Genomic DNA, 57,671 nt, shown 5'->3' on the forward strand with positions numbered 1-57,671 from the left:
GAAGGACACTAGCCGCTAGGGCACTGAAGCTAGACAGTAATCTAAGTTTGAAAACTTATACATTTTTTTTTAAGGAGAGGCACTTGTATTGGAAAATACAAGTGCTTTTTTTTGTATTCGCATATAAAATTTACCTCTATTTTCTGAATAGTTATACTATGTTTATTTTGCGCTATATGGTATATTGATAAAAAAATTCTTTAATGAGTTGAAGGGGGAAAGAGAATGGGAATGAGATACCTAACAGCAGGAGAATCCCATGGACCGCAATTAACGACAATATTAGAAGGTCTCCCTGCTGGAATGCCATTATTGTTGGAAGATATAAATGAGGAATTATCCAGGCGCCAAAAAGGCTATGGCCGTGGAAGAAGAATGCAAATCGAAAAGGATACAGCTCAAATTGTTTCTGGAGTCCGTCATGGCTACACACTAGGTTCACCGGTTGCATTAGTAGTTCAAAACAATGATTGGAAGCATTGGACGAAAATAATGGGGGCAGAACCCTTAGAAGATGGGCAGGAGGATGAAGTAAAACGGAAAGTAACTCGGGCCCGTCCAGGACATGCAGATTTAAATGGGGCAATCAAATACGGGCATAGGGATATGAGAAATGTCCTTGAACGTTCCTCTGCACGTGAAACCACCGTTCGAGTGGCAGCAGGAGCTGTTGCCAAAAAGTTATTATCCTTAGTAGGTGTTGATCTCGTTTCACATGTGGTTGAAATTGGCGGAATTAAAGCTAACTTTGACGTTTCTACTATTTCATTTGAGGAATTAAAGAAAAAGACAGAAAACTCTCCTGTACGATGTGCTGACCCTAACATAGAAAACGAGATGATGGCAGCAATTGATGAAGCAAAGAAAAATGGTGACTCGATTGGCGGTGTTGTGGAAGTAATTGCGACTGGAATGCCTGCAGGAGTTGGAAGCTATGTTCATTACGATCGTAAATTAGATGGAAAATTAGCAGCGGCGATTATGAGTATAAATGCCTTTAAAGGTGTAGAAATTGGTATTGGATTTGAAGCAGCTGCAAAGCCTGGGAGTGAAGTTCATGACGAGATAGCCTGGGATAAGGAAAGGGGTTATTACCGTAAGTCTAACCGTTTAGGCGGATTAGAAGGCGGGATGACAACAGGTATGCCGGTTGTTGTCCGAGGTGTGATGAAACCCATCCCTACTTTATATAAACCATTAATGAGCGTGGATATTGATTCAAAGGAGCCCTTCTCTGCGAGCGTGGAACGTTCGGACAGCTGTGCAGTGCCTGCTGCTGCAGTTGTTGCAGAACACGCAGTTGCTTGGGAGCTTGCCAATGCGCTGGTTGACCAATTTTATAGTGATCGTTTTGAAGCTTTTGCTGCAGAAATCAAAAGGCAGCGAGAATATGCGAGGGAGTTTTAATGGAAACCATTCAAATTAATACAAAATCAAAAAACTATAATGTTTTTGTAGGGGAAGGGGTACGAAAGGAAATTAGTTCCTTTTTGGCCAATCATTTTGCAGGATTAACCAGAATATTAATTATTACAGACGAAACAGTTGCAAAACTTCATCTTGAAAAATTATTGTCTGAGTTGAACTTCTTAAACCCTGTCATTTATACTGCTCCTAGTGGCGAAAAGGCAAAAACATTTGATGTTTTCTATGATGCACTTTCAACTGCTCTCGAAAACCAACTGGACCGGAAATCTGTTATTCTTTCATTTGGTGGTGGTGCGGTTGGAGATCTGTCAGGTTTTGTTGCTGCTTCTTTTATGAGAGGAATACCATTTATTCAAATACCAACCACCATATTGGCTCATGATAGTGCGGTTGGCGGCAAGGTAGCTATTAATCATCCGCTTGGAAAAAATATGATTGGGGCCTTCCATCAGCCAGAGGCTGTTTTTTATGATTTAGAATTCCTGAAAACACTCCCAGCTCATGAAATTCGTTCCGGGTTTGCTGAGGTTATTAAACACGCACTTATCGATAATACAGAATTCTATGTTTGGCTAAAGGAAAATGTCGTTAATCTTCCAAGCTTACCTATGGATTTGCTGTCCGATTCCTTAATTAAAGGTATAAAAGTAAAAGGTAAGATTGTGGGCCAAGATGAAAAAGAAACTGGGGTACGAGCTTTCTTAAATTTTGGCCACACGTTAGGTCATGCGATTGAATCGGAAATGGGATATGGAAACTTTACACACGGGGAAGCAGTTATGATTGGCATGATTTTTGCGTTGAAATTAAGTAAACAATTACTAGGACTTTCATTTGATGTGGAAGAATTCATCGAATGGATTGAAAGTCTAGGTTATGAATCGGAAATCCCTGAGAATCTATCCTATGAAAAGTTAATTGCTAAAATGAGGCAGGATAAAAAGTCAATCGGTCATGTGATTCGATTTGTTCTGCTCGAACAATTGGGACAGCCAATTATCAGAGAGATATCGGAATCGGTTTTATTCGAACAGTTAAATAATAAATAAAAAGGGGGGCCTTTTCTTGATTAGAGGAGTGAGAGGAGCAATCACAATCAATCAAAATTCAGAGGAAGAAATCATCACGGCAACTGAAGAATTGATGGAGAGGTTAATTGAGGAAAATCAAATCCAACCAGAACAAGTCGGTTCCATTTTCATTTCAACAACGGGGGATATTAATGCAGCATTTCCAGCAAAGGCTTTGCGAAGCTTCGAGGGATGGACATATGTACCTGTAATGTGTATGCAAGAGATTCCTGTCCCCAATTCATTAAAGATGTGTATTAGAGTAATGATGCATGTGAACACTACTCAAGCTCAAGAAGAGGTTGTTCATGTATACTTAAAAGGGGCAAAGGTCCTAAGGCCAGACCTTGGCAGTAGTTTAGCGAAATAGGGAAACTTTCGAATGATGGTATACCTTAACCTTTTATGAACGGAGTGTAGAGAGATGAGATGGAAAGAACAGTTATTAACACTGACTCCTTATCAACCAGGAAAGTCTATAGAATCAGTTAAGAAACAGTATAACCTTGAGCATATAGTTAAGCTAGCGTCAAATGAAAATCCTTTTGGATGCTCCAAACAAGCCTTGGCTGCTTTACAATCGAATCCCGCCGGTTTAGCTATTTATCCTGATGGCTACGCAACAAATTTAAGAGAGACACTCTCCGCCTTTTTACAGGTAGAAGAGGAGGAACTTATTTTTGGGAATGGTTCAGATAATCTTATTCAAATTATTTCAAGGGCACTATTACATCCCGATGCCAACACGATTATGGCAGCACCTACTTTTTCACAATACAAGCATAATGCAGTGATTGAAGGAGCAATTTGTAAGGAAGTTCCACTTGTAAACGGTGACCATGATTTGGACGCGATGTTAGCGGCAATAGACGAAAAAACCAATATCATTTGGCTGTGCAGTCCTAATAATCCGACAGGTACATATATTCCAGAAAATAAATTAGTAGCATTTCTAGAAAAAGTCCCTGCAGATATCCTAGTTGTTCTGGATGAAGCCTATTATGAATATGTAATTGCTGAAGATTACTATAATTCGATTGATTTAACCCGTGAATTTGCAAATTTAATTGTTCTAAGGACTTTTTCGAAAATATACGGCTTGGCTGCTTTACGAATTGGCTATGGGGTAGCAAACCGCTCGATTATTAAAGCACTAGAACCTGCTCGAGAGCCCTTTAATGTTAATTCATTAGGTCAATTAGCCGCTTCTGCTGCCATTGAAGATAAAGAATTTATCAACAATTGTAAAGAAAAAAATAGACAGGGGCTCGAACAGTTTTATCAATTTTGTACGAAGAATGGTCTCGAATATTACCCATCACAAACAAATTTTATTTTAATTGATTGTAAAATGGATGGGAACAAGGTGTTCCAAGGCCTAATGGAAAAAGGGTACATCGTTCGCTCTGGAAATGCGCTTGGTTTTCCATCAGCAGTTAGAATTACAGTAGGCTCCTTGGAACAAAATGAAGGTGTCCTCAGAGCATTAGGTGAATTCTTAGCTCAAAATTAACCAAGCGAGCCTTAATGTTTAGGGGGAGTTATCATTGAAAGGCCGTGTTTTTGTTATTGGCTTAGGACTAATTGGAGGGTCGCTAGCCCTTTGTATTAAAAAGGAACATGAAGATGTAACAATTGTAGGTTTTGATATTAATAGTGAACAAGCTAGATTAGCAAAAATGCTCGGGGTGATTGATGAAATTGCAGGTGATATCTACAGTGGGGCTATAGATGCGGATTTAATTATTATTTCAGCACCTGTCAATGAAACAGAGGATATAATTCAATTTCTTGCTACCCTACCACTACAATCCGACGTAATTGTGACAGATACTGGCAGTACAAAAAGCAAAATAGTTGAAAGTGCCAGTCGCCTAAAGGAGCAGGGGATTACTTTTATAGGCGGGCATCCAATGGCCGGATCACATAAGAGTGGAGTTTCAGCTGCAAAAGAAATATTATTTGAGAATGCGTTCTACCTTTTAACACCAGAAGATTACATCTCAAAAGAAAAGGTAGAAAAATTGAAATCATGGTTAAACGGGACTAATGCCAAGTTTTTAATCGTAACACCTGAAAATCATGATTATCTAACAGGAATTGTTAGTCATTTTCCCCATATCATTGCTGCTTCAATTGTTCGCCAAACTGAAAAGTTGGCAAAAGCTGAAAGCTTAATTCCTCGACTTGCTGCCGGCGGGTTTAGAGATATTACGAGGATTGCCTCAAGCAGTCCAGAGATGTGGAAGGATATCCTCCTCCATAATCGCGATATATTAATTGAATTGCTAGATCAGTGGCAAACAGAAATGAATGGGGTAAAAATGCTCCTTGAAAATGAAAATAGTTCGGCAATTTATGATTATTTTCAACAGGCAAAACAATTCCGGGATGGCCTGCCTATGAAGGAAAAGGGCGCTATTCCAGCATTTTATGATTTATTTGTTGATGTACCGGACTATCCTGGTGTGATTTCAGAAATTACCGGTTACTTGGCGAAGGAAGATATTAGTATCACAAATATCCGAATTCAAGAAACACGTGAAGATATAAATGGTATTTTAATTATTAGTTTTCAAACAGAAGAGGACCGACAAAAAGCGGAGCAATGTATCGGAATTTATTCCAACTTTGAAACATCAATTGGTTCTTAAAATGATAATAAAAGGTGATTTCCATGACGACTTTTAAACTGAAGACAAACATAACAGGCTTAAATGGGGAAATAACAATTCCAGGGGATAAATCAATATCGCATCGATCTGTTATGTTTGGTTCGATTGCGCACGGCGAAACCATTGTTTCCAATTTCTTACCTGGGGAAGATTGTTTAAGTACGATTTCTTGCTTTCGAAAGCTTGGAGTTACGATTGAAGAATCCGATGGTCAACTTCGAATTATCGGAAAAGGATTTGAGGGGTTAACCGAACCAAAAGAGGTTTTAGATGTTGGTAACTCTGGAACAACGATCCGCTTATTGATGGGAATATTAGCAGGAAGACCATTTTTCTCCTCCCTTGTCGGAGATAACTCAATTGGCAAGAGACCCATGACTCGGGTAACGAACCCATTATCGGAAATGGGCGCCAGAATTGATGGGCGAAAGGACGGCTCCTTTACCCCCCTTTCTATTCGAGGCGGGGAATTAAAACCGATTAACTACTCACTTCCTGTTGCAAGTGCACAGGTAAAATCTTCCTTGATTTTGGCGGGACTTCAGGCAGAAGGACAAAGCGTCATTATTGAGCCGGAAGAAACACGCGATCATACCGAAAGAATGATTATTAAATTTGGTGGCGAAATCGATAAAGATAATCAAAAGATTATCGTAAAAGGCGGTCAAAAACTAACCGGGACGACGATTCGAGTTCCTGGGGATATTTCCTCGGCTGCATTCTTCCTAGTTGCTAGTGCAATTATTCCTAAAAGTGAGATTGTGTTGAAAAATGTCGGGTTAAACCCAACAAGAACTGGAATTATCGAGGTTATGAAAAAAATGGGTGCAGACTTAAAAATTGTTCAGGATGGGAATTCCTCATTTGAGCCAGTAGGTGACCTTATCATTAAGACCTCCACTCTCAAAGGTACAGTTATCGAAGGAAATTTAATTCCAAAATTAATCGATGAAATACCGATTATAGCCCTTTTAGCTACACAGGCTGAAGGGACAACAATCATTAAAGATGCCGAGGAATTAAAAGTTAAGGAAACAAATCGGATTAATACCGTTGTTAACGAACTTAAAGAATTGGGTGCTGAGATCGAAGCTACAGAGGATGGCATGATCATCCATGGGAAATCGAAATTAAGCGGTGGAACCGTTTCAAGCCACGGTGACCATCGAATTGGAATGATGCTCGCAATCGCAGCCCTCCTATGTGAAGAAAAGGTAGAGCTCGAAAACCCAGAAGCCATCTCGGTATCCTATCCGAACTTTTTTGACCATTTAAATAGTCTTATTCAGTAAAAGCTGCATGTGCAATGCAGCTTTTTCTTTTTTATAGTCAGCGTTAAGGTTAATGTGATTTGCGACCCTGTTGATTGGAGCGGGCATCAACAGACAATACAATAAAGCCCATATATTTATGGTATAGTTTTTAGAATTTTCACATAGCTTGTCTTAAGGAATAAAGTAAAAAGATAGGAATGAAAGGGGGGGGGGACGATGTATATCATTGAAAACGTAAATCTTCTAACAGATAACCAATTGAAAAAATGCTCTTTATTAATTAATAATAATCGCATAGCTAAGATTGATTCACACTTCAACAAGTATAGGCTAATGAAAATGAATGCAGATCCATATGTTATGACCCCGACTAATGTCCTGTTTAATTCAAATATTCCACAAATTAAAGCCTTTCGAGATTTAAAAGCGTATGTCATTGAGGAATTTTTGTTGAAAGGCTGTACCACCTTGTTCACCTATGTAAATGTTTCCTATGAACATGAATTATTACCAAAGATCTCTGAACTAAAAACTACTCTGTTAAGCAGCCCAATTGACTTTTGTTTTGGGGTAAGAATTCCGATTCGTTTAATCACGCAATCGTTTCTTAGAAAATGTAAAAAGAACAAAATACCGGCTATTTTTGTGGACCTCAGTTCCATAGATGAACTAGAAAAAGTTCCTTGGGGTTGGATTAGAGAAGCTATGTTTCCTTATAACAGTCCATTAATTCCAATAATTTCTTCCATTGAGAAGAAGGAAGTAAAGAGTGTTTTGTCGAAATGGAAAGGTATCATGAAAAGAGAGAATATCCCAGCTCTTTATGAGGAATTAGCAGAAAACCAACTATTATCCATTGCAGTATTAAATAAAATTGGTTTATATCCACAAAAAGCTAGTTTAATGTGCGGCAATGAAGTAAGTTATAATCTATATACAAAAAGAAAAGACAAGAATGTTGATGATGTCAATTTATTTCATTATCATAGTAATAGACTGGCAGTGACTGTTCATAAGGGAACGGTCATGCGAGCCGGAGATAACGTGTTATTTAAACCTGGATATGGAGAACATGTTAGGGTGCAAACCCCTTCCTATTTTTCCCTGCCAACATAGGAGAACGTGAGGTAAGTGTCAATGGAACGAGTTAACAAAATTATTATCATGTTAGAAAATGGCCAACATAATGAGGCATTAACTGAATATAATGTTGTATTAAAAAGTGGTTTGCCTGATGAAAAGTTTCTGCTTAGCGAAGAAATGTATCAATATGGTTTCTTAGACGAGGCAAAGGCTTTGGTAGAAAATCTGCTAGAAACATTCCCTGAGGAAGGGGAGCTTCTTGTCTTGTTAGGTGAAATCCTTGTTGAGGCAGGAAATGATGAAGAAGCGATTCTTGTCCTTGAAAAGATTTCAGAACATGATGCAAATTTTGGACAATCCTTACTATTATTAGCAGATTTATATCAAGTTCAAGGCCTATATGAGGTTTGTGAACGAAAACTTCTTAAGGCGAAGGAAATTTTACCCGAAGAAGTGATCATCGATTTTGCATTAGGTGAACTTTATAGTGAACAAGGTGAGATAGCAAAAGCACTTGAGGCTTATGAAAGGGTTTTAAAAGAAGAAAATGAAATAGCGGGGGTTAATATTAACCAACGGATTGCAGACCTGATAAGTGCGTCAGGAATGTTTGAGGATGCCTTGGTATATTATGAAAAGGCAATTAATGAGAAATTAGATATAAATACTTTATTCGGCTATGCTTTTACCGCCCTTCAGGCTGGATATTATCAAACCGCTATCGGAAGATTTCGTGAATTAAAAGAGCTTGACCCAGAATATCATTCATTGTATTTACACCTTGCTTTAGCCTATGAACGGGAAGGAGATCTTGAGAATAGCTTCCTTACCATTCAAGAGGGCATAAAACAAGATGAATTCAATAAAGAATTATTTCTCTTTGGGGGAAAAATAGCCGTTAAGTTAGGAAAAGTGGAGGAAGGAGAAAAGTATTTGCGTGAGGCAATTGCCTTAGACCCCGGTTTTATTGAAGCTGCTCTAACCTTAAATGAACTCTTTTTTCAGCAGGAAAGATATGAGGATGTTATTGAGTTAATTACTCAACTTGATATTAAAGAAGATGAAGAGCCTCAACTCTTATGGGATTCAGCAGTGAGCTATCAAAAATTAGAAAATTTTTCTTACGCATTAGACAAATATGAAAGTGCATATACTTTTTTTAAGAAAAATCAAACATTTTTACATGACTACGGTTATTTTTTAATTGAAGAAGGAAAAACGGACCGTGCCGCCGAAATTTTTAAACAGATGCTTATTGAAGATCCAACAAATGAGGAGTATATGGATTTACTTGGACGTCTTACAGGGTTGAAAGATTAAATAAGCTGAATTTGCAGAGGAGGGAAACTATCATGGCAACCCCTGTTTCTGTCAACGAGAAGAAGGACTTTATTCGCTGGTTTTTAAATCATTATCAATTAAAAAGAAGAGAATGTGTTTGGATTCTTAACTATCTAATGAGCCACGATCAATTAATGGAAAAGGTTCATTTTGTTGAGCAAGCACAGTATTGCCCAAGAGGTTTAATTATGTCTACCCATTGTGTTGATAAGGTGCCATTTCGTTTTTATAAAGAAAATGTGATGACAACGGATGCTGAGAAGTCCTTTCACGATATTCGCTTAAATCGAGACGAGGATATCTTTATTCAATTAAACTTCCATGCTTCAAATCAAGCACACCAGTATGCTGCTGTTCTAGAGGAAAATCTATACGTTCCGACACATCTGCAAGTGAATGAGAAGGATGGAATCATTGCTGAACAATTATTGCAGCAGAGCATTGAACATTTTCAACGTGAGAAACTCCTTCACTTAATCGATGAGGCCCTTGATAAACAAGATCGACATGCATTTCAGATCCTCACCCAAAAGCTTAATACTCTTACAACGTCAGAACAAAAAGGAAGCGTGCTTTAAGCAGCTTCCTTTTTGTTCTGCTCAAAAAACAATTTTAATCATCCCTTTATCTTTTATTGTTTTTGTAGAAAATGATATGATATTAATAGTGAAATCAAAAGGTTGGTGGATAGATATGAAATGGACATCTCAGGATATTGAGACGTATTTGAATGCGAAAGAGTATGTTGACACGGCAGTAGTTCCGTTAATTGCGCTATCTGTTGGGGATGAGATGAAGCAGTCGGCTGCATCATCTGAGTTTATTACTTTACTAACAGGACACTTAGAAAGACAATTTACGGGAAGATTATTACTATTACCTCCATTTACATATCTTAAATCTAAAAATAGTGAAAATACTATTAGTGATTTGAAGGACTGGGAAGCTAGCCTTGAAAAGGGGGAGTTTAAACATATTTTTTACATAACTTCTGAAATTGAATGGAGAGCACGAGAAGAGGTGTTAGCTGGATCGGTAATATGGCTTCCATCAATCCCGCTTGAACATATGAGTGATTCACAAAAACTGGCGGTAGTAGATAGCCAAGTAAAGCAACTCTTAAATCTTTTTACGCAAAAGTGGCATGAAAATGAGTAAAACCTCTTTTTAATGATGTTTTTAAAATAGTATGATATTGACCTAACATGCAGATTGATATATCATTGTTATGTCCTAGTTTTATATGTGTTTAAATTTTGTCCGTTGGACTTAACTTCGTGAATAGAGGGGGGGATATAAGCATGAGTAAGCAACGCGTTTCAAGACGTCAATTTTTAAGCTACACATTAACAGGGGTGGGCGGCTTCATGGCAGCTGGTATGTTAATGCCAATGGTACGTTTTGCTGTTGATCCTGTTTTAAAAGCTGACGAGGGCGGTGATTTCATCGCAACTAAGCAAAAAGTTTCTGAAATAACGGATGAACCGGTTCGAGTTGACTTTACATTTAAGCAAAAAGATGCTTGGTATGAGTCAGAGGTAACGAATACTGCCTGGGTTTATAAGAACGATGAGGGTAATATAGTAGCCCTTTCACCTACTTGTAAACATTTAGGGTGTACGGTTAACTGGAATACGGACAAGGAACATCCAAATCAATTCTTTTGTCCATGCCACTATGGCCGTTACACAAAGGATGGAACCAACGTTAAAGGTACACCACCACTTCACCCGCTTGATGTATATCCATACAAGGAAAAAGACGGTTTTCTTTATTTAGGTAAAGCTGAACCACGGAAGGAGGCGTAACATGTTAAACAAGATTTACGATTGGGTAGATGAACGTTTAGATATTACGCCTTTGTGGCGCGATATCGCAGACCATGAAGTACCTGAGCATGTTAATCCAGCGCATCACTTTTCAGCGTTTGTTTATTGCTTTGGGGGTCTTACATTCTTCGTTACAGTTATTCAAATTCTCTCTGGTATGTTTTTGACTATGTACTATGTACCGGATATCAAAAACGCATGGGAATCGGTTTATTATCTTCAAAATGAAGTTGCTTTTGGACAAATTGTACGTGGTATGCATCACTGGGGTGCAAGTTTAGTACTTGTAATGATGTTTTTACATACACTACGTGTTTTCTTCCAAGGTGCATATAAAAAGCCTCGTGAATTAAACTGGGTAGTCGGAGTTCTTATTTTCTTCGTTATGCTAGGCTTAGGTTTTACAGGTTACTTACTACCATGGGATATGAAAGCGTTATTTGCAACAAAAGTAGGTCTGCAAATTGCCGAGGCAACACCATTTATCGGTACGCAGGTTAAGGTTTTACTTGCAGGTCATGAACACATTGTTGGTGCTCAAACATTAACCCGCTTCTTTGCGATTCATGTTTTCTTCCTTCCGGGTGCATTGCTCGGTTTAATGGGAGCTCACTTCTTAATGATTCGTAAACAAGGTATTTCTGGACCTCTATAAAAATGGCTTTATATTAGAATCGATGTTTTTCTACTAACTACGGAAAAAGGAGGGGGATTGCTCGATGCATCGCGGTAAAGGATTAAAGTTCGTTGGTGATTCACGTGTTTTGGCACCTTCTGAACGAAAAAAAATGATTCCGAAAGATTACTCTGAATACCCTGGTAAAACAGAGGCGTTTTGGCCTAACTTCCTTTTGAAAGAATGGATGATAGGAGCCGTATTTCTTGTCGGTTTTTTATGTTTAACGGTTGCCCATCCGGCTCCGCTTGAAAGGATTGCGGACCCGACAGATACTGGGTACATTCCATTACCTGACTGGTATTTCTTGTTTTTGTATCAATTACTAAAATATTCATTTGCATCTGGTCCGTATACAGTAATAGGGGCAATGATTATGCCAGGACTTGCATTTGGAGGTTTATTACTTGCACCGTTCCTTGATCGTGGTCCTGAACGCCGCCCGATAAAGCGTCCTCTTGCAACTGGCTTCATGCTCCTATCATTAGCAGCAATTGTATTCTTAACATGGGAATCTGTTGCAACACATGACTGGGCTCAAGCTGAACGTCAAGGGAAAATTGTCGCAAAGGTTGAAATTGATAAAGCAAGTGCTGGATACAAAATAGCAAGTGCGAATACATGTATTACCTGTCATGGTGAGAACCTTTCAGGTGGTGCTGGTGCTCCTGCACTGGTCGGTACAGGTTTGAAACCTGATGAAATTGCTAAGATTGCCAAAGAAGGTAAAGGCGGTAAAATGCCTGCCGGTATCTTCAAAGGGACTGACGAAGAACTTAAAACTCTTTCTGAATTTATCTCTGGCCTTGGCAAATAATAATCAAAAAAGTTGAAAAGCTGACGAAGGTTCGTCAGCTTTTTTCTTCATGGAAAAAACTCTAGACAATGAAAGGAGTGTATTTGTGCGTTGGATTTATCCTCTCCTAGCAAATCGGTCAATACTAAAGCTGTTATTAATAATTAATATCGCTGGAACTATTTATGGCTATTATTGGTATGGATGGCAACTTAAAGAGACACCGGCTATTTTTCTGCCATTTGTTCCTGATAGTCCAACAGCTAGTTTATTTTTTGTTTTTGTTTTAATTGCTTTTCTATTAAGGCGGAATTGGCCACTAATTGAGGCATTAGCCATTGTCACACTTTTTAAATATGGAATTTGGGCAGTGGTAATGAATATTCTAGTCTACTTTGTTAATGGAGAACTGGATGCAGTTGGCTATATGTTAATTCTTTCCCATTTTGCAATGGCCGTCCAAGGTATATTGTATGCCCCATTCTACCGGTTTAAATGGAGGCATTTAATCCTTACTGCTATTTGGACACTACATAATGATGTGATAGATTATGTATTTTTCATGTTGCCAAGCTACCATATGCTAGATCGCTTCACACCCCAAATTGGCTATTTTACATTCTGGCTCTCGATACTATCAATCGGTCTTGCCTATTACTTTTCAATTCGTCCAAAACGGTACAAACTTGAAATAAAATAATCCAAGCTGGTCTAACCTTGTCCACTCCTACATACATTTTATTAGTAATGAGAGGGGGGACAAGGATTGAAAATCAAATGGTTATTTATATTTGCAATTATCATGATGCTTACTCCCAAAACTATTTTTGCTGAACAACAATCGCCAATGGAGAAGCTAGATGATATCTCAGATGAAGCGCTCCAAATGGTGAAGTTTCATAGATATGAAGATGCCAAGAGACTGCTTGATTATTTTTCTGACCAGTTCACAAGCCTTGCCAGTACCAAGCAGCCATTGACCATGGATGAGGTAAGAATCATTAATACCTCCCATGATGAAGCAGTGGAGGCAGCGGTTAGTTCCAATATGAAATATGAGGAACGAATAAATAAATTAGTCAAATTCCGTCTCGTCATTGATGCGATTGCCACGAACCATCAACCTTTATGGGTAGAAATGGAAGATCAGATTATGACAGCTTTTCACCAAGCTAAAGATGCTGCTAAAAAAGGTGATTCAGGCACCTTCCATTCAAACTTCAATTCGTTTTTATCTTTGTATAATGTCATCTATCCAAGTATGAAAATTGATGTGTCCGTAGAAAATGTGCAAAAATTAGATGCACGAATTGATTTTATTAATGAATATCGGTCACAAGTGGTTAATGATTCTAAAAGTCAGCAGGAATTGGATAAATTAGATACGGATTTAGTCAATCTCTTTTCCAATATGGAGAAGGATGAGGCTGACCCCAATATTTGGTGGGTCATTATCTCAACAGGAAGCATTATTATTATGACATTATCATATGTGGGCTGGAGAAAATATCAGGGTGAAAAGAACATGGAAAAAGACCGTTCTAGAGATTTAAAGGATTAATAGGAAAAAACGATACCCCTGTCAAGTCGACAGGGGTATCGTTTTTAATCTAATAATGGCATTTTATTTTCATCGAGCGTAAATCCTTCTCCATGAACATCATGTACAACAGTGATAGAAACAAAGGCATGTGGGTCTACAGATGTAATTACATTTTTTAAGCGGACAATTTCATTTTTAGCAACTACACAATATAAAACTTCACGTTCACTTTTAGTGTACGATCCATATCCTTTTAGGGCAGTTACTCCACGGTCCATCTCTTCCATTATTTTTGAAGCGATTTGCTCGTTTTTTTCCGAAATAATCATTGCACCTCGTGCAGAATAGGCACCCTCTAATATAAAATCAATGACTCTTGCGCCTATAAACACGGCCACAAGTGTGTACATGGCTTGTTTATAATTTAAGTAGGTTACCAGTGATAGGGCGATCACACACGCATCAAACAAGAACATTGTTTTCCCCATATTCCAGCCTGCATATTTTTGAACGAGCCGAGCGATTATGTCCACTCCGCCTGTTGTCCCTCCGTACCGGAATATGACTCCCAAACCTATGCCTGTCAAGACCCCTGCAAATAATGCTGCTAATGTTAAATCACTTTGAAGGGGCATATCAATCGCATAGCGCTGAAAAATCCATAAAAAAATCGACACACCTACCGTTCCTATAATCGTATAAAAAAATGTGTTACGACCTAATAGCTTCCAGCCGATAAAGAAAAGTGGAATATTTAAAAATAAATTAGAGTAGGACGGATCCCATTTAAACAAGAAATAAAATAAAAGTGCAATTCCTGTAAATCCGCCTTCTGCCAACTTGTTTTGCATATTGAAATTTACGAGACCAAACGACATAATTGCAGCACCCAATAGGATAAAAACTATGTTTTTTAATCTAAGACCTTGCAACATGATTAACCTCCTCTACCATAAATTCTCTCATATGGCGGTTTTTATTATATCGAATTAAAAATGTTAGAGCAATGGGAAGTGAAAAAGTGTTGTTAATAAATGAAATCATTTGTAAAACCGCGGTATTTTAGCTAACATAAACAATGAATAAGAAAATGAACATAATAATCAGTTAGATTATCGAGGTGAATTATATGGCCAAAGAAAAGACGATAAATGACCTTCAACAAGAGGTAGATGTGTATATTAGTCAATTTAAAGAAGGTTATTTTAGTCCTCTTGCGATGCTGGCACGCCTAACAGAGGAACTAGGTGAATTTGCTAGAGAGGTAAACCATTATTATGGGGAAAAACCAAAAAAAACGAGTGAAACTGAAAAAGCAATTGAGGAAGAGCTCGGTGATCTACTATTCGTATTAATCTGTTTTGCTAATTCTTTACATATTAGCCTTGAAGATGCACATGATTTAGTAATGGAAAAATTTAAAACCAGAGACAAGGATCGTTGGACTAGAATCAATGAAGAGTAAAAGGAGAGAACTATATGGAAAAGATTAGAATTATCGTAGCTGGTCCGCGTGGTAGGATGGGTAGTGAAGCTGTTAAGATGGTAAATTCTACAGAACACTTTGAATTAGTGGCAGCGGTTGATCATAAATATGACGGAATCATGTTAAGCGATTTAGAAGGTCTTCATTCCATACATAACGTACCAGTTTATTCAAATATCGAAACTTGCCTGCAGAATGTCGGTGCTGATGTATTGATTGACCTTACCACCCCGGAAGTGGGGATGCACCATACCAAAACTGCACTTGCCTACAATGTTCGCCCTGTTGTAGGTACCACAGGCTTTACCGCCAGTGATTTAGAGGAATTAGAACATATTTGTCAGGAGAAAGACCTAGGTTGTATAATTGCTCCTAATTTTGCAATTGGTGCCGTGTTAATGATGAAGTTCTCCCAAATGGCAGCAAAATATTTTAGCGATGTAGAAATTATTGAATTACACCACGACCAAAAGCTAGATGCTCCTTCTGGAACAGCAGTCAAAACAGCGGAAATGATTTCAGCAGTTCGAGAAACTAAGGAACAAGGACATCCTAATGAAAAAGAAACAATCCAAGGTGTACGGGGAGGAAACTACGATGGGATGCACATTCATTCCGTCCGCTTACCAGGATTAGTTGCACATCAACAGGTTTTATTTGGTTCTGATGGTCAGACACTAACAATTAGACACGACTCCTACAATCGTGGGTCGTTTATGTCAGGTGTAAAAGTGGCAGTTGAGTCAGTGATGGAACATAATAGCTTTGTTTACGGACTTGAAAATATATTAGTATAAGGGGTAATTTTATGAATATCGCTTTAATCGCTCATGATAAAAAGAAAAATGATTTAGTTCAGTTTGCGACAGCCTATCAATATATTTTTTCGAAACATACGTTGTTTGCTACGGGGACAACAGGGACTAGGATTAGTGAGGCAACGGGCCTCACGATTACTCGGTTCCAATCTGGACCACTTGGCGGTGACCAACAAATTGGGGCAATGATTGCCCAAAATAAAATGGATGCAGTTTTCTTTTTCCGCGACCCATTAACCTCCCAGCCCCATGAACCGGATGTAACAGCACTGGTAAGGCTGTGTGATGTGTATTCGATCCCGCTTGCTACCAATATGGGGACAGCTGAATTATTGATTAGAGGCTTAGAACTAGGGCTAATTGAATGGAGAAATCTAACTAAAGAGAACGGTGTAATCAATGAATAATCAACACCTTCATGCCCTTGCATTTGGTGCACATGCAGATGATGTCGAGATTGGCATGGCTGGTACGATTGCAAAATATACATCTGAAGGAAAACAAATTGGCATCTGCGACCTAACAGATGCCGACCTTTCCTCAAATGGTAATGTTACTTTAAGAAAACTAGAGGCTGCAAATGCGGCTGAGGTCCTTAATGTTTCCATGCGGACATCACTTGCACTCCCAGACAGGGGATTATTTCTTACAGAAGAATACATAAGGAAGATTGCGTCAATTATTAGAACATACAAGCCTCAAATCGTATTTGCACCGTATTTCGAAGATCGTCACCCAGACCATGGTAATTGTGCAAAATTAGTGGAAGAGGCAGTCTTTTCTTCAGGTATTAAAAAATATCTGACAGAAGAAGATCAGCCTGCGCACCGTGTGGAGAGAGTTTATTTTTATATGATTAATGGTTTTCATAAACCAGATTTTACAATAGATATTACACAATTTATGGATAAAAAACTTCAAGCCTTAAGGGAATACAAAAGCCAATTTGAACCATCAGAAGGAAGTTACAATACCCCGCTTGTTAACGGGTATATTGAAACCGTCGAGGCGAGGGAAAGAATGTTTGGCAAGCTTGTTGGTGTTACATTTGCAGAGGGGTTCAAAACGAAGGTTCCCATTGTTTTGAATCGTGATTTGATAGGAGAATAATCATGAGGAAACTAAAAATTGGAATTACTTGCTATCCGACAGTAGGCGGTTCAGGTGTGGTGGCGACGGAATTAGGGAAAATGCTCGCTGAAAAGGGTCATGAAATACATTTTATTTCATCGAGCATCCCTTTTAGGCTCAATAAAATGTATCATAATATCTATTATCATCAAGTCGAGGTAAATCAGTATTCCGTGTTTCAGTATCCACCATATGATATTGCTTTAGCAAGTAAAATGGCAGAAGTAGCTAATCGGGAAAAGTTAGATATACTTCATGTCCACTATGCTATTCCTCACGCAGTTTGCGCTATATTAGCAAAGCAAATGAGCCAACGTGATTTTAAAATTGTTACGACATTACATGGAACCGACATAACGGTGTTAGGATATGATCCCTCTCTGACTGATGCCATTAAATTCGGTATCGAAAAGTCGGATGTTGTCACAGCAGTTTCCAAAGCACTAGTGGACCAGACATATGAACTGATTAATCCTGATAAACAAATCGAAACTGTCTACAATTTTATTGATGACCGCATCTATAAAAAGAGTGATGCAGGGCTGTTAAAATCAGATTTTGAGATAAAAGAAGAAGAGAAGGTTATTATTCATGTTTCCAACTTCCGGCCAGTGAAGCGGGTGAAAGATGTAGTGAAATCTTTTGCCATGATTGCTGCTGCAATGCCAGCGAAATTACTATTGGTCGGTGATGGTCCTGAGATGACCATCGTTTGTAAGCTTGTTAGAGAGTTTGGATTAGAAGATCAAGTCATTTTCCTAGGTAAACAAGAGAGCTTAGAGGAATTGTACTCTATTAGTGATTTAATGCTGCTATTATCGGAAAAAGAAAGTTTTGGACTGGTTGCATTAGAAGCGATGGCATGTGGTGTCCCATGTATTGGTACGAATGTCGGAGGAATGCCGGAAGTTATCAATCATGGAGTAAACGGATTTATCTGTGAAGTTGGAGACATCGAGGACATTTCCAGTAAGGCTCAGGCTGTTTTAAGCGATCAAACCCTGCACCAACAATTTTCTAACCAGTCTTTATACACAGCAAAAACTACATTTAAAGCGGATCAAATTGTTGAACAATACGAGCAACTATATTTTAATTTACTGAATTAAGGTGAAGTAAATGTCAGACCCATTTTTATCTGCAATTCCTGTTCTAAAAAAGCTGGAGGATGCGGGTTATGAAGCCTATTTTGTAGGTGGTTCAGTGAGAGATTTTCTTCTAAAAAGAGATATTCACGATGTGGATATTGCCACTAGTGCAACTCCGGCTGAGGTGAAAGAGATCTTTCCGAAGACTGTTGATATTGGAATAGAACATGGAACAGTACTCGTCCTTTTTAATCAAGGAGCATATGAAATTACAACCTTCAGAACAGAAACGGAATACGAGGATTTTCGTAGACCAAAAGAGGTCACGTTTATTCGTAACTTAAAGGACGACCTACAGCGCAGAGACTTTACCATGAATGCAATCGCAATGGATCGAAATAGAAAATTGATTGATCCATTTAATGGATATTTGGCCATTCATGAAAAAATAATTCAAACGGTTGGAAGTCCAAATGAACGTTTCCAAGAAGATGCCTTAAGAATGATGAGAGCCGTTCGGTTTGTAAGCCAGCTTGCTTTTCAAATCGAAACCGGCACATTTCAGGCATTATCTAATTTGTCCCACTTACTTGAGAACATTGCCGTGGAAAGAAAAAGAGCAGAGTTTGAGAAAACCATTATTGGAAAAAATAAACGAACTGCGCTGGAAATCTTACTTGAAACTAAGGTCTATTTATATTTACCAGGTTTGAAAGACCAGAGGAAACAATTAGAGAAAGTGCTTAGTTATACTAGCGGCCATCTCGGTACCATTGAAATGTGGTCATTAATAGTTTATTGCTTAAACTTAAAAGAAAAAGAGATTGAGGAATTTTTAAAAGAATGGCGACTTGCACTTAAGGAAATAAGAGAAATTGGCCGAGTGGTTCATTTTTTGTATAGAAGAATGCAACAGAATTGGACCATTTATGACTTATATTCCGCAGGATATGATGTAATTCGGTCAACCGAAAGAACTTACCTTGTTATTAATGGAATAAACGAAGAGGAATCGATTGGTCATTGGCTAAGCGTGTACGAATCGCTTCCCATAAAAGAACGATCAGAAATGAATGTTTCTGGTAATGATTTAATGGATTGGTTCAATAAACGGGGAGGCCCATGGCTAAAAGAAACCCTGTTAACAATCGAACATGAGATTTTGACCGGGCAACTAGACAATGAAAAAGAGAAAATCAAGGAGTGGCTAATGAAGTGCAATCAGAAATAAGAAAAGAATTACTTGATGCCTTTTCCAATGCAGGTGATGACTTTTTATCAGGACAGCATCTAGCAGAACTCATTGGCTGCTCAAGGACGGCAGTATGGAAACATATAGAAGAATTAAGAAAAGAAGGCTTTGAGTTAGATGCAGTTAGAAATAAGGGATACCGGATTATAAAAACGCCAGAAAAAATAACGGCGGATGAAATTAGACTCGGTTTATCAACTATGTTCATGGGGAGAAATATCCATTATGAAGATACTGTTGAATCAACCCAAAAGATTGCCCATCATTTGGCTTCAGAAGATGCTCCTGAAGGAACCATTATTATAGCTGAAGAGCAATTGTCTGGACGGGGTAGAATGGCCCGCAAATGGCATTCCCCCAAATATACTGGTATTTGGATGAGCATGATCCTGCGTCCTAATATTCCCCTCAATCACGCGCCACAATTGACGTTGTTGGCTGCAGTTGCGATAGTTCAAGCATGTGAAGAAATGACAGACCTGATCCTAGATATAAAATGGCCAAATGATATTCTAATTAGCGGAAAAAAAATAACAGGTATTTTAACAGAATTACAGGCTGAGGCTGATCAAATTCACTCGATAATTATGGGAATTGGTATAAATGTGAATCAAAAGAAAGACGATTTTCCATCAGAACTTCGAGAAATTGCCACTTCCCTTTTCATTGAGAAGGGCGAAACGGTCTCGAGAGCGGAATTAATTAAAAGTATTCTTAAGCACTTTGAGAATCTGTATACGCTGTACCTAGAACAGGGATTCTTACCAATCAAACTTTTATGGGAGGGCTATGCAACTAGTATCGGCAAGAATATAAAAGCGAGAACTTTAACGAAAACGATTGAGGGAAGAGCACTCGGAATCACAAATGATGGTGTATTGAAATTGGAAGATCAGACAGGCTTCATCCATCATATATATTCCGCCGATATTGAGATATAAGGCTTGAACTTTTCGTTAAATTTGCTATAATTCATTCCAATGGGCAGTATCCAATGAGAACTGCACCCCAAGCATCAAACAATTAAAAAGGTTTCTGCCTAGATCCGTGTTACGGACCGGGACAGAGGGATGAAGTATGTAAAAGAGTAACCCGAGATCCTCTGCCTTCAGAAGGATCTTTTTATTTGCTCTTCGAAAAGCTTTTAATCCCCTCTCCCAACTAAAAGGAGGGAAAGTTGATGAAGCAAGCAACAGATTTTTTGAAAATGAAGGATAATAACGAAAAGATTGTGATGTTAACAGCGTATGATTATCCATCTGCTAAACAAGCAGAAGAAGGCGGTGTAGATATCATTTTGGTGGGAGATTCTCTAGGGATGGTGGTCCTTGGCTATGATTCCACCATACCAGTGACGCTTGATGACATGATTCATCATACGAAGGCAGTTAAACGAGGGGCAAAAGATACCTTTATTCTCGCGGATATGCCATTTTTAACTTATCATTTATCTGTTCGGGATACATTAGTAAATGCAGGCAGACTTATACAAGAAACAGGGGCACATGCCGTCAAACTTGAAGGCGCAGATGATGTCCTTGAAAAAATTACTGCTCTCACGAAAGCAGGGATCCCCGTATGCGCTCACTTAGGATTAACCCCGCAATCAGTAGGGGTATTAGGCGGGTATAAAGTGCAAGGGAAAGATGCCGAGGCAGCTAGAAAATTAATAGCTGATGCAAAGAAATGCGAAGAGGCTGGTGCGTTTGCCATCGTTCTTGAATGTGTCCCAAAACAATTAGCAGAAGAAATAACTCAAAGTCTCTCAATACCTATAATTGGTATTGGAGCGGGAGCAGCGGTGGATGGTCAAGTGCTCGTCTATCATGATATCCTCGGCTATGGCGGCCACCGGGTACCGAAGTTTGTAAAACAATACCATTCCGTAAATCCTTTTATGATCGAATCTATCCAAGCATATGCAGCCGACGTTAAGAATGAACAATTTCCTGAAGACAAACATTCGTTCACAATGAACGAACAGGAACTGAAGGGGCTTTATGGAGGTATAAAATGAAGATAATTACTACCATTAAGGAAATGCAGGCGATTATTGCTGCACAGAAAAGCCAAGAAAAGTCGATTGGCTTTGTTCCAACGATGGGTTTTCTGCATGAAGGCCATTTAACACTGTTAAATAGAGCAAGACAAGAGAATGATCTCGTTGTTCTAAGCATATTTGTTAACCCGCTTCAGTTTGGTCCGAAAGAGGATTATGCTGAATACCCGCGTGACTTTGAACGTGATAGAGCCTTGGCAGAAGGCGAAAAGGTTGATTTTCTCTTTTACCCTGCAGTAGAGGAAATGTATCCACATGAACTTTCAGTTAAAGTTACTGTACAAGATCGTACCGATGTATTATGCGGGAAATCACGACCTGGCCATTTTGATGGCGTAGCAACGGTCATAACAAAGTTCTTTAATATTATTAGCCCTACACGAGCTTATTTTGGAAAAAAAGATGCCCAGCAAGTGGCGGTTATTGAGGGGCTAATTTCTGATTTTAATATGCCGGTAGATCTTGTCGCTGTTGATATCGTACGTGAAAATGACGGACTAGCCAAAAGTTCTCGAAATGTTAATCTTTTGCCACAAGAAAGGCAAGTTGCACCTGTTTTATATCAAAGCCTACAAGCTGCAGAGGCAGCCTTACACGAAGGTGAGCAGAATCCGATTAAATTGATTGAAATGATTCGAGAAATGATCAATAAAGAAACAAATGGTGAAATTGATTATGTTCAAATATATTCCTATCCACAATTAAAACCGTTGGAAAAATTAGAGGGTACCATCATTATTGCCCTTGCTGTAAAATTTACAAAGGTACGATTAATAGATAATACCATTACGAACATAGATTGATTGGGACTTAGGAGGAAATGGAGGAAGAGGACAATGTATCGCAACATGATGAACGGTAAAATCCATCGTGCTACTGTCACGGAGGCAAATTTAAACTATGTTGGCAGTATTACCATCGATGAAGACTTAATAGATGCAGTCGGCATGGTGGCTAATGAAAAAGTACAAATTGTTAACAATAATAATGGTGCACGCTTAGAAACCTATATTATTCCAGGCGAAAGAGGAAGTGGGGTCGTTTGTTTAAATGGTGCTGCTGCCCGTCTTGTTCAAAAAGGTGACATCGTTATTATCATTTCCTACGCGCTGATAGCTGAGGATAAAGTGGCAAATCATCAACCTAGAGTAGCAATAATGGATGAAGAAAATCGCATTAAAGAACTTATTCATGCAGAACCTGCACTCACAATCATGTAATCCCCTTTTTCGGGGATTTTTTTCTTTTTTATCAAGAGTTTTATATAATTAATACTAAAATCATTGTATTGTTATATGGTAGTGTTGAAAGATTCAGAGGGTATATATTTTTTATTTTGAGGATAATGTGATACCGTTTGAATGAACATAGGTTTGGGGTGTTAAGGAAATGCAAAATAAATACGTCGTAGTTGATTTGGAAACAACAGGAAACATTCCAAAGAAGGGTGATAAAATCATCCAATTTGCAGCGGTGGTCATTGAAAATGGAAGAATCACAGATAGGTTTTCATCATTGATTAATCCTCAAAAATCCATTCCGTTATTTATTGAAGAATTGACTGGATTAAATGACGATATGGTTAAAGAGGCGCCGCTTTTTGCAGAGATCGCAGAAAAGGTAATGTCATTACTAGATGGAGCCTATTTTGTTGCACATAATGTTTTATTTGACTTGTCTTTTCTTCAAGAGGAATTAATTAAATCAGGCCAGGAGGGATTTTTTGGACCTGTTCTGGACACGGTTGAAATGGCGAGAATTCTTTATCCGACTGCAGATGGGTATAAGTTATCAGATTTAGCGGTAAGAGAAAACTTAAATCATGATCGCCCCCACCAAGCAGACAGTGACGCAGAGGTAACTGCTGAGCTTTTCATCATTCTTTTAGATCGATTAACATCATTACCCATGACTACATTAAAGCAGCTTTCTCATTTATCAGGGGGATTGAAGAGCGATTTGCAGCAATTACTTGATGAAATACTAGTAAGAAAAGAAGACGAAATTGAAAAGTTGCCTGAGTGGATAGAGATATTTAATGAATTAGCTTTAAAAAAACATTCAAACCATTTTGTATCGACTGATGATAAGGAATATCAATATCCTGTCACTGAAGCTGAAAAGATTAGCTTAGTCAGCCAAGCATTTGAAGCTTTTGAAAAAAGAACAGGTCAGTTTGTCATGATGGATACAGTCTATCAGGCTTTTCAAAGTGAAAGGCATGCTGTCATTGAAGCTGGGACTGGTGTCGGAAAATCACTGGGTTATTTGCTGCCAATTGCCTATTATTCACGGCAAAATAGGCTTCCCGTCGTGGTGAGTACCCATACTATCCATTTGCAAGAACAGATTCTAAGAAAAGAGATTCCACTCCTCACCAAACTATTGCCCTTTATATTACACTCCGTACTTCTAAAGGGTAGAAGTCATTATATTAGCTTGGAAAAGTTTCATCAGACACTTTCAGATGATAATGATAATTACGATACTGGCTTAACAAAAATGCAAATTCTTGTCTGGCTGATTGAAACAGAAACCGGTGATCGGGATGAATTAAATCTCTCTAGTGGCGGACAAATTTTTTGGAATAAAATTAAGAACGAACCAGCATTTTTTTCACAGAATCCAGCGTGGCAGGAAAGAGACTTTTATATAAAGGCAAAAAGAAATGCACAAGCTGCCGATATTATAATAACCAACCATTCGTTATTATTAAGCGATATTAAAGGTGAAGGCTCCATTTTGCCTGAATTTTCATATGCCATTATTGACGAAGGTCATCACTTTGAAAAAGCAGCCAGTCAGTTTTTTGGTCATACATTAGATTATTTATCGACCAGACTTTTATTAAGTCAATTTGGTCTATACGATCAAAAACAACTCTTTTACGAGATGGAAAAGATAATTGCTTCAGTAACTCAGAAACATGTAGTCGTCCCATCTATGGCTAAATTAAATCAGCTAATAGTTGATCTTACATTTGAAACAGATGAACTTTTCCAATTGATTGCCTCTTTTGCGAGAGCGATAATGTCTAATAAAAAGGGAATAAATCGTGGCAAAGTTCGCTTTGCACCGGATGACGAAGCAAAAGAAAAAAAGGCGGTAGTTCATAGTGCAGAAAGATTTGTCTTTTTACTAAAAGACCTCCACTCAGAAATCATGGAACGTCTAGAATGGGTCAAAAAGGAAAGGGTCTCTTTATCACGATTACATGAAAGTAAATTGGAAGAAATCTTATCTTTTCTAAATGATGTAATCGAGCTTAGAAATACAGTTATTAATTCCTTTCTAAAAATAACCAACGATGTAAAATGGATTGAAATAGATATTCGCTCGCCACAAAATGTGACTACATTTATCGTCCAGCCTACTTCTGTGGCTGGGAAGCTGCAGGAGCAGTTCTTTCAGCAAAAAAAAGCAGTCGTATTTACGTCAGCCACTTTGACAGTTAATAAATCATTCGACTATTTCATAAATGAAATCGGCCTAGTACCTGATTCAACTTTACAGTTAAATATCCCATCTCCATTTGAATATAATCAACAGGTGCAGTTACTAATTCCTGAGGACCTTCCAGAAATCAACACGGTATCCTTAGATGATTATGTCATTTCAATCACGGAGCATATAATTACAATTGCGGAAGCAACGAAAGGACGAATGCTCCTGCTATTTACCGCCTATGACATGCTAAAGAAAACCTATGAACTAATCAAAGAAAGTGGTTTTTTGCATGACTATGCGATGATAGCGCAAGGGATAACAAGTGGCAGCAGAACAAGGCTAACGCGAAATTTCCAACGATATGACAAGGCAATTCTGTTAGGTACTAGCAGCTTCTGGGAAGGGGTAGATATACCCGGAGAAGACTTATCCTGCCTAGTTATTGTCAGGCTTCCATTTAGCCCGCCAGATGATCCATTAACTGAAGCAAAATGTAAATTAATTGAAAAACGAGGCGGTAATCCATTTTCAGAATACTCACTTCCTGAAGCGATCCTTAGGTTCAAACAAGGATTTGGACGACTGATTCGGACAGAAAATGACCGGGGAATTATTGTGGTCTTCGATAAAAGGATTGTAACTACTAAATATGGTAAGGCCTTTTTGAAATCAATTCCGTCTGTCCCTATAAAACGGGGGAAGATGGATGAACTAGTTGAAATTATTAACTCATGGCTTTGAAATGAAGTTGAGTGAGGAGATTATACACATTCATATACTGGATAAAATTTGGTAAAATACACATCCTATAGGTAGGAGGTGTGTGTCATGAGAACCTTACTAATATTATTAACCCTATTTATTAATACGAGCTTAACAATAGAGGCATCAAATCCGGTAACAAATACGATTGAAAACATCGATTTAAATATTAAGGATCATGAAGTTGCTGTGACATTTTTGGGGCTGTCGGCTGGTGAAGCAACGCTGATTCAAGGTGCCAATAATGAGAATATCTTAGTAAATGCAGGCGGGAAAGAAACCAGTGCTGAGTTAGAAGGTTGGCTGTTCCTTTATGATGTGAAGGAAATATCTAAATTAATCCTTACAAATAATGAACAGGATCTCTCCGAAAAACAAATTAACAGGTTAGTATCAAAATATAATATTAAAGAAATTTTTACAACACCTGAGTCCGCTGGTCAACTGATAAAAAAACTGGACCCAACACTAAAAGCAGCAGTTGTCTCTTGGACAGTTGGTACAAAGAAAACAATCTTGCCTGAGATGACGGCTGTCGTTCAGTTCGTTGGAAATAATCTTAATGAGGGTATGGATTTTACACTTGATTTTTTTAACCATCGGATATTTTTAATGTCTTCATTTTCACCACGGGCAGAGGAAGCTCTTTTGAAAAGAAATCTCGAGAATATTAATGTCTTTAAAATTCCAAATTATGTGGTGGAGGATTCATTATCAGAAAAATTAATCCAGTATTTAAATCCGCAAATTTCAATTTTGTTTGCACCAGAGGAAGACAAGCATGATCCCGATATCCTCGTTGATCTGCACGAAACTTGGTCAGAAATCTATTCCACAAAAAAGCATGGGACGATCACAATAAAATTCACCGATTCCAACTATGAAGTAATTACACTTCCAATCGAAGCGGATGAAGAAAATTAATTAGAAAAATATATCTCAGGAGACCCGTTTTTTGTTTCCACCTGTTATAATAATGGATAAGATTTATCAAATGATGTAGATACATAGGAATATATTGGAGGATAACGGATGGAAAGTAAAATAGAAGTGTTATCAACTGTAAAAATCCAGCACAGTCCGGATTTGTATAAAATTGTTGATGCGCTTAATCGAACCTTGAAGCAGAAAGACCTTATGTTTGGACTAGCACTTGACCGAGAAGAAAAAAATACAGCGATCTTTACCATTTATCGTACATAGAGAAGTGAATTTAAATGAAAAAATGGATTTTAGTTCTATCAATATTTGTTTTAGCCTTTTTAGGATATTTGATAAAAGTTTACTTTTCAGCGGTAGAGCCAGTTAAAACTGCAGAAAAAAAAGCTGTCGCAGTAGCGAGCAAGGAAATATCTTTAAAAGAAGTTGAAGATTTTCATATCTATAATGGCTTAGAAACAGTTAATGTCATTGAGGGGAAAAACAAAAACGGCGAAAAAGTGATTGTTTGGATTCCGGAAAAAAGCAAAGAAGTATTTATCAGAAAAGCTAAAAATGGGCTATCAAAAGAAGCGGCTGTTCAAAAACTTCAACTGGAAAGAAGCCCTAAAAAGATTATTTCTGTGCGTCTTGGCATGGAAAAAAATATCCCTCTCTGGGAAATTTATTACCGTTCTAATAATAATTTAATAAATTATTACTATGTTCACTTTGATACAGGTGAATGGCTAAAAAAAATTGAAAACCTTTAAAAAAGATAGAGAGTGGAGGAATTGGGTATGGCAGTGGAATTAGCTAAACGCGTAAAAGCACTTACGCCTTCAACAACTTTAGCGATTACAGCTAAAGCTAAGGAACTAAAGGAACAAGGTGAAGATGTAATTGGTCTGGGGGCAGGTGAGCCTGACTTTAATACACCACAGCATATTTTAGATGCTGCTTTCCAATCCATGAATGAAGGTCATACGAAGTATACCCCTTCAGCTGGTCTGCCTGCTCTAAAAAAGGCAATTATCAAGAAATTTGAAAACGATCAGGGATTACACTATAAACTTAATGAGGTCATTGTTGGAAATGGTGCTAAACACGTTCTGTATACACTATTTCAAGTGGTATTGGATGATGGTGATCAAGTTATTATTCCAACACCTTATTGGGTCAGTTATCCAGAACAAGTAAAATTAGCTGGTGGTGTTCCTGTTTATATCGAGGGGTTGGAAGAAAATCATTTTAAAGTCACACCAGAGCAATTAAAAACGGCGATTACCGAGAAAACAAAAGCGGTAATTCTTAATTCTCCAAGTAACCCAACGGGAGTTCTATATACAGCCGAGGAACTTTTGGAATTAGGCAAGGTTTGTCTTGAGAAGAACATTCTCATTGTCTCCGACGAAATTTACGAAAAGCTTGTTTATGGCGAAAATAAACATATTTCCATCGCTCAACTTTCCCCTGAATTAAAGGAGCAAACGATAGTAATCAATGGTGTTTCCAAGTCCCACTCGATGACTGGTTGGAGAATTGGCTACGCAGCGGGGAATAAAGAGATTGTTGAGGCGATGACAAACCTTGCAAGCCATAGTACGTCTAATCCCACAACCACTGCTCAGTATGCGGCAATCGCAGCTTATAATGGTCCTGGGCAGGCTGTAGAAGATATGCGTCAGGCATTTGAACAAAGATTAGAAATTATTTATGATAAGCTAGTTGCAATTCCAGGTGTGACATGTGTGAAACCACAAGGTGCTTTTTACCTTTATCCTAATGTAAAGAAAGCTGCTGAAATGACAGGCTATGAAAATGTAGATGCTTTTGTTGAAGCTTTACTGGTTGAAGCAAAAGTTGCGGTTATCCCAGGCTCAGGCTTTGGAACACCGGATAATATCCGTCTTTCCTACGCAACCTCTTTAGAATTATTAGAGGAAGCAGTCGAGCGTATCCGCCAATTTGTTGTAAACAAATCAAGTATTGTCAATAATTAATACGGTAAAAAGTCTGCTTATCTTTGCAGACTTTTTGCTTTTAGTTACCAAAGATGGATGCCTAATACTCTTACTCGGATAGATTGTTCATGATATACTAACTAGGAGGTGTCCTGATTATGAAAACTAACTTATTAGCATGGATTCAAGAAGGTAACATTACTGTTCCAACATTATTATTTTCTGAATATCGGAATTTAAATTTAAATGAATATGAACTTGTTCTTTTATTAAATATTCTTACCTTTTTAGAGAAGGGCCATGAATTTCCTACACCCGATGAGCTTTCAGCAAGAATGACAATTACCATTTCGGAGTGTAACGAAATGCTTAGAAGATTGATTCAAAGAGGCTTTATTCAAATTACAGATGAATATAATAATGAAGGCATTCGTTATGAAAAGTATTCAGTTGAACCGTTATGGGAAAGACTAATTGAACACTTTTTGAAAAATCATAACCAAACTAAAGAAGTAGATAAAAAGGCAGATGAGAATGACCTTTATACGTGTTTCGAGAAGGAATTTGGCCGTCCGCTTTCACCGTTTGAATGTGAATCATTAGCAATGTGGATGGACGATGATCACCATGATCCAATTATTATAAAAGCTGCTTTACGTGAAGCAGTTATGTCTGGGAAATTAAACTTCCGTTATATTGATAGAATTCTCTTTGAGTGGAAAAAGAATGGTATTAAAACGATTGAACAAGCAAAGACTCATGGACTTAAATTCCGTCAAAAACAAGCACATAAAGGGAATATCAAGGATGAAACACATCAACCTTCCGTTCCTTTTTACAATTGGCTAGAACAATAATTATGTAACGAGGGATTTATCTCTCGTTTTATTTCATTTTAATAGATGTAGGTGATAGATATGCTAAATAATACTCAAATCCGTTATTGCCTTGACCAAATGGGTGTTATGTTTCCCGACGCTCACTGTGAGTTAAACCATTCGAATCCATTCGAATTAGTGATTGCTGTGGCATTATCAGCACAATGTACGGATGTGTTGGTCAATAAAGTGACTAAAACTTTATTTGAAAAATATAAAACTCCTGAAGATTACCTAAAGGTCTCACTTGAAGAATTACAAAACGATATCCGCTCAATTGGTCTTTATCGGAATAAAGCTAAAAACATTCAAAATTTATGTAGAATTGTCTTAGATGAATATAATGGTGAAATTCCAAGCGATCGTGATGAGTTAACAAAACTGCCTGGTGTTGGCAGGAAAACAGCGAATGTTGTTGTATCCGTTGCGTTTAATATTCCTGCGATTGCAGTGGATACACATGTTGAAAGAGTAAGTAAACGATTAGGAATTTGCCGTTGGAAGGATACTGTCCTTGAAGTAGAAAAAACATTAATGAGGAAGGTTCCGAAAGATGAATGGTCCCTCACTCACCACCGCCTGATTTTTTTTGGACGTTATCATTGTAAAGCTCAAAATCCACAATGTCCAAGCTGCCCCTTACTAGAGCTATGCAGGGAAGGCAAAAAGAGGATGAAAGGTCGGGGTATCATCCATGAATAATTGGGAAGTGGAGATTTCTCATTTACTTAATGAATGGGAAAAAAATAAAATCCAACTCGAAGCTTTGTTTCGTAAACGTGAATATAAAAATACAAAGGAATTAATGGAAAAGGGAATTACCTTGTTTTTTCATTTTTTGACTATGTCCAATGAATTGCCTTTATCAGATAATGCTCCTTCCAACTACAATGAGTTTGCATTTAAACCAGTCAATGTGGAGGAACGATTGACTTTTATCATGTCTAGACCGGCCCTATACCATTCCTATCGACAACTCTCTGAGTTGATGGTTGAACAAGAAAAACTTTATGTAAAAAGAAATATACTAAAAAAAGCGTCTAAACCTAATGGTTAGACGCTTTTTACTTGCTAAAAAATATAAGGTTAACCTGGTGTACCTGAATTAGTGCCATCACCAGTGCCATTATCAACAGGTGTATCTGGCGGGGTAGTTCCAGTGCCCTCACCAGTACCTTCGCCTGTACCATCACCCGTACCAGTGCCATTACCATTGCCATTACCATTGCCGTTACCAGTGCCATTACCGTTGCCATTACCATTGCCGTTACCATTGCCATTGCCGTTACCAGGTTCGGTTCCAGGTTGGGTACCATTGTTAGGGGTGGTTTCTTGAGCTGGTATTTTAATGGATGTAGTGGCAGGGTCACTTTGTCGACTTCCACTAATTGCAATGATAGTGATAGTATACGTTTCACCTGGTACAGCAGGTATAGTTAATGATGTTTCAGTTTGGCTATACTGCTTTTTAGCTGTCCCATTATCAACTGTTATGGCAAAACTAACATCTGCTTTACCGCTGTATTTCCATGATAACCCAATATTATTATTCACCTGATCATATGTTGCATTTAGATTCTTTGGTGCTTTTAGTTTGTCATACTTGGTTGACACTCGTTTAGGTGAATGACCTTTCACTGCATACTCAGTAATAATTTGACTACTAGGTGTGTATTGACTTGCTAATACCGGTGGCATAGAGCCTCTTTCAATCCTAACACTTTGGACGCTGCTAGGCTTCTTAAAATCAGGTGTATCAACATCCTTTGATACGTATTCCATAATGTTTTTAAATAATAACTGAGCCAATCGTTGGTTATTTCCGACCGCGTTGATAGGAGTACTACGGTCCTTGTAACCAGTCCAAATAGAAGCGGTGTAATTGGTTGTATAACCGGTGAACCATGCATCAGGAACCGATCGGCTGCTTGGGATATCCCATTTCTGTATTTCTTCATCAGTATAATTAGTTGTTCCAGTTTTACCAGCAATCGCTAGTCCAGGAACTTTTGCTCTTGTTCCTGTACCAGGATACTCAAGAACACTTTTCATCATATCGGTAATCATAAAGGCAGTTGAGTCCTTCATGACCACTTTCGGTTCTGGTGCGGTACTTATGACAGTTCCATCGCGGAGTTTGATTTTCCTAATCGCATGTGGTTTTGTGTAAATTCCTTTATTACCAAAAGCGCTGTAAGCACCAGCCATTTGAAGGGGAGAAACACCAACAGTTTTTCCTCCAAAACCTCCAATGGCATACGATTCATAAATCTCTTTTAAAGGAATTCCTAAATTAATAGCAAATTCCTTAGCTTTATCGAGACCAACTTGTTGCAAGGCTTGAACAGCGGGTGTATTCCGTGATAATTGCAACGCCGTTCTTATCGTCATTGCTCCTCGATAGCTTTGGTCCCAGTTTCCGAATTTTTTTCCAGATGAATAGGTAATTGGTTTATCCTCAATCATCTCAAAGGTTCCCCAATTTAAATATTCAATTGCTGGAGCATAATCCAGAACTGGTTTGATGGTTGACCCTGGTTGACGCTGGGTATCGATGGCGTAGTTAAATCCACGTTTAACTTTTTGGTTTCTCCCGCCTCCAATCGCCCTGATTTCACTTGTCTTTGTATCCAGAAGAGCAACCCCAGCTTGGAAATCCTCATCAGGATAATCAATCACGTCATCTTTATTTAGAATGTCCTCTACATAGGATTGTGCATTTTGATCGAGTGTTGTATGAATGGTTAAGCCATCAGTAAAAATATCAAAATCAGTCGTTGCTTTTACTTCATCTATTACTGCATCGACAAATGAATCAAAGGGTTTTTCTTTTACGTTCCGTTCTTTTTCATTTAAGACGGTGTCTTTAACCGAAACCTTTTTCGCTGCGTCCATCTCTTCCTTAGAAATAAATCCATGCTGGTGCATTAATGTTAAGACGATGTTCCGTCTTTTTTCAGCCAAATCAGGATGGACGAAAGGGTTATAATTATTTGGACTTTGCGGCATTCCTGCAATTTGGGCTGCTTCTGATAGTGTTAAATCTTTTAATTCTTTTCCATAGAAAATTTTTGCAGCCGTAGCAATTCCATGACTATTTTCAGAAACATACACCTTATTTACATACATCTCGAAAATTTGGTGCTTTGTATATTGCTGTTCTAATTGATAGGATAGCCAAGCCTCTTCAACTTTTCGCTTTAAGGTTTTTTCAGGAGTTAAAAATGAGTTTTTAACGACCTGCTGAGTAATCGTACTGGCACCTTCCGAACCAAATCCATGTTGAATATTTGCTAGGACAGCGCCCCCTAGTCGAATCGGGTCAATACCATGGTGCTTGTAAAAGCGATAATCTTCGGTGGCTAAAATTGCATTCTCGACCACCTGAGGGATATCTTTATAGTTTACATATTCCCGATTAACCGCACCTACTTCAGTAACTAATTTGTCATCTTTATCTAATATCTTTGAAGGGATTGGATCCTTTAATAATTTGGGGTCTAGTACGGGAGCATCCTTTACTAAGTACGCAAAAGTACCCACACCTGCAAGTATTCCAATAATACCTAAGGCTACTAAGGTTAGAAAAATCTTCTTAACAAGGCCTCCGGATTTTTTCTTAGCTTTTGGTTTACTTTTGGATTGGAGTTTCTTTCGGCGCTCCTCTCGTGATTGATATTGTTCAGCCATGGTAATATTCCTTCCTTTCGAACCTTATCTCAATTGTTCAGTCTATCGATAATTTTAATATAGTCAATTCTGGGTTGAAAACCAAGTGGAATCAGATATCCCTTTTCTTCAATTTCTTCCTTGGTAATTGATTTTCTGCCACCATTTGTCATTCGCTCCCAAAAGGTCAACAAGTGTTTTGCTTCCAGTAAGAAAACTTGTTCATATCTTGTAAAACGAAGAATAACAAAACAAATCCCTCCTTGAATAAGCACCTCTTCCATATGCTGTATCTGGTGTTGATGAAAATTCTTTAATGGGAAGGAGGTTGGATTCTGTGTTTCTTTAGCTTCGAAATCGATATACTTTCCTTTATAAACACCATTATAATCAGTTGTTGATGCAAGTTTAAAATAAGCCTCTTTAATCACTGCAGCACTACGGTTTGGATAATCAACCTGGACTATCTGGACAGGTGTCGGTTTTTTATGAATAACCGCCACTTTTCTGCTCCGATAATATTCATTTGTTTCATTTAAATCTTCCTCCAGTGTCATCCCTCGATTACTGTAAGAACCGTTTTTCTTTTTTGTAATGGTACGCTCTGTGTCAACCACTGTTGGTATGTACCGTTTTCCGTTTGGATAGTTAAAGTTCATGTTTTACACCTCTCAAGCTATTCCTTATCATAACAAATCTTAGCGAGATTGGGGTGTATAAAATACTTTTGCATACACACTCTAATAACAATTGTACCGTTAATGCCAAATTTAGGCATGATGCAATTTTCTTAACAGTTATCTCTTGCCTAGTACTTATAATCTATTAAAAACATAAAGGATGATGGATATGAATCATCTTACAATACAGGAACATGCAATCATTCGTCAAATTCAAGCGGAAACGAAAAAGAAAAATGTTGATAACATTTCAAGGACAAATGCCTACTTCTCTTTTTTTAAAAAAAATCCAGATATTATTTGGTCCTTTTTGGCTAGTATGGTTTCTAGAAATGGCGGTTGGAATATGTGTGACCTCCAAGGGTCTGTTTTCCCTCAAGTAATCACTGCCATGACGAGAAAACAGCTTTTTTTAACCTATGAGCGGGCGAATTGGCTTATTTTTCATGATGTCTACCCTCAATTGTTGGTCTATCAATATTCGACGAAATTGAATCGACAAATGTTTCATTTACTTCCTTACTTCCATGTTTCAACTTTTATCCAAAAAGAATGGGTTCGATACTGGAAAGAAAATGATAAGAACAGACTTACTACTTCTTTAATTATTAATGAGCAAAATGTTATTCAAACCCCAATAATTGATCACCCAGTCTATAGTAAAAAGATTTTTCACTCTAAACTATTTTCCTTTCAAGATTGGCTCCATTTTAGTTGTGTATTGTTTCCAACTTGTGGGGGAGAAGTGTATGGTGCCAGTGTAAGTGGTTTCAAATCATTGTCTAAAAGGATTAACTTAGGAAAAAGACTTGCAAGTATCCTTTTCCATCCGCGTCTATTTCCTTATTTTTATGAGTTTGCAGAAAAAACACCTCATACTGGCTCAAGAAATGATTATGAGCAATATTTTAAAATAAAAACTGGTTTAAGGACCCCAATTTTACGAGCGACCTTTCCTGTCATCGAGCATAATCAACATATATATGAGGATTGGAGTATGCTCCGCAGGGTATCACCCGCGTGGTTGCATCTTCCTGTACGACATCGTCATCCGATTCACTTGACTGATTGGTACTTTACGAAATCAAACCAGCTTCAATTAATGTTAGCACTTCAAAAGACATTACATTTAAAAAGATGGAAATAGAAAAAAGCAAGGTGCTTACCCTTGCTTTTTGGTTGGTATTATTCCGCAGGTCTGTTTTCACCAATCAACTTTTTATCACCATAACCTGTCTTTTTTTCTGCGTCTGATTGTACAGATTGCTGTTTTTTGTTTTGTTTATTTTTTGACATTAAAAACCACCTCCAATAATAGCTTGTGCGCTTTTTTTATTTTTCATTCAGTGTATATTACATGTCGAAAACCTTAGTGAAAATTGCCAATTTACCACTACCTTTGACGAATAGCTTCTAGTTTTGTCAAGGTAGAAGGAAGCGATAAAAAGAAAGAGAATAATACTAAATAGAAAATGCTGGGGGGGTTATAAAACATGAACAAGCCATTGTCCGATAAGGAAAAGTTGATTTCGATGCTAACTGAAATATATGATCAATTAGAAGAATTGGAAGTGGTGCTTGAAGCATCCTTCTCAGGTATGCGCAAAGATCTGAATCAGGAAGAGCAGGATAAAGTAACGGTAACAAAACAAAAATTATTTGGACTTGAAAAGAGTATGGATCAAATTAATTCTATAACTAACTTAGATTTAGTAAACGCCAACCCCAATCATGTGTCTAGAAGCTTACAACTTGAATTGGGCTATTAATTACCGATAAAATAATCATAACGATTAAAGTAGCATGCTATTCACGATGCTGCTTTTTTATTTTTTTTAGAAAGGGTTATATGTATGTCTAAAGAAATCATCCAGTTAACGGAAAAACTTTTAGTCTTTAATAAATTATGTATGAAATATTATCAAGAGGGGAGAGAGACAGGAACAAAACATGACTTTCATAAGGTTATTAAGCCATTTGCTAATGAGGTAAAGGATATAAATGAGCAATGGAAACCAGCAATGAAGAACTGGCTTTCAAATACGAACCATAAACATCTTCATGTAAAGCAAATCGACACCACCTCTGAACATATAGAACAGCTTTCAATCCAAGCCTTTTTTCCTGAAACCAGCAAAACGAGGTTTTTTAATGCAAATCGCACCGTAGAATATTTCCTTTTAGAAATCTTGAAAGAGCTAAAAAATTAGAAAAGAGATGCTGCTGCATCTCTTTTAGATATTTTAAGAATGTTCGATGAGGGAGTTTTCTTGATCCGATTCTGGTATAACCGCGCCTTGCTTTTCAAGTTCACGGACAAGAAGTCGATACTCTTTTATGTTAATATCGTTTTGAATATACGCTTTCTTAGCAAAATCCATTAATGCATTTACATCATCAGTAGTATAATCCCTGCTTTGAATAAATTTGCTTTTTAATTCGCGAATGTCCATATCTATTAGCTCCTCCTTCATCCTTTTTTATATCGTACCATGAAAGTGGTAGTTTTCTAGTTTTTAAAATATTTAAACTTTAGACAAAATTCTCGTCATTTTGACATTAGTAATATTTCAATTGGAATCACCATTCCTTCCTTTCCTTCATAAAGTGTAGTAGATAAAAATGCGGAGGAGATGTTTGCCCATGTTTGGAAAGAAAAGACCGACCAATTACTTCAATAATGGATATCCGGGGCAAATGATGTACCAAGGTCCAGTTGGTCAGCCAAGGAATCAGCAAATTTTTAATAGTAATCCACCATACCCATTTCAAACACCACCTCAAAACTTTGATTGGACATTATATCAACAACAAAATCCACAAAGTGCTTATTTCCAGCAACCCTACCAGCCATATGTACAAAACTATCAACCTGGTTATGTTACTCCAAATACGTCTTACAACAGCCAGTCTTTTATCCAAAAGGATTCGCAATTCCTTTTCCAGAATCCATTACAGCCACAGGAGGAAATGGTTCAAAAACCCCAGTACATGCCGATGAACAGTTATCCAGGAATGAACCCATATCCGAAACAAAGCGCAATCCCAAAACAGCCGGGAGGCGTACAGTCCTTTATGAATTCCTTTAAGTCCCAGGATGGAACGGTGGATATAAATAAAATGGTAAATACAGCAGGACAAATGATGAATGCTGTAAATCAGGTTAGTTCACTGGTAAAGGGTTTTGGCGGCTTTTTTAAAGCGTAATAAAAAAGACGGCTTATGACGGAGCCGTCTTTTCATATGGAGGAAACTGGTTGTTTAGTCATCGATTTCAATGACTTTCCCCTTTTCTTGTGGAATCCTAATTTTTAATAACCCATCACGATAGGATGCTTTTACACTTTTTTCATTAATTGTATGTGGAAGTGAAATGGTCTTTGAAGATTTTTGTTGTAAGTATTTGCGTCGGTAAATCTGATTATGCTCATCCTCGGTTGTTTCAAGTTCTTTATTTTCCACAGATATCGTTAGATGATTCCCTGATATGTTCAAATGGATTTGCTCTCTTTTAACCCCTGGCAGTTCGGCGGAGATGATATACTCGTTTCCAGTTTCAATGGTGTCAACATGAAAACCTGTTCCTGGCGGAAAAGGACTTTTAAAAAAGTCGTCAATTGATTGTAGAAACCCCTTAATTGGTTTTTCATTAAAGAATTCATTCATGGTTTTCATTAAATCGCCAAAAGATTCAGATTTAGGCTTTTTAGAATTTTTGTCATTCGGTACCATAGATGACATACGGATCCCTCACTTTCCATTATTTCACTCGCTAGTATATGCCAATAAATCTGGGTAGGTGCCGACATATATTTGCGATAAAATTTTGAACGATTTATTACAATTTCTATAAATGTGATTTAAATCACTAATAAAGTGTGAGGAGATTAGTATAGTAAAGCGGAAAAGATATAGAAAGTGAGGAATAAAGATGTTCTGTTATCAATGTGAACAAACTCCAACTGGCGGTTGTAATGTCGTCGGTGTATGTGGAAAAGATGAAACAATAGCTAGTTTACAAGACACAATTATTTTTGCATTAAAAGGAATTGCTGCTTATCGTACACACGCAAACCAATTAGGGTATACAGATGCTTTTGTCGATGCGACCACACATGAAGCCTTATATATGACGCTAACGAATTCGAATTTCAATGTACAAGAACATATTGACATGGCGATGAAAGTAGGAAAGTCAGCTGTTAGAGTAATGGAACTGCTTGATGAGGCCCATACTAATCGTCTTGGCATTCCAGAACCAATTCGCGTCAGCCAAAATAAAATTGAAGGCAAATGCATTGTTGTAACTGGTCACAACCTATTCGCGTTAGAGGAATTATTAAAGCAAACAGAAGGAAAGGGGATTAATATTTATACCCATTCCGAAATGCTCCCAGCTCACGGTTATCCAGCATTGAAAAAATATGCCCATTTAAAAGGTAACATCGGAAAAGCTTGGTATGACCAGCGCCGCCTGTTTGAGAAATTTCCTGGTGCTATCCTTGCGACCACTAACTGTGTAATGCCTATCAAAGGATCTTATGCAGACAGAATGTTTACATATGAAGTAGCAGGCCTTGAAAACGTAGAGAAAATTATCAATGATGATTTTGCACCATTAATTAACAGAGCCTTAGAACTTCCTGGGGCTGCAATCGAATCTGAGGAAACCTTACTTACTGGTTTCCACCATGAAACGGTTCTTGGGTTAGCGCCAGAAGTCATAGATGCAGTTAAAGAAGGAAAAATCAAACGTTTCTTTGTCATCGCTGGCTGTGATGCACCAGGTCCAGGCGGAAATTACTATCGTGAATTGGCTACTTCATTGCCGCCAGAGACGGTAATATTAACCACTTCTTGTGGAAAATTCCGTTTTAATGATGTGGACTATGGGGTTGTGCCGGGAACGAATATTCCCCGTTACATCGATTTAGGTCAATGCAACAATTCTGGATCGACAGTTAAAATTGCACTTGCCCTGGCGGATGCATTTGGCTGTGAAGTAAACGAACTTCCAGTTAGCATTGTGTTATCATGGTTTGAGCAAAAAGCTGTCGCAATTTTACTTGGTCTTTTTAGCTTAGGAATCCAAGATATTCGAATTGGGCCAAAACCGCCTGAATTCATCTCTGAAGGTGTTTTACAGGTTCTCCAAGATACTTTTAACCTAAAATTAATTGGTACAGCTAAAGAAGACATGGAAGATATGCTTCAATTAACAGCAAAATAATTATAATAAAACCGCAGCATAAATTTGCTGCGGTTTTCTGTTAAATTAATTGAATTTCTTCCATTAGAATTTCCACATCAACAATCATGTTGCCATGGTCATCTACTTCTATTAATTCATCTTTTTTCATTTTTGTCAGCGTCCTGCTGATTGTTTCTCTAGTGGTTCCGATCATATTAGCAAGATCCTTGTTGGTAAATTCGGACTTCAAAATAATGGTCCCATCGTCTTGTTCCTTTCCATGCTTCTGGGCGAGGCGAATTAGAAGTTTTACAATTTGTTCATATGTATTATTCAAAATCTGTTCTTCTAATCGGTTTTGTAAATCAACGATTTTTTCTCCTAATACTTTAAATACCTTAATACATAATTCAGGGTTTTCAATCAAAACCGTTTCAAATTTGGAAATGGGGACAGCAATCAGAGTAGATGGCTCAAGCACCTCCGCATAAGCTGGATAATCCCCTTTTCTGAAAAATCCAACATGGGGAAACATCTCCCCTTTTTTTGCAATCGCAACAATTTGTTCTTTTCCATTTATGTCACTTTTGTAGATTTTTACTTTTCCATTATAAATAAAATAGACATTTTCAAGTGGGTCACCTTGGAGAAAAACATGGCTTTGTTTTTTCCATTCTCTTGTGATTGCAATATCTGAAACTTTAGTTAACTCAAAATCATTTAATTCACGAAAAAGGGTAAAGTCAGCGAGAACTCTTTTAATTTCTTCGATTTTCATTTGATCACCTTCACAGTAATAGTCAGTTATTATTATTGTAACAAATTATTTTAGAAATTGTTTAGGTTATTAATATTTATTATTACGAGGAAAGAGTATAGAAAAAGAGTACAGGAAAAAGATACCACACGGAAGAGAAGTATAAAATAATCATTTTTCCTTTTGTTGCGAACGCTCATTCGGGTAGAATAGAGATAATGAGGTGAGAGTGGATGAAGTTAAGAAAAAACTTACAAGAAATATTAACAGATTTAAAAATAAATGAGCAATTTAAGGAAAATATCGTTACCTGGCACACAATCGAAGAAAAGCATGCCCAAATAGTCCCGTTTCCTGATGATCTCAATCCATTGTTAAAATCTGCTCTAAATAGCAGGGGAATAGAACGGCTATATACACATCAAAAGTCGGCCTATCAAAATATTATTGACCGAAAAAGTATTGTCGCAGTAACTCCTACAGCGTCTGGAAAAACCCTTTGCTACAACCTTCCAGTACTGCAAACGATTCTAGCAAATCCTAGCGCACGTGCTTTGTATATGTTTCCTACAAAGGCACTGGCACAAGACCAAAAGAGTGAAATCAATGAAATTATTCAAGCAGCAGGTGTTGACATTAATAGTTACACGTACGATGGCGATACGCCAGCAAATATTCGCCAACGAGTGAGACAGGCGGGACATGTTGTGATTACTAACCCTGATATGCTCCACTCTGCCATTCTTCCCCATCATACAAAATGGGTTTCACTGTTTGAAAACCTTAAATTTGTGGTAATTGATGAACTTCATACGTATCGCGGCGTGTTTGGCAGTCACGTGGCTAATGTAATAAGAAGATTAAAACGTATCTGTAACTATTATGGGAGCAACCCTGTATTTATTTGTACATCGGCAACCATCGCAAATCCACTGGAGTTAGCAGAAACATTAACAGAAGAAACCATGCACTTAATCGATAATAATGGGGCTCCTAGTGGGACAAAGCATTTTCTCTTCTATAACCCCCCAATCGTAAACAAGCCACTAAACATTAGAAGGAGCGCCACACTTGAGGTTCGGAAAATTGCGGGGGAACTATTAAAAAATAAAATTCAAACGATCGTTTTTGCGAGAAGCAGAGTAAGAGTCGAAATTATCCTCACCTATTTGCAAGAATTAGTGAAAAATCAGTTGGGAGCCAAATCTATTATGGGTTACCGTGGCGGATATCTGCCAACGGAGCGACGGAAGATTGAAAAAGGTCTCCGTTCTGGTGAGATATATGGCGTCGTCAGCACCAATGCTCTAGAACTTGGGGTCGATATTGGACAGTTGCAGGTATGTATAATGACAGGCTACCCGGGGACTATTTCAAGCGCCTGGCAGCAAGCTGGAAGAGCTGGCCGAAGGCATAGTGAGGCTTTGGTGATTATGGTAGCAAGTTCAAGTCCGCTTGATCAATATATCATTCAGAATCCTGACTACTTCTTTAATAAAAGCCCTGAAACAGCAAGGATCAATCCAGATAATTTAATTATTTTAATCGATCATATGAAATGTGCAGCATATGAGCTGCCATTTAAAGCAGGAGAAAAATTTGGAAGTGTGGAAACGGAGGAATTATTAGAATATTTAACAGAGGAACGCGTCCTATATCATAATGGCGGAAAGTGGTATTGGATGAATGATTCTTTTCCTGCCCATAACATTAGTTTACGATCAGCATCACAAGAAAATGTAATCATTGTGGACCAAACAGATGTTGCCAATGTCAAAGTAATTGGTGAAATGGACCGCTTCTCTGCGATGACGCTTCTTCATGATGAAGCGATTTATTTACATCAAGGTACTCAATTCCAGGTAGAGAAACTAGATTGGGAAGAGAAAAAAGCATTCGTTAGGGAAGTAGATGTAGACTATTTTACCGATGCTAACTTAGCGGTCCAATTAAAAGTCCTCGAGGTGGACAAACTTCAAGCAAATGAGGATGCAGAATTTGGCTTCGGGGATGTAAGTGTTAGAGCGATGGCCACCATTTTTAAAAAAATTAAATTCGAGACACACGAAAACATTGGGTCTGGACCAATCCACCTGCCTGAAGAGGAGCTACACACAAATGCTGCGTGGATTTCCTTAAATGTGCCGCTTTCGGAAATGGGCCATGAGAGGCTAGAACAGGGGCTTGTCGGGGCAGCCCACTCACTTAACCATATCGCACCGTTATTTGTAATGGCAGATCCACAGGATATCCATGTGATTCCACAAGTAAAGGCCGACCATAACGAAAAGCCAACCATTTTCTTTTATGATCGCTATCCAGGGGGAATTGGCTTAAGTGAAAAAATATATACAGGAATGTCAGAAGTATTTGCGGAAACAAAGAAAATGATTACAGGCTGCATGTGTGAATTTGGCTGCCCGTCATGTATTGGTACGGACACCGTTAGTGATTCAGCCAAAAAAGATACTTTAAAAATTATTGATACCTTTTTAAAATCCTCAATATAGAAAAAGGAAGAGTTGGCGATGTCGTTAAAAAATAAATTAAATCGTTTAAAACCACATCTTTCTGTTGGGGGACAACCTGAAAAAGTTATTACGTCTCCACAAGCTGCTGACCTTGAGATTCCCTTCAATGATATATGGAAGCAAGCGAGTGTGTTTCCTTATTTTTTAGACGAAAACTACTGTTTAATAAGAGAAATACACTATCCTCTCTCACAACAACATGGTCATTACTGTTTTCGGGATTTTCTAACAGCGGTTGAACTTTGGAACAACCAGCCTATAAATCATCCGTTATCTGCCGAAGGTCATCATCCAGAAGAACTGTTCTTTTTTGATACCGAAACAACCGGACTTGGCGGAGGGGCAGGAAACACCATTTTCCTGCTTGGCTACGCAAGTATTTCTGGGGATACACTCATTTTAAGACAACATATTTTGCCAAATCCAGGCGCTGAAGTCCCTTTATATCATAGCTTTCTGAGGAAGGTAAATTATAAAACCCTAGTTACCTATAATGGGAAATCCTTTGATTGGCCACAGGTTAAAACAAGGCATACCTTGGTTCGGGATCATGTCCCAAACTTGCCGCAGTTTGGCCATTTTGATTTATTTCATGCCGCTCGAAGGCTTTGGAAGCATAAACTAGACCGGCTGAAGCTGGCGGTAGTTGAAAAAGAGGTTCTTGGGGTGGAAAGGGTGGATGATATTCCCGGCTTTTTGGCGCCGATGATTTATTTTGATTTCATTGAGAGCAAGCAGCCGAATGGCATGCTGGGGATTTTAAAACACAATGAAATCGATATTTTATCCCTCGTTACTTTATACACACATATTACTTTTCAACTATATGGAATAGATATTAATCAAACAAGGGCCGAATCTTATGAGGTAGGGCGCTGGTTTTCATCCTTAGGTCAAGAAAATCAAGCTGAGAAAGTATTGACCAAACTTATAAATGGCAATGATATGCCTTCATATCAAGCCAAATTTTCGTTGGCATTACAACGTAAAAAAGAATGTGACTGGGAAAATGCACAAAAATTATTTTCAGACGTTGCCCACTCTGGTGATATTAGGTTGATGTTAGAAGCCTGCGTAGAACTTGCAAAAATACATGAACATAGGTTAAAAGATTATCGACTTGCCATTGATTACTGTCAAAAAGCGTTAATGATCCTATCAGAACATGAAAAAACACCAAAAATTTCTGGCCAATGTTCCATAGAGCATCTTAATTTTAGACTTAAACGGTTAGAGCGAAAAAAGGCTAAATAGCTGCCCGGACGATTGTTCTTTTTGCCGATAGGAAAGTATAACTTTCCTATCGGGCATAAGAGAAAAAACGCCACTGTCTTCGCCAGTCGGCGAGTTTTTTAATAAAGTTCGATTTTTTGTCATAAATTCATAGTAAATTTATTTAAAAAACCAGTATTTCCATATTGTTTATCATAGTTGAAAGTTGTAAAATTTGAAATTGGATTGAGAAAAAACGACTTAAAAATACTTGGAGCTGGTAATATGTATAAAGCAATTTTATTCTTATTTTTTATTGTTGTATGTTTGACTGCAGTTATTTTTACAAGTTTAAAAGATAGCTTTTATTCTTTTCTATAAAATAAACATATGACAAGCCTAGAACTGTTTTTGTTCATTGCTGGTGATATTTAATCATAGTTAAATAGAAATTATTGAAATGACTGTCTACTTATGAAAAATAGGTGTTTTCATTAGTACAAGAGTATACCCTTCATCATAGGCTGTAATGTAAACAAATTATTGAAGGGAGATTATTATATGTATCTTGGAACTAATTTTATGCCGCCTGTTATTCATCCGACTCAACAAATTGTGAACCATACGTTTTCAACAACCGTGGTTCCCCATATTCACCCTGTCCACACAACTACGGTGAATCATCATTTGTATCAACATAAACATTATTGCCCGCAAACTGCTTCTTGCGCTGAAGAGGTATGCAATCAGCAGATAAACTGCTGTAATCCTTGTGCACCTGCAATGCCAGCACCATTGCCAGCACAAATGCCAGCAGCAAATTCTCTACCTAACGCTATGCCGGGAGGTCCAGGGTTTGGCCCAGGAGGACCAGGATTTGGTCCAGGATTTGGTCCAGGAATGGGCGGCCCAGGAGGTCCAGGTTTCGGTCCAGGAATGGCTGGCCCAGGAGGCCCAGGTTTTGCACCGGGTCCATTCATGGGGCCAAGACGCTAATAGGGATGGCAATTACAGGGGCTTTCCAGCCCTTGTTTTTTTAATTATTTATACTTCATAATATGCTGTACTTGTCCAAATGTTTGTCCATTTTTAAAAATTTTCTTTATTGAGGAGAACATTTTTGATGAAAGTTCTAGCCGTATCAGGTTACAAACCTTTCGAATTAGGAATATTTAAGAATGATCATCCATCCGTCTTTTTTATTAAGGCTGCCATAAAGAAATCATTACTTCCATTCGTAGAATCAGGTTTAGAGTGGGTCCTGATAAGCGGTCAGTTAGGTGTGGAACTGTGGGCTGCTGAGGTTGTGTTTGAAATGCAAGTAGAATATCCTGATTTAAAACTCGCGGTGATTACCCCTTTCTTAGACCAGCAAGCATCCTGGAAGGAAAATAACCAAGAATGGTATGAATCTGTCCTTGCACAAGCAGATTTTGTTGATTCGGTTACGAAAAAGGGATATGAAAAACCATGGCAATTTCGGTTAAAGAATCAATTTTTTATAGAAAAAAGCGAAGGCCTTCTTCTTCTTTACGACAATGAAAAGGAAGGGAGCCCTAAATACCTCTATGGGATGGCTTTAGATTACCAGAAAAAACAGGCATACCCAATTGAACTAATCACCTTTTATGATATACAAATGATTGTTGAAGAAGAACAATTGAAACGAACTGATTTTTAAATTTTGGTCATTATTAATATGGTTATTCCATATATTGAATTGATTTACTAGTCATAATACTTACAATACAAATGAAAATTGACAAAACTACATATTTTTGAAAAAATAATAAGTAGTGATTGGCGAATACTGAGGTGAATAGAATGCTGTCAGATAAAGTGAAATTAACTGCTAAGGATATTTTAGAAAAAGAGTTTAAAACGGGAGTACGAGGGTATAAGCAAGAAGATGTTGATAAGTTCTTAGATCTAATCATTAAAGATTATGGAACATTCCATCAGGAAGTGGAAGAACTGCAACAGGAAAACTTACGACTTCGAAAGCAGCTTGAAGATACAACCAAAAGACAACCAACAGCACAACCTGCTGGTACGACAAATTTTGATATTTTGAAGCGATTATCTAATCTTGAAAAACACGTTTTTGGAAACAAGCTCTACGATTAACAAAAAATAGGGAAATTCCCTGTTAATAACCATTGAAATACCAGCGTGAAATACATATAATAAAATGTATTCATTAATAACGTTCGGGTAATCGCTGTAAGATGCAATAGCAATCTTGCAGAGGAAAGTCCATGCTCGCACGAGCTGAGATGCTCGTAGTGTTCGTGCCTAGCCAATTCATAAGCTAGGGCAGCTGGGACTAGCATCCAGTTGACGGCCGGGAAAATACCTAAGTCCCTTTAGGATATGGTGTGAATACCTATAAAAGTGCCACAGTGACGGAGCCTTTCCAGAAATGGAAAGGGTGGAACGGGTAAACCCCACGAGCGAGAAACCCAAATAATGGTAGGGGCACTTTCTCTGAGGAATTGAACGAGGAGAAGGACAGGTTCAAAATTTGAACCTGTAGATAGATGATTACCACCTAAGTACGAGACACACCCGTGTCGTTTGTAGTACACTGGTACAGAACATGGCTTACAGAACGTTATTGATGGGAATGTATGCTGGGAATAAACGGCTCTCCTAATAAGGAGAGCTTTTTATTGTTATTAATAAGCAAATTGCATTCAATAACTAGTTTTTGTCCATAATGAAAGCGAATGAAGATTATCATAACGAACAAAAAAATACATACAAATGAAAAGAATTAAGGGTGAAAATATGGGAAATTATCAAATAATAGCTACCGCGGCAATGGGGCTTGAGGCATTAGTTGCCAAAGAAGTTCGTGCATTAGGCTACGACTGTGAAGTTGAAAATGGAAAGGTCATCTATACTGGGGATGAAATGACAATCGCCCGCAGCAATTTATGGCTGCGAACAGCGGACAGAATTAAGATTAAAGTCGGAGAATTTAAGGCGTTTACTTTTGACGAATTATTCGAAAAAACCAAGGCACTCCCATGGGAAAAATTCTTACCAGAAGACGCTGAATTTCCTGTTGTTGGTAAATCGGTAAAATCAAAGCTATTTAGTGTCTCTGATTGCCAGGCAATCGTTAAGAAAGCGGTTGTGGAACGAATGAAACAACACTATAAACGAAATACCTGGTTTGAGGAAAACGGTGCATATTTTCGTATCGAAGTAGCCCTATTAAAAGATGTTGCAACATTAACAATTGACACAAGTGGTCAAGGGCTGCATAAACGCGGCTATCGCATCGACCAGGGTGAGGCACCACTTAAGGAAACTCTGGCAGCGGCTCTCGTTTTGCTTACTAATTGGAAAGCAGACCGTCCATTTATGGACCCCTTCTGCGGATCAGGGACGATTCCGATAGAAGCAGCCATGATTGGCCAAAATATTGCTCCAGGCTTTAATCGGGAATTTGTTTCTGAGCATTGGAATTGGATTCCAACAAAGGTTTGGGAAGACGCTAGAAATGAAGCAGAGGATTTGGCTAATTATGATCAGCCCTTAGATATTTTAGGGACTGATATCGATCACAGAATGGTGAAAATCGCCCAAGAAAATGCTTTTGAAGCGGGATTCGGAGACCTCATTCGGTTTAAGCAAATGCAAGTTAGCGATATTTCAACAAATAAGCAATACGGTGTTATTGTCGGAAACCCGCCCTATGGGGAAAGACTCGGGGAGAAAAAAGCAGTCGAACAGATGTATAAAGAAATGGGTCAGGCTTTTAATGCTCTTGATACATGGTCAATCTATATCTTAACTTCTAATGAGCAGTTCGAACAATTTTATGGAAGGCCCGCTACAAAAAAGCGAAAGCTCTTTAACGGCTTTATTCGAACGGATCTCTATCAATATTGGGGAAAGAAGCCTCCTCGTCTAAATGAGTAACTTGGAAACACGTAAATCAAATGCAATACTTTTTGTTGAATCATATAAACGTTTTATGGGGAGGGTAACATGCAAAAACGCATGCCATTTGAGATTGCCAAGACAGAATCCTTTTATGATAAATTAGGTGAATGGATTGGTGATTTGTTTTATGATATTTTGCCAGAAGCAGGCTTCGAATTAAGAGATGAACAAATCTATATGGCGTTTCAACTTGAAAATGCCTATAAAGATAAAAAGGTAATGTTTGCAGAAGCGGGCGTTGGAACGGGAAAAACTATTGTATATTTGCTTTATGCGATTTTATATGCACGTTATACCAATCGACCTGCTATTATTGCTTGTGCAGATGAGACATTAATAGAGCAGCTGGTGAAGAAAGAGGGAGATATCGCAAAGCTGGAGAGGGTTCTTGGATTAGATATCGATGTCCGATTAGCAAAATCTCGAGATCAATACCTGTGTTTGAAAAAACTAGATCAAACGAAGAACAATGATTTTTCTGATGAGATTTCAAGCATTTATGAAAACCTACCCGATTTTGTTCATTCTGTTGGCTCGATGCAAACCTTTGAAAGATATGGTGACAGAAGGGATTATCCTACATTGTCGGATGAAAAATGGAATGAAGTAAGCTGGGATGCCGTTCAGGATTGCTTTTCATGCGAAAAGCGTCATCGCTGTGGGCTAACACTACACCGTGAATTTTACCGGCATTCTGAGGATTTAATTATCTGTTCTCATGACTTTTATATGGAGCATATTTGGACAAAGGAATCAAGAAAGCGTGAAGGGCAGTTGCCGCTATTACCTGAGCATTCTTCGGTTGTCTTTGATGAAGGACATCTGCTTGAATATGCTGCACAGAAAGCATTAAGCTATCGTTTTACAGATTACACCCTAGAAACACTACTTACAAGGTTAATGGAAAATGAAGTACGTGAAAAGACGCTTTATAAGATTGAAGAGGCTTTATTAGATAATGAAGCGTTTTTCAATGGAATTTCACAATTCTCGGAACGAACACAAGGATCAGAAAAACAAATGATTACTAAGCATCCATTAGTCTTGAAGACCTGTAGGAAGTTATTGTCCACACTTCAATTCTTAGAGGAAGAATTAGTATTCGAAAGTGAATTATATGTTATAAATGAATATGATTTGAAAATTGTTGAGGAGTACCTTGAACAAATCACTTATTCTTTATCTCTTTTTCTTCAAGAATTAAATGGGATTACTTGGTTTGAAGAAAAAGGTGGAGAACGAACACTAGTAATAATGCCGAAAATGGTTGAAGAAGTTATGAGGGAAGAAGTATTTACTCAGAAGAAGCCATTTATTTTCTCCTCTGCTACGCTTTCTAATCAAAATTCATTTGATTACATTGCAGGGAGCCTTGGTGTTGATGACTACCTCTCTTTCTCAGTATCATCTCCATTTGATTATGATGATAAGATGGACCTTTACTTGCCTGCATTTAAGCAGGAGGATATTGAAGGGAAAATTGCTTATATTTTAAAGGAAATTCGTAAATCTGAGGGACGGGCACTGATTCTTCTCAACAATAAAGATGAGTTAGCAATGCTGAAGAAAAACCTTTCTGGAGAAATACCATACCCTATTTATTTTGAAGGGGACGAGGAAATAAGCACACTTGTTTCTAAGTTTCAGAATGAAGAGCATGCGATTCTTTGTTCTATTCATTTGTGGGAAGGTCTGGATATACCCGGAAGATCACTTGAAAATGTCCTGATTTATTCACTTCCTTTTCCACCTAATGATCCTGTCTTTACTGCGAAAAAAGCTGGAGTAGTCGACCCATTTACTGAAGTCGAACTGCCATATATGCTCCTTCGTTTACGTCAAGGCGTTGGTCGCTTAATCCGAAGTGAACAGGACCAGGGGACGGTTCATATACTGCTGGATGAAGAACTTGACTCTAAAGTATTAATAGACATTAAAGAAGTTTTGCCAACCCAGGCAAAGGCTTGAGATATGAAAGAATGAAAAAAGCGGAAGCCCAATATTAAAGGTGCTTCCGCTTTTTATTTTACCTTCCTAACAATCTGAGTCCTTCAGGGGTCATTTTTTCAGGTGACCACGCTGGTTCCCAAACGAGATTTACATCCACTTTTCTAGTTTCCTCAATACCTTCTACACTGTAGCGAACTCCGCTTGTGATGCTATCATGAAGGGGGCAGCCAGGGGTTGTCAAGGTCATTGTTATTGTCACATCTGCTTCTTCTGTGATGTCAATATTATAGATTAAGCCAAGGTCCACAACATTAATATTAAGTTCTGGATCATACACACTTTTTAATGCGGTTACGATTTTTTCTTTAAGATTCATCATAAACACCTCACTATTTTTTTAAAACTCTAAGGATACTAATGGCAATGATAATAAATGCAATCGAAAGGATAGACTGGCCGATATTAAATAAGAACGTGATATGGAAAGTTAAAGCAAAAAACACAGCCAGTATCGCACCAATAAATAAAGTAAACAATGAAGGAACGATTTTTTCATTCATCATCTCTTTTAAGGTAGGAACCTTTGTTTTTCCAATTTCCTTACTATATTTAAATGTCCACCAGAGAAATGGGACAATCTTATACAAATAACTTACGATACTTAAGACAATCCAAAGTAACAAATAAGCGTAAACAAGTGGTCCGGCAAGAGTTGCAAAATGATTAGACCAAAGCAAGATAAAAGCTACAAAGTGAATCACATTCGCTAATCCAATTGAAACTATAGCGAACGTAAATGGTTTATCAAGTGTTTTCTTCAATCTTTTTTTGATAATAATGCTGATATGCCAGCTGAATATCGAAAAACCAAGTAAGAGTAAAAAGAAACCTATTTTCAACAGCAGACTGTTATTTGAAAAAAAGGAAATGAGCGATACGATTAAACCAGCGACATAAAACGTAAGTACATATTTTGCATGGACCATTGGAAAACCATGAGATAAAGAAAACATCGGAACCATCTTATAAGAGAAGCCGAAAATTAATAGTGTAAACCATCCCGTGAGCCCCATTAGTAAATGGGCTTTAAAGTTGGATTGATAATACTCCCCAGCAAACCCGGTTTTTAGACTGTAAATCAAGGTAATCCCTAAGAGGATTGTAATTAATAAACAGATTAATGCCGAACCAACAAAAGCAGTTAGAATAGTTGGTTTTGCTTGTTTTTTAAGCGTCATAAACATTTGAAATAAAAACATTAAGATACCAAGCAGTGTAAGTATCCCAGGAATCACAGCCTGTTGGGGTGACCAATATAACATTCCAGAAAAGGAAGTGATTCCAACTGCTGTAACAAAGAATTGAATAAAACCAAATTTTTCATTCCATATATTTGTTAGGAATGCAACGGGTACAAGCTGATACATTGCTCCCATAGCAGCCATTAAAGCCCAGCCGAGCACTAATAGATGGGCAGAAGACCAGATCACTGGGATTCTAAAACTCCCTGTTGCCATTAGCTGCCCATTTACTAACAGAAGGACTTGCGAAAGCACCAAGGCAATTAAACTAAACAAAATAAATGAAAATGGAAGTTTAATATTTGTTTCACTTCCCATGTTTTGAGGAAGCATGATTATTCACCCTTTTTATCGGAAGATTTCAATTTTAAAACTTCCGTCATTTTGTTGTTCTGTTTTTTGTTTGTAACCCAAATCCTCAAGCTGTTCATATAGAAACATTGGTCTTCGATCATTTATGATAGTTAATGTCTCGTTTTCCCCCAAGGTTTCCAAGGCTGCTAAGGTTCGCATCATTGGTTGTGGCGGCTCTAAACCACGATTATCTAAGATCATAAACTGTCCCTTCTTCCTTAAGCTTTCTTTGTGAAAATTACTTTCCAATGCTTTTTATCAATTTCTTCTTCCTCGTGCGTGAACCCTTTTGCTTTCAATACCCCAAAAAGTGGAACAGGTTTGAAAGGGGCATGAAGGATAAAAATATCATCACCGTTTAACTCCTTTATTGCCTCCATAATCTTTTGAAAGGGCTCGATTTTATTTTTTAAATCCTCGCGTACATCCAGTTCAATAATTCTTTGTTCCATAATAGTAACAACTCCTCTTTTATTAAAATCCTAAGCAAACATATTAATAGAACAATTCTTGTTGAAGCGCTTCTTTGTCAATGATGTAAAAACCAGCTTCATCTTGGACAACAAAGTTTTTCTTTTTCACTTGATTAATCGTCCGACTGACGGTTTCTCGAGAGGTGCCAATCATATTGGCTAATTCACGATTAGTAAACTGGGTGGTGAGCCGATAAAGTCCGTCCACCAGTTCTCCGTTAGACTTACATAACCTGATCAGCAGTAAAATTATTTGCTCAAATGTATTATGAAGAACTTGAGCTTCTAATCTACCTTGCAAATCCACTATTTTTTCTCCTAAAACTTTAAAAAGCTTAATACAAAGTTCAGGATAAGAGATTAGGATCTCTTCGAATTTATCAATGGGAATAATAATGAGATTTGCATCCTCCATTACTTCAGCATGAGCAGGGAAGTTACCCTTTCTGAAAAATCCTGCATGAGGAAACATTTCCCCTGGTTCAAGAACGGAAATTAATTGTTCTTTACCTGACAGGTCCGTTTTGCATATCTTAATTTTTCCACTATGAATAAAAAAAACTCGGTCCAGTTGATCTCCTTGCATAAAAACATACATCTTATGTTTATAAAAGCGGGTTTGAGCAATTTTCACGATAGGCTCTAGCTCTTCTTCCGATAATTCTTTAAAGATAGGAACCACAGAAAGCCTTTTTATTATGTCCTCTTGCTTCATTAACATCACCTTCGTATTAATAATCCTGATTTAGTTATATTGTAGCAGTGATTTCACTGCAATTATGTGACCTCCATCATAGTTAATTAGCTTTTATGAAAATTATTCTCAGTGGAGTAGGGGTGTGGTAAATATCACAGGAGAATCATGAGATGCTTCACTTTGTGACGAGCCTGTGAACGATACAATACGGGAGGATTGAAACACGAAAGGATGAATAGATATGGAAATTCAACGGGGGACATCACCGAAAAAAGTGGTGAAGACAAATAAAAATACAATGCTTAAATCAATTTTAGTAATCACCATTTTACTCAGCTTTACGGTATTACTAGTGGGTGGCTTTTGGATTTTTAAAGAGCAAGCACCTAGACCTGTAAAGGTTACTAATGAGAAGGGTGAAGTATTATTTACAAAAGATACGATTATGGGTGGTCAGTCTGTCTTTCAAAAGTATGGTCTAATGGATTATGGCACCGTTCTAGGTCACGGTTCATATATGGGCCCCGATTATACAGCGGAAGCATTAAAGCTATATACAGAGGGAATGCAAGACTTTAAAGCAAATCAACAATACAATAAAGACTTTGTTTCTTTAAATGAAGATCAGAAATCAGTAATTAAAAATAAAGTAATCAAGGAAATGCGTAAAAACCGCTATGATAGCAAAAGCGATACAATGGAGTTAACCAGTGCACAAGAATTTGGTTTAGAAAGAGTAAAAGAGTATTATAAAGGGATTTTTACTAAAGGTGACGGCTGGGGATTAAAGGCAAACCTTATTAAAGAAGGGGATATGCCCAAAACAGATCGTGCTTACGTTGCAAGTGGTGACCAAATTACACAAATCTCTGATTTCTTTTTCTGGACGGCTTGGCTTTCTAGTACCGTTCGTGAAGGAGATAAAATCACTTATACGAATAACTGGCCATATTATGAAGATGCCGGCAACCATTTATCATTCTCAGCTATTTGGTGGAGTGGTGCCAGCATAACGTTATTCGTATTAATGGTTGGTGTTATCCTGTTTGTTTTCTATCGCTATAATTTTGGGATGCAGGAAGCGTATAAAGAAGGTAATTTCCCACGAATCGACTTACGTAAAATGCCTGTGACGAGTTCTCAGGTGAAAACAGGAAAATACTTCGTCATCGTAGCAGCGTTATTCTTTGTACAGTGTATGTTTGGGGCCTTACTTGCCCACTATTATATCGAGCCCGATAGTTTCTTTGGAATGAAATGGATTCATGATATTCTTCCTTTTAATATTACAAAAGGTTACCATCTGCAGCTTGCAATTTTCTGGATTGCTACAGCATGGCTTGGAATGGGAATTTATGTAGCACCGCTTGTTGGAGGTTATGAACCTAAGAAACAAGGCTTATTAGTAGATATCTTATTCTGGGCACTGGTTGTCCTTGTTGCAGGAAGTATGGTGGGAGAATGGCTTGGTGCCAATGGCTATTTAGGCAACCAATGGTTCTTATTTGGACATACTGGCTGGGAATATATTGAACTTGGACGCGTTTGGCAACTAATCCTGATTGTCGGGATGCTCATCTGGCTGTTCATTGTATATCGAGGAATAAAGGCAGGGCTTAAGCGAGAAACAGACAAGGGTGGATTGATCCATCTCTTATTCTACGCCGCCATTGCTGTACCTGCATTTTATATCTTTGCATTGTTTATTAACCCAGGTACTAGCTTTACCTTCGCTGATTATTGGCGCTGGTGGATTATCCACTTATGGGTAGAAGGTATTTTTGAGGTATTCGCAGTTGTTGTTATTGGTTTCTTAATGGTTCAACTTGGTCTAGTTACAAAAAAATCAACAGTAAGACAACTTTACTTCCAATTAATCTTGCTCTTAGGAAGTGGTGTAATCGGAATTGGCCACCACTATTACTATAATGGTTCAGCAGAAGTCTGGCTGGCGCTTGGGGCAGTGTTCTCAGCAATGGAAGTTATTCCGTTAACCTTGTTAATCCTCGAGGCATATGAGCAATACAAGATGATGCGTCAAGGCGGGGTAAATTTCCCTTACAAAGGAACGTTCTGGTTCTTAATTTCTGTGGCCATTTGGAACTTAGTTGGTGCAGGTGTACTAGGTTTCTTAATTAACTTACCAGCTGTCAGCTATTTTGAACACGGACAATTCTTAACACCAGCTCATGGTCATGGATCAATGATGGGTGTATACGGTATGTTTGCAATTGCTGTCCTCTTATACACATTAAGAAATATTGTAAAACCAGAAGCATGGAACGACAAATGGCTAAAAATTAGTTGTATCTTGTTAAACGTCGGTCTTGCAGGAATGGTTTTCTTATCCTTGCTTCCTGTCGGCTTTATCCAAATTAAAGAAGCCTTCAATCATGGTTATGCCTCATCTCGTTCAGCAGCATTCTTACAAAAGGATCTTGTTGCAACATTATTAACTTGGCGCGCGGTACCTGACACCATTTTCCTTATTGGTGTAGTGGTATTATTGGTGTTCTGTATTAAAGCACTCTTTAACTTACGTAAACCAACCCATAAAGAGGGAGAATTACTTCCTGTTAAAGATCTGTCTATTGATGAAGAGTAAATAGAAAAAAATCCGCAAAGGTCAGCTTTGCGGTTTTTCGTTTTTCACTTTCAAACTTTCATGGCATTCAAAACAATAAAGCTCTTTTTCCTCAGTATGGACACCATTAAAAAAGCCATCCAAACAATAGATTTCTTTACAGCAGCACTTGCACTTTCCGATTAACTCGTTCATTTCTGCATACCCCCAGTATTAATAAAATCATGTAGTTGGTGTGATACCACGCACTAATATTTCCACTAAGATTTCTTATAATATAAGAGAAGTTAACAAACTAATAGGAGTGATAATAATGCAAACCTACGCAAAAGTTATCAATGTACCAGATTTTCCACCACGTGAAAAACATCCAACCATTTTTAATGGTTTTGACGGATTAGAATCTGGCGAGACCATGATGATAGTTAATGATCATGATCCAAAACCACTTTTATATCAGTTCATGATGGAGAGACCTGAGCAATTTTCCTGGGAGTACCTTGAAGAAGGTCCTGAAACATGGAAAGTGGCGATTTCTAAAAAGTAAACCATATGTCTTGGTCACGAAACTATCGCTACAAGTTGACAATGTTTTAAATTTACAGGAGTCAAACTCACTTCCCCATAAATATATTTTACAACAGAAGTCATTTCTGTTGTTTTTTTATTCCCTGTTGACAGTCAATTTACCTATTTTTCTGAATAATATGCTAAAATTTAGTGGGAATAAAAAGGGGGGAACGGAATGAGTAAGGTATTATTAGAAAAAGAATTTTTGGATTATGTAAAAAAAATGTCTGCCTATAATGAAGCACTTGGGCTAATTTATTGGGATCTTCGGACGGGGGCCCCAAAGCAAGGGGTCGAACAACGGTCTGAGGTAATTGGAATGTTATCGTCAGAAGTATTTAAAATGTCTACCTCTGAAGAGATGGCCGCATATATCGCAAATTTAACAAAACAGCCACTCTCCAATAAAACTGAGAAAATTCTTGAAGAATGCAAAAAAGGTTATGAACGAAATAAAAAGATACCTGCTGAAGAATATAAAGAGTTTGTCATTCTACAATCAAAGGCAGAAAGTGTGTGGGAAGAAGCGAAAGAAAGTTCTAATTTTGCCATGTTTAGTCCATACTTAGAAAAGTTAGTGGAAATAACAAAAAAGTTTGTCAGCTATTGGGGATATGAAGGAAATAAGTATGATGTTTTATTAGATATATACGAGCCTGGGGTAACGGTAAAAGTACTAGATCAAGTTTTTGGAGAACTAAGAGAAAAAATTGTCCCTTTGGTCAAACAAATTTCAGAATCTCCACACAAACCTAAAACAGACTTTCTGTTCAAAAAATTTCCTAAGGAAAATCAACGGGAATTGAGTTTAAAAATCCTCGGGAAAATGGGTTATAATTTCAGCGCTGGCAGATTGGACGAGACAGTTCATCCTTTCGCTACTGGATTAAATCCTGGCGATGTCCGTGTCACAACAAATTATAATGAAAACGACTTCCGGACCGCAGTTTTTGGAACGATTCATGAGGGCGGTCATGCTTTATATGAACAAAATATTTCAAAAGAACTAATTGGTACACCGCTTTGCTCTGGGACCTCCATGGGGATACATGAATCACAATCTCTTTTTTATGAGAATATCTTAGGAAGAAGTTTTTCATTTTGGAATAATAATTATCAGCTTTTGAAGGAGCATGCAAGTGGGCAGTTTGACCAAATAGGAATGGAAGAATTCTATCGAGCCATCAATGAATCAAAACCTTCTTTGATAAGAATTGAAGCGGATGAACTGACCTATCCACTCCATATTATCATCCGCTATGAAATTGAAAAAGGGCTATTTAATGATGAAATTGATGTGAAAGATTTACCGAAGATCTGGAATGATAAATACGAAGAGTATTTAGGCATTCGACCTGATAATGATGCACAGGGTGTATTACAGGATGTCCATTGGGCTGGTGGAAGCTTTGGGTATTTTCCATCATATGCATTGGGGTACATGTATGCAGCACAATTTAAGCATAAAATGATTGAAGCTCTTCCGAATTTTGATCAGTTAGTCGAAGAGGGAAATCTATTGCCGATTAAGGAATGGCTGACAGAAAATATCCATCAATATGGAAAAATGAAAAAGCCGCTTGAAATCTTACAAGATGTTACCGGTGAAGGACTAAACCCCAATTATTTAATTACTTATCTGTATGAGAAGTTTGGCAAGGTCTACAGGTTAAATTAAAGAAGAAACTTAAAAAGGCTCCAATCGTGGTGATTGAAGCCTTTTCTTATTACCATTTACTCCAAGTCTGAAATCCCTTTGATCCTGGAGGTGCGTTTTGAATGATATCGATAAACGGAATCGTGTAGGCGAAAAGGATTAAAGCAGCTGCAATTCCAAGCCATAATTTCCAGTTTTCGAAGACCATTGGTGCTTTTTCTTCAAGATTTTCTGCTACAGCAACAGGGAATTCCTCTTCCCCTTTAGGAGCAAAGAAAGCCAAATTGATAAAAATAATCAGCACTAGAATAATTCCTAAGAAGAGAATAGTCCCGCCAACTGCTTGAGCGATTTGATATGGAATCCATTCTGCAGCCTGTTTGGCTCCGCCATAGGTAGAAAAAGCCGAACGTCTTGGTCCGCCAAGCAGACCCTGGAAGTGCATGGCCCCAGACATAAAGGCCATTCCAATGAACCATACCCATGCTTGGATAATCCCTAATTTATTCATAGTCTTAGTTAATTTACGGCCAGTTAAATGTGGCACTAACCAATAAGAAATACCAAAGA

The 57,671-nt window shown here is 37.8% G+C and carries 61 protein-coding genes and 1 other RNA gene (1 of these 62 cut by a window edge); 49 read left to right on the forward strand and 13 right to left on the reverse strand.

Annotated features, from left to right (window positions below; translation table 11 throughout):
• Nucleotides 1–231 precede the first annotated feature (231 nt).
• The 15 genes from aroC to ypjB all read left to right on the forward strand — a co-directional run bounded on the left by aroC (nucleotide 232) and on the right by ypjB (nucleotide 13,733).
• Nucleotides 232–1,407 (forward strand): chorismate synthase, encoded by a 1,176-nt coding sequence (aroC, locus tag V7121_RS13565; protein ID WP_335503398.1) that lies wholly within the window; start codon nucleotides 232–234, stop codon nucleotides 1,405–1,407.
• On the forward strand, nucleotides 1,407–2,477 hold the full coding sequence (gene aroB, locus V7121_RS13570; protein WP_335503385.1) for a 3-dehydroquinate synthase: 1,071 nt from the start codon (nucleotides 1,407–1,409) through the stop codon (nucleotides 2,475–2,477). Before aroC ends, aroB begins: the two co-directional genes overlap by 1 nt.
• A gap of 16 nt (nucleotides 2,478–2,493) precedes the next feature.
• Nucleotides 2,494–2,868, forward strand: coding sequence for a chorismate mutase (gene aroH, locus V7121_RS13575; RefSeq protein ID WP_335503389.1), 375 nt, complete (start codon nucleotides 2,494–2,496; stop codon nucleotides 2,866–2,868).
• A gap of 54 nt (nucleotides 2,869–2,922) precedes the next feature.
• Nucleotides 2,923–4,011, forward strand: a complete 1,089-nt coding sequence (gene hisC, locus V7121_RS13580) for a histidinol-phosphate transaminase (RefSeq protein WP_335546819.1) — start codon at nucleotides 2,923–2,925, stop codon at nucleotides 4,009–4,011.
• A gap of 34 nt (nucleotides 4,012–4,045) precedes the next feature.
• Nucleotides 4,046–5,152, forward strand: a complete 1,107-nt coding sequence (locus tag V7121_RS13585; protein ID WP_335546821.1) for a prephenate dehydrogenase — start codon at nucleotides 4,046–4,048, stop codon at nucleotides 5,150–5,152.
• A 23-nt stretch (nucleotides 5,153–5,175) separates the two neighbouring features.
• On the forward strand, nucleotides 5,176–6,465 hold the full coding sequence (gene aroA, locus V7121_RS13590; protein ID WP_335503396.1) for a 3-phosphoshikimate 1-carboxyvinyltransferase: 1,290 nt from the start codon (nucleotides 5,176–5,178) through the stop codon (nucleotides 6,463–6,465).
• Between the two features lie 198 nt (nucleotides 6,466–6,663).
• Nucleotides 6,664–7,563, forward strand: coding sequence for a hypothetical protein (locus V7121_RS13595; RefSeq protein ID WP_335499843.1), 900 nt, complete (start codon nucleotides 6,664–6,666; stop codon nucleotides 7,561–7,563).
• Between the two features lie 21 nt (nucleotides 7,564–7,584).
• Nucleotides 7,585–8,850 (forward strand): tetratricopeptide repeat protein, encoded by a 1,266-nt coding sequence (locus V7121_RS13600; protein WP_335499841.1) that lies wholly within the window; start codon nucleotides 7,585–7,587, stop codon nucleotides 8,848–8,850.
• A gap of 32 nt (nucleotides 8,851–8,882) precedes the next feature.
• Nucleotides 8,883–9,449 carry a ReoY family proteolytic degradation factor gene (locus tag V7121_RS13605; RefSeq protein ID WP_335499839.1) on the forward strand — a complete coding sequence of 189 codons (567 nt, stop codon included), beginning with the start codon at nucleotides 8,883–8,885 and terminating at the stop codon, nucleotides 9,447–9,449.
• Nucleotides 9,450–9,564: 115 nt separating this feature from the next.
• Entirely contained in the window at nucleotides 9,565–10,029 is a 465-nt protein-coding gene (locus V7121_RS13610) for a YpiF family protein (RefSeq protein WP_335499837.1), read from the forward strand.
• Between the two features lie 143 nt (nucleotides 10,030–10,172).
• A complete protein-coding gene (locus V7121_RS13615) occupies nucleotides 10,173–10,679 on the forward strand; it encodes a ubiquinol-cytochrome c reductase iron-sulfur subunit (RefSeq protein WP_335499835.1) in 507 nt (168 codons plus the stop codon).
• 1 nt (nucleotide 10,680) lies between these two features.
• Entirely contained in the window at nucleotides 10,681–11,355 is a 675-nt protein-coding gene (gene qcrB / locus V7121_RS13620; RefSeq protein ID WP_026563914.1) for a menaquinol-cytochrome c reductase cytochrome b subunit, read from the forward strand.
• 64 nt (nucleotides 11,356–11,419) lie between these two features.
• The gene (locus V7121_RS13625; protein WP_335499832.1) at nucleotides 11,420–12,193 is read left to right on the forward strand and encodes a menaquinol-cytochrome c reductase cytochrome b/c subunit; all 774 of its coding nucleotides are present in this window, start codon (nucleotides 11,420–11,422) and stop codon (nucleotides 12,191–12,193) included.
• An 85-nt stretch (nucleotides 12,194–12,278) separates the two neighbouring features.
• The gene (locus tag V7121_RS13630) at nucleotides 12,279–12,872 is read left to right on the forward strand and encodes a DUF1405 domain-containing protein (protein WP_335546824.1); all 594 of its coding nucleotides are present in this window, start codon (nucleotides 12,279–12,281) and stop codon (nucleotides 12,870–12,872) included.
• 66 nt (nucleotides 12,873–12,938) lie between these two features.
• On the forward strand, nucleotides 12,939–13,733 hold the full coding sequence (ypjB, locus tag V7121_RS13635) for a sporulation protein YpjB (protein WP_335499825.1): 795 nt from the start codon (nucleotides 12,939–12,941) through the stop codon (nucleotides 13,731–13,733).
• Between the two features lie 44 nt (nucleotides 13,734–13,777).
• Here ypjB and V7121_RS13640 read toward each other — a convergent pair whose 3' ends face one another.
• A complete protein-coding gene (locus tag V7121_RS13640) occupies nucleotides 13,778–14,650 on the reverse strand; it encodes a YitT family protein (RefSeq protein WP_335499823.1) in 873 nt (290 codons plus the stop codon).
• Between the two features lie 194 nt (nucleotides 14,651–14,844).
• Between V7121_RS13640 and V7121_RS13645 the strand changes: the two genes are divergently transcribed.
• The 18 genes from V7121_RS13645 (at nucleotide 14,845) to V7121_RS13730 (ending at nucleotide 30,575) form a co-directional block, all read left to right on the forward strand.
• Nucleotides 14,845–15,180 carry a nucleotide pyrophosphohydrolase gene (locus V7121_RS13645; protein WP_335499820.1) on the forward strand — a complete coding sequence of 112 codons (336 nt, stop codon included), beginning with the start codon at nucleotides 14,845–14,847 and terminating at the stop codon, nucleotides 15,178–15,180.
• A gap of 14 nt (nucleotides 15,181–15,194) precedes the next feature.
• Nucleotides 15,195–15,998 (forward strand): 4-hydroxy-tetrahydrodipicolinate reductase, encoded by an 804-nt coding sequence (gene dapB / locus V7121_RS13650; protein WP_335499817.1) that lies wholly within the window; start codon nucleotides 15,195–15,197, stop codon nucleotides 15,996–15,998.
• A gap of 11 nt (nucleotides 15,999–16,009) precedes the next feature.
• Complete coding sequence (gene mgsA, locus V7121_RS13655; RefSeq protein ID WP_335499815.1) at nucleotides 16,010–16,426, forward strand: methylglyoxal synthase; 417 nt, start codon at nucleotides 16,010–16,012, stop codon at nucleotides 16,424–16,426.
• Nucleotides 16,419–17,129: a bacillithiol biosynthesis deacetylase BshB1 gene (gene bshB1, locus V7121_RS13660; protein ID WP_335499813.1), complete on the forward strand. Its 711-nt coding sequence runs from the start codon at nucleotides 16,419–16,421 to the stop codon at nucleotides 17,127–17,129. The genes mgsA and bshB1 overlap by 8 nt, the downstream gene beginning before the upstream one ends.
• Nucleotides 17,130–17,131: 2 nt before the next feature.
• Nucleotides 17,132–18,259, forward strand: a complete 1,128-nt coding sequence (gene bshA / locus V7121_RS13665; protein WP_335499812.1) for an N-acetyl-alpha-D-glucosaminyl L-malate synthase BshA — start codon at nucleotides 17,132–17,134, stop codon at nucleotides 18,257–18,259.
• Between the two features lie 10 nt (nucleotides 18,260–18,269).
• Nucleotides 18,270–19,469 carry a CCA tRNA nucleotidyltransferase gene (locus V7121_RS13670; RefSeq protein ID WP_335499810.1) on the forward strand — a complete coding sequence of 400 codons (1,200 nt, stop codon included), beginning with the start codon at nucleotides 18,270–18,272 and terminating at the stop codon, nucleotides 19,467–19,469.
• Nucleotides 19,454–20,431, forward strand: a complete 978-nt coding sequence (locus V7121_RS13675) for a biotin--[acetyl-CoA-carboxylase] ligase (protein ID WP_335546826.1) — start codon at nucleotides 19,454–19,456, stop codon at nucleotides 20,429–20,431. The genes V7121_RS13670 and V7121_RS13675 overlap by 16 nt, the downstream gene beginning before the upstream one ends.
• Before the next feature lie 239 nt (nucleotides 20,432–20,670).
• A complete protein-coding gene (panB, locus tag V7121_RS13680; protein WP_335499806.1) occupies nucleotides 20,671–21,507 on the forward strand; it encodes a 3-methyl-2-oxobutanoate hydroxymethyltransferase in 837 nt (278 codons plus the stop codon).
• On the forward strand, nucleotides 21,504–22,352 hold the full coding sequence (panC, locus tag V7121_RS13685) for a pantoate--beta-alanine ligase (protein ID WP_335499805.1): 849 nt from the start codon (nucleotides 21,504–21,506) through the stop codon (nucleotides 22,350–22,352). The genes panB and panC overlap by 4 nt, the downstream gene beginning before the upstream one ends.
• A gap of 33 nt (nucleotides 22,353–22,385) precedes the next feature.
• Nucleotides 22,386–22,769: an aspartate 1-decarboxylase gene (gene panD / locus V7121_RS13690; RefSeq protein WP_335499802.1), complete on the forward strand. Its 384-nt coding sequence runs from the start codon at nucleotides 22,386–22,388 to the stop codon at nucleotides 22,767–22,769.
• 169 nt (nucleotides 22,770–22,938) lie between these two features.
• Nucleotides 22,939–25,737: an ATP-dependent DNA helicase DinG gene (gene dinG, locus V7121_RS13695; protein ID WP_335499801.1), complete on the forward strand. Its 2,799-nt coding sequence runs from the start codon at nucleotides 22,939–22,941 to the stop codon at nucleotides 25,735–25,737.
• Nucleotides 25,738–25,824: 87 nt separating this feature from the next.
• Nucleotides 25,825–26,682, forward strand: a complete 858-nt coding sequence (locus V7121_RS13700; RefSeq protein WP_335499799.1) for a hypothetical protein — start codon at nucleotides 25,825–25,827, stop codon at nucleotides 26,680–26,682.
• Nucleotides 26,683–26,790: 108 nt separating this feature from the next.
• Nucleotides 26,791–26,961: a YpmA family protein gene (locus V7121_RS13705; RefSeq protein ID WP_335499797.1), complete on the forward strand. Its 171-nt coding sequence runs from the start codon at nucleotides 26,791–26,793 to the stop codon at nucleotides 26,959–26,961.
• A 14-nt stretch (nucleotides 26,962–26,975) separates the two neighbouring features.
• Nucleotides 26,976–27,449, forward strand: a complete 474-nt coding sequence (locus V7121_RS13710) for a cell wall elongation regulator TseB-like domain-containing protein (protein WP_335499796.1) — start codon at nucleotides 26,976–26,978, stop codon at nucleotides 27,447–27,449.
• Between the two features lie 27 nt (nucleotides 27,450–27,476).
• The gene (locus V7121_RS13715; protein ID WP_335499793.1) at nucleotides 27,477–28,679 is read left to right on the forward strand and encodes a pyridoxal phosphate-dependent aminotransferase; all 1,203 of its coding nucleotides are present in this window, start codon (nucleotides 27,477–27,479) and stop codon (nucleotides 28,677–28,679) included.
• Between the two features lie 119 nt (nucleotides 28,680–28,798).
• Complete coding sequence (locus tag V7121_RS13720) at nucleotides 28,799–29,497, forward strand: DnaD domain-containing protein (RefSeq protein ID WP_335499791.1); 699 nt, start codon at nucleotides 28,799–28,801, stop codon at nucleotides 29,495–29,497.
• Between the two features lie 60 nt (nucleotides 29,498–29,557).
• Nucleotides 29,558–30,220, forward strand: a complete 663-nt coding sequence (nth, locus tag V7121_RS13725; protein WP_335499789.1) for an endonuclease III — start codon at nucleotides 29,558–29,560, stop codon at nucleotides 30,218–30,220.
• On the forward strand, nucleotides 30,213–30,575 hold the full coding sequence (locus V7121_RS13730) for a YpoC family protein (RefSeq protein WP_335499788.1): 363 nt from the start codon (nucleotides 30,213–30,215) through the stop codon (nucleotides 30,573–30,575). Before nth ends, V7121_RS13730 begins: the two co-directional genes overlap by 8 nt.
• 29 nt (nucleotides 30,576–30,604) lie before the next feature.
• Here the strand turns inward: V7121_RS13730 and V7121_RS13735 are convergent, their stop codons facing one another.
• Both V7121_RS13735 and recU read right to left on the reverse strand, forming a co-directional pair.
• Nucleotides 30,605–33,208, reverse strand: coding sequence for a transglycosylase domain-containing protein (locus tag V7121_RS13735; protein ID WP_335546829.1), 2,604 nt, complete (start codon nucleotides 33,206–33,208; stop codon nucleotides 30,605–30,607).
• Nucleotides 33,209–33,237: 29 nt separating this feature from the next.
• The gene (recU, locus tag V7121_RS13740) at nucleotides 33,238–33,846 is read right to left on the reverse strand and encodes a Holliday junction resolvase RecU (RefSeq protein WP_335499785.1); all 609 of its coding nucleotides are present in this window, start codon (nucleotides 33,844–33,846) and stop codon (nucleotides 33,238–33,240) included.
• 190 nt (nucleotides 33,847–34,036) lie between these two features.
• Here recU and V7121_RS13745 point away from each other — a divergent pair, with 190 nt between their 5' ends.
• The 3 genes from V7121_RS13745 (at nucleotide 34,037) to V7121_RS13755 (ending at nucleotide 36,077) form a co-directional block, all read left to right on the forward strand.
• A complete protein-coding gene (locus V7121_RS13745; protein WP_335499784.1) occupies nucleotides 34,037–35,014 on the forward strand; it encodes a DUF2515 family protein in 978 nt (325 codons plus the stop codon).
• 346 nt (nucleotides 35,015–35,360) lie between these two features.
• Nucleotides 35,361–35,636, forward strand: a complete 276-nt coding sequence (locus V7121_RS13750) for a hypothetical protein (protein WP_335499782.1) — start codon at nucleotides 35,361–35,363, stop codon at nucleotides 35,634–35,636.
• 84 nt (nucleotides 35,637–35,720) lie between these two features.
• Nucleotides 35,721–36,077 (forward strand): YppE family protein, encoded by a 357-nt coding sequence (locus V7121_RS13755; RefSeq protein WP_335499781.1) that lies wholly within the window; start codon nucleotides 35,721–35,723, stop codon nucleotides 36,075–36,077.
• A 33-nt stretch (nucleotides 36,078–36,110) separates the two neighbouring features.
• On the opposite strand, the gene yppF is transcribed toward V7121_RS13755, so the two are convergent.
• A complete protein-coding gene (gene yppF, locus V7121_RS13760) occupies nucleotides 36,111–36,320 on the reverse strand; it encodes a YppF family protein (protein WP_335499780.1) in 210 nt (69 codons plus the stop codon).
• Between the two features lie 190 nt (nucleotides 36,321–36,510).
• Between yppF and V7121_RS13765 the strand changes: the two genes are divergently transcribed.
• On the forward strand, nucleotides 36,511–37,074 hold the full coding sequence (locus V7121_RS13765) for a YppG family protein (RefSeq protein ID WP_335546831.1): 564 nt from the start codon (nucleotides 36,511–36,513) through the stop codon (nucleotides 37,072–37,074).
• Between the two features lie 54 nt (nucleotides 37,075–37,128).
• Here V7121_RS13765 and V7121_RS13770 read toward each other — a convergent pair whose 3' ends face one another.
• Nucleotides 37,129–37,608 carry an Hsp20/alpha crystallin family protein gene (locus tag V7121_RS13770; RefSeq protein WP_335499776.1) on the reverse strand — a complete coding sequence of 160 codons (480 nt, stop codon included), beginning with the start codon at nucleotides 37,606–37,608 and terminating at the stop codon, nucleotides 37,129–37,131.
• 190 nt (nucleotides 37,609–37,798) lie between these two features.
• Here V7121_RS13770 and hcp point away from each other — a divergent pair, with 190 nt between their 5' ends.
• Nucleotides 37,799–39,097, forward strand: a complete 1,299-nt coding sequence (hcp, locus tag V7121_RS13775; protein ID WP_335546833.1) for a hydroxylamine reductase — start codon at nucleotides 37,799–37,801, stop codon at nucleotides 39,095–39,097.
• A gap of 40 nt (nucleotides 39,098–39,137) precedes the next feature.
• Here the strand turns inward: hcp and V7121_RS13780 are convergent, their stop codons facing one another.
• Complete coding sequence (locus tag V7121_RS13780; RefSeq protein ID WP_335546835.1) at nucleotides 39,138–39,836, reverse strand: Crp/Fnr family transcriptional regulator; 699 nt, start codon at nucleotides 39,834–39,836, stop codon at nucleotides 39,138–39,140.
• Nucleotides 39,837–40,048: 212 nt separating this feature from the next.
• Between V7121_RS13780 and V7121_RS13785 the strand changes: the two genes are divergently transcribed.
• The 8 genes from V7121_RS13785 to V7121_RS13825 all read left to right on the forward strand — a co-directional run bounded on the left by V7121_RS13785 (nucleotide 40,049) and on the right by V7121_RS13825 (nucleotide 49,483).
• The gene (locus V7121_RS13785; protein ID WP_335546837.1) at nucleotides 40,049–42,325 is read left to right on the forward strand and encodes a DEAD/DEAH box helicase; all 2,277 of its coding nucleotides are present in this window, start codon (nucleotides 40,049–40,051) and stop codon (nucleotides 42,323–42,325) included.
• Nucleotides 42,326–42,343: 18 nt separating this feature from the next.
• The gene (locus V7121_RS13790) at nucleotides 42,344–43,600 is read left to right on the forward strand and encodes a ribonuclease H-like domain-containing protein (protein ID WP_335499768.1); all 1,257 of its coding nucleotides are present in this window, start codon (nucleotides 42,344–42,346) and stop codon (nucleotides 43,598–43,600) included.
• A 519-nt stretch (nucleotides 43,601–44,119) separates the two neighbouring features.
• On the forward strand, nucleotides 44,120–44,554 hold the full coding sequence (locus V7121_RS13800; RefSeq protein WP_335546839.1) for a CotD family spore coat protein: 435 nt from the start codon (nucleotides 44,120–44,122) through the stop codon (nucleotides 44,552–44,554).
• A gap of 127 nt (nucleotides 44,555–44,681) precedes the next feature.
• Nucleotides 44,682–45,239, forward strand: a complete 558-nt coding sequence (locus tag V7121_RS13805; protein ID WP_335499845.1) for a DUF1273 domain-containing protein — start codon at nucleotides 44,682–44,684, stop codon at nucleotides 45,237–45,239.
• 143 nt (nucleotides 45,240–45,382) lie between these two features.
• Nucleotides 45,383–45,685, forward strand: coding sequence for a cell division regulator GpsB (gene gpsB, locus V7121_RS13810; RefSeq protein WP_335500439.1), 303 nt, complete (start codon nucleotides 45,383–45,385; stop codon nucleotides 45,683–45,685).
• Between the two features lie 79 nt (nucleotides 45,686–45,764).
• Nucleotides 45,765–46,170, forward strand: an RNA gene (gene rnpB / locus V7121_RS13815) — RNase P RNA component class B.
• A 178-nt stretch (nucleotides 46,171–46,348) separates the two neighbouring features.
• Entirely contained in the window at nucleotides 46,349–47,491 is a 1,143-nt protein-coding gene (locus V7121_RS13820; RefSeq protein ID WP_335546841.1) for a THUMP domain-containing class I SAM-dependent RNA methyltransferase, read from the forward strand.
• A 69-nt stretch (nucleotides 47,492–47,560) separates the two neighbouring features.
• Nucleotides 47,561–49,483, forward strand: a complete 1,923-nt coding sequence (locus V7121_RS13825) for an ATP-dependent DNA helicase (protein ID WP_335546843.1) — start codon at nucleotides 47,561–47,563, stop codon at nucleotides 49,481–49,483.
• Nucleotides 49,484–49,541: 58 nt separating this feature from the next.
• Here V7121_RS13825 and V7121_RS13830 read toward each other — a convergent pair whose 3' ends face one another.
• The 5 genes from V7121_RS13830 to V7121_RS13850 are packed head-to-tail and all read right to left on the reverse strand — an operon-like array spanning nucleotide 49,542 to nucleotide 52,308.
• The gene (locus tag V7121_RS13830) at nucleotides 49,542–49,841 is read right to left on the reverse strand and encodes a metal-sulfur cluster assembly factor (protein WP_335500435.1); all 300 of its coding nucleotides are present in this window, start codon (nucleotides 49,839–49,841) and stop codon (nucleotides 49,542–49,544) included.
• 13 nt (nucleotides 49,842–49,854) lie between these two features.
• Nucleotides 49,855–51,099 carry a hypothetical protein gene (locus tag V7121_RS13835; protein WP_335546845.1) on the reverse strand — a complete coding sequence of 415 codons (1,245 nt, stop codon included), beginning with the start codon at nucleotides 51,097–51,099 and terminating at the stop codon, nucleotides 49,855–49,857.
• Between the two features lie 15 nt (nucleotides 51,100–51,114).
• On the reverse strand, nucleotides 51,115–51,321 hold the full coding sequence (locus tag V7121_RS13840) for a DUF2249 domain-containing protein (RefSeq protein ID WP_335500431.1): 207 nt from the start codon (nucleotides 51,319–51,321) through the stop codon (nucleotides 51,115–51,117).
• Nucleotides 51,322–51,338: 17 nt separating this feature from the next.
• Nucleotides 51,339–51,572, reverse strand: a complete 234-nt coding sequence (locus V7121_RS13845; protein WP_335500429.1) for a DUF2249 domain-containing protein — start codon at nucleotides 51,570–51,572, stop codon at nucleotides 51,339–51,341.
• 43 nt (nucleotides 51,573–51,615) lie between these two features.
• A complete protein-coding gene (locus V7121_RS13850; protein ID WP_335500427.1) occupies nucleotides 51,616–52,308 on the reverse strand; it encodes a Crp/Fnr family transcriptional regulator in 693 nt (230 codons plus the stop codon).
• Between the two features lie 223 nt (nucleotides 52,309–52,531).
• Between V7121_RS13850 and V7121_RS13855 the strand changes: the two genes are divergently transcribed.
• The gene (locus V7121_RS13855) at nucleotides 52,532–54,895 is read left to right on the forward strand and encodes a nitric-oxide reductase large subunit (protein ID WP_335546847.1); all 2,364 of its coding nucleotides are present in this window, start codon (nucleotides 52,532–52,534) and stop codon (nucleotides 54,893–54,895) included.
• Between the two features lie 21 nt (nucleotides 54,896–54,916).
• On the opposite strand, the gene V7121_RS13860 is transcribed toward V7121_RS13855, so the two are convergent.
• A complete protein-coding gene (locus V7121_RS13860) occupies nucleotides 54,917–55,069 on the reverse strand; it encodes a hypothetical protein (protein ID WP_335500419.1) in 153 nt (50 codons plus the stop codon).
• A 118-nt stretch (nucleotides 55,070–55,187) separates the two neighbouring features.
• On the opposite strand from V7121_RS13860, the gene V7121_RS13865 reads away from it, so the two are divergent.
• A complete protein-coding gene (locus V7121_RS13865; protein WP_335500418.1) occupies nucleotides 55,188–55,421 on the forward strand; it encodes a DUF2249 domain-containing protein in 234 nt (77 codons plus the stop codon).
• 198 nt (nucleotides 55,422–55,619) lie between these two features.
• Entirely contained in the window at nucleotides 55,620–57,122 is a 1,503-nt protein-coding gene (locus V7121_RS13870) for a carboxypeptidase M32 (protein ID WP_335500415.1), read from the forward strand.
• A gap of 49 nt (nucleotides 57,123–57,171) precedes the next feature.
• Here the strand turns inward: V7121_RS13870 and V7121_RS13875 are convergent, their stop codons facing one another.
• Nucleotides 57,172–57,671, reverse strand: the 3' portion of a protein-coding gene (locus V7121_RS13875; protein WP_335500413.1) for a b(o/a)3-type cytochrome-c oxidase subunit 1. Its footprint extends 1,168 nt past the window's final position; the window shows 500 of its 1,668 coding nt (coding positions 1,169–1,668); its start codon lies beyond the right edge, outside the window; the stop codon is at nucleotides 57,172–57,174.

This window comes from Neobacillus drentensis, assembly GCF_036962125.1.
In the GTDB taxonomy this organism is placed as follows: domain Bacteria; phylum Bacillota; class Bacilli; order Bacillales; family Cytobacillaceae; genus Neobacillus; species Neobacillus drentensis_B.

Coding starts and splice junctions, on each gene's coding strand:
- V7121_RS13625 (WP_335499832.1), top strand. CDS start 11,420: ATGCATCGCGGTAAAGGATTAAAGTTCGTTGGTGATTCACGTGTTTTG.
- V7121_RS13770 (WP_335499776.1), bottom strand. CDS start 37,608: ATGTCATCTATGGTACCGAATGACAAAAATTCTAAAAAGCCTAAATCT.
- hisC (WP_335546819.1), top strand. CDS start 2,923: ATGAGATGGAAAGAACAGTTATTAACACTGACTCCTTATCAACCAGGA.
- gpsB (WP_335500439.1), top strand. CDS start 45,383: ATGCTGTCAGATAAAGTGAAATTAACTGCTAAGGATATTTTAGAAAAA.
- V7121_RS13705 (WP_335499797.1), top strand. CDS start 26,791: ATGGAAAGTAAAATAGAAGTGTTATCAACTGTAAAAATCCAGCACAGT.
- V7121_RS13835 (WP_335546845.1), bottom strand. CDS start 51,099: ATGCTTCCTCAAAACATGGGAAGTGAAACAAATATTAAACTTCCATTT.
- V7121_RS13645 (WP_335499820.1), top strand. CDS start 14,845: ATGGCCAAAGAAAAGACGATAAATGACCTTCAACAAGAGGTAGATGTG.
- V7121_RS13780 (WP_335546835.1), bottom strand. CDS start 39,836: ATGAAAATCGAAGAAATTAAAAGAGTTCTCGCTGACTTTACCCTTTTT.
- V7121_RS13615 (WP_335499835.1), top strand. CDS start 10,173: ATGAGTAAGCAACGCGTTTCAAGACGTCAATTTTTAAGCTACACATTA.
- V7121_RS13825 (WP_335546843.1), top strand. CDS start 47,561: ATGCAAAAACGCATGCCATTTGAGATTGCCAAGACAGAATCCTTTTAT.
- V7121_RS13790 (WP_335499768.1), top strand. CDS start 42,344: ATGTCGTTAAAAAATAAATTAAATCGTTTAAAACCACATCTTTCTGTT.
- V7121_RS13640 (WP_335499823.1), bottom strand. CDS start 14,650: ATGTTGCAAGGTCTTAGATTAAAAAACATAGTTTTTATCCTATTGGGT.
- V7121_RS13735 (WP_335546829.1), bottom strand. CDS start 33,208: ATGGCTGAACAATATCAATCACGAGAGGAGCGCCGAAAGAAACTCCAA.
- nth (WP_335499789.1), top strand. CDS start 29,558: ATGCTAAATAATACTCAAATCCGTTATTGCCTTGACCAAATGGGTGTT.
- V7121_RS13860 (WP_335500419.1), bottom strand. CDS start 55,069: ATGAACGAGTTAATCGGAAAGTGCAAGTGCTGCTGTAAAGAAATCTAT.
- hcp (WP_335546833.1), top strand. CDS start 37,799: ATGTTCTGTTATCAATGTGAACAAACTCCAACTGGCGGTTGTAATGTC.
- V7121_RS13720 (WP_335499791.1), top strand. CDS start 28,799: ATGAAAACTAACTTATTAGCATGGATTCAAGAAGGTAACATTACTGTT.
- dinG (WP_335499801.1), top strand. CDS start 22,939: ATGCAAAATAAATACGTCGTAGTTGATTTGGAAACAACAGGAAACATT.
- V7121_RS13820 (WP_335546841.1), top strand. CDS start 46,349: ATGGGAAATTATCAAATAATAGCTACCGCGGCAATGGGGCTTGAGGCA.
- V7121_RS13785 (WP_335546837.1), top strand. CDS start 40,049: ATGAAGTTAAGAAAAAACTTACAAGAAATATTAACAGATTTAAAAATA.
- bshB1 (WP_335499813.1), top strand. CDS start 16,419: ATGAATAATCAACACCTTCATGCCCTTGCATTTGGTGCACATGCAGAT.
- panD (WP_335499802.1), top strand. CDS start 22,386: ATGTATCGCAACATGATGAACGGTAAAATCCATCGTGCTACTGTCACG.
- V7121_RS13830 (WP_335500435.1), bottom strand. CDS start 49,841: ATGAATCTTAAAGAAAAAATCGTAACCGCATTAAAAAGTGTGTATGAT.
- V7121_RS13845 (WP_335500429.1), bottom strand. CDS start 51,572: ATGGAACAAAGAATTATTGAACTGGATGTACGCGAGGATTTAAAAAAT.
- V7121_RS13870 (WP_335500415.1), top strand. CDS start 55,620: ATGAGTAAGGTATTATTAGAAAAAGAATTTTTGGATTATGTAAAAAAA.
- V7121_RS13700 (WP_335499799.1), top strand. CDS start 25,825: ATGAGAACCTTACTAATATTATTAACCCTATTTATTAATACGAGCTTA.
- V7121_RS13850 (WP_335500427.1), bottom strand. CDS start 52,308: ATGAAGCAAGAGGACATAATAAAAAGGCTTTCTGTGGTTCCTATCTTT.
- V7121_RS13710 (WP_335499796.1), top strand. CDS start 26,976: ATGAAAAAATGGATTTTAGTTCTATCAATATTTGTTTTAGCCTTTTTA.
- V7121_RS13865 (WP_335500418.1), top strand. CDS start 55,188: ATGCAAACCTACGCAAAAGTTATCAATGTACCAGATTTTCCACCACGT.
- dapB (WP_335499817.1), top strand. CDS start 15,195: ATGGAAAAGATTAGAATTATCGTAGCTGGTCCGCGTGGTAGGATGGGT.
- recU (WP_335499785.1), bottom strand. CDS start 33,846: ATGAACTTTAACTATCCAAACGGAAAACGGTACATACCAACAGTGGTT.
- V7121_RS13730 (WP_335499788.1), top strand. CDS start 30,213: ATGAATAATTGGGAAGTGGAGATTTCTCATTTACTTAATGAATGGGAA.
- bshA (WP_335499812.1), top strand. CDS start 17,132: ATGAGGAAACTAAAAATTGGAATTACTTGCTATCCGACAGTAGGCGGT.
- mgsA (WP_335499815.1), top strand. CDS start 16,010: ATGAATATCGCTTTAATCGCTCATGATAAAAAGAAAAATGATTTAGTT.
- V7121_RS13840 (WP_335500431.1), bottom strand. CDS start 51,321: ATGATCTTAGATAATCGTGGTTTAGAGCCGCCACAACCAATGATGCGA.
- aroA (WP_335503396.1), top strand. CDS start 5,176: ATGACGACTTTTAAACTGAAGACAAACATAACAGGCTTAAATGGGGAA.
- panB (WP_335499806.1), top strand. CDS start 20,671: ATGAAGCAAGCAACAGATTTTTTGAAAATGAAGGATAATAACGAAAAG.
- V7121_RS13670 (WP_335499810.1), top strand. CDS start 18,270: ATGTCAGACCCATTTTTATCTGCAATTCCTGTTCTAAAAAAGCTGGAG.
- aroC (WP_335503398.1), top strand. CDS start 232: ATGAGATACCTAACAGCAGGAGAATCCCATGGACCGCAATTAACGACA.
- V7121_RS13855 (WP_335546847.1), top strand. CDS start 52,532: ATGGAAATTCAACGGGGGACATCACCGAAAAAAGTGGTGAAGACAAAT.
- V7121_RS13765 (WP_335546831.1), top strand. CDS start 36,511: ATGTTTGGAAAGAAAAGACCGACCAATTACTTCAATAATGGATATCCG.
- V7121_RS13715 (WP_335499793.1), top strand. CDS start 27,477: ATGGCAGTGGAATTAGCTAAACGCGTAAAAGCACTTACGCCTTCAACA.
- V7121_RS13595 (WP_335499843.1), top strand. CDS start 6,664: ATGTATATCATTGAAAACGTAAATCTTCTAACAGATAACCAATTGAAA.
- V7121_RS13745 (WP_335499784.1), top strand. CDS start 34,037: ATGAATCATCTTACAATACAGGAACATGCAATCATTCGTCAAATTCAA.
- V7121_RS13600 (WP_335499841.1), top strand. CDS start 7,585: ATGGAACGAGTTAACAAAATTATTATCATGTTAGAAAATGGCCAACAT.
- V7121_RS13805 (WP_335499845.1), top strand. CDS start 44,682: ATGAAAGTTCTAGCCGTATCAGGTTACAAACCTTTCGAATTAGGAATA.
- V7121_RS13755 (WP_335499781.1), top strand. CDS start 35,721: ATGTCTAAAGAAATCATCCAGTTAACGGAAAAACTTTTAGTCTTTAAT.
- V7121_RS13610 (WP_335499837.1), top strand. CDS start 9,565: ATGAAATGGACATCTCAGGATATTGAGACGTATTTGAATGCGAAAGAG.
- V7121_RS13605 (WP_335499839.1), top strand. CDS start 8,883: ATGGCAACCCCTGTTTCTGTCAACGAGAAGAAGGACTTTATTCGCTGG.
- V7121_RS13750 (WP_335499782.1), top strand. CDS start 35,361: ATGAACAAGCCATTGTCCGATAAGGAAAAGTTGATTTCGATGCTAACT.
- qcrB (WP_026563914.1), top strand. CDS start 10,681: ATGTTAAACAAGATTTACGATTGGGTAGATGAACGTTTAGATATTACG.
- panC (WP_335499805.1), top strand. CDS start 21,504: ATGAAGATAATTACTACCATTAAGGAAATGCAGGCGATTATTGCTGCA.
- yppF (WP_335499780.1), bottom strand. CDS start 36,320: ATGGACATTCGCGAATTAAAAAGCAAATTTATTCAAAGCAGGGATTAT.
- aroB (WP_335503385.1), top strand. CDS start 1,407: ATGGAAACCATTCAAATTAATACAAAATCAAAAAACTATAATGTTTTT.
- V7121_RS13800 (WP_335546839.1), top strand. CDS start 44,120: ATGTATCTTGGAACTAATTTTATGCCGCCTGTTATTCATCCGACTCAA.